This is a genomic window from Pleurocapsa sp. CCALA 161 (assembly GCF_003003995.1).
Taxonomy (GTDB): Bacteria; Cyanobacteriota; Cyanobacteriia; order Cyanobacteriales; family Xenococcaceae; genus Waterburya.
In genome coordinates this window covers 6,738-57,920 of the sequence record NZ_PVWF01000017.1, presented here as the reverse complement: position 1 = coordinate 57,920, position 51,183 = coordinate 6,738, and the positions used below count along the sequence as shown (strand labels likewise).

44 protein-coding genes are annotated in these 51,183 nt (G+C 42.4%); 25 read left to right on the top strand and 19 right to left on the bottom strand.

The window, feature by feature from the left end; translation table 11 throughout:
• Positions 1 to 168 precede the first annotated feature (168 nt).
• From C7B62_RS06360 to C7B62_RS06340, 5 genes are all read left to right on the top strand, one after another.
• Entirely contained in the window at positions 169 to 807 is a 639-nt protein-coding gene (locus tag C7B62_RS06360) for a universal stress protein (protein ID WP_106233770.1), read from the top strand.
• 49 nt (positions 808 to 856) lie between these two features.
• A complete protein-coding gene (locus tag C7B62_RS06355) occupies positions 857 to 1,582 on the top strand; it encodes an MBL fold metallo-hydrolase (RefSeq protein WP_106233769.1) in 726 nt (241 codons plus the stop codon).
• A 198-nt stretch (positions 1,583 to 1,780) separates the two neighbouring features.
• On the top strand, positions 1,781 to 2,281 hold the full coding sequence (gene dps, locus C7B62_RS06350) for a DNA starvation/stationary phase protection protein Dps (protein WP_106233768.1): 501 nt from the start codon (positions 1,781 to 1,783) through the stop codon (positions 2,279 to 2,281).
• Positions 2,282 to 2,305: 24 nt separating this feature from the next.
• Entirely contained in the window at positions 2,306 to 3,310 is a 1,005-nt protein-coding gene (locus C7B62_RS06345; RefSeq protein ID WP_106233767.1) for an NADP-dependent oxidoreductase, read from the top strand.
• Between the two features lie 140 nt (positions 3,311 to 3,450).
• A complete protein-coding gene (locus C7B62_RS06340; RefSeq protein WP_233219835.1) occupies positions 3,451 to 3,936 on the top strand; it encodes a universal stress protein in 486 nt (161 codons plus the stop codon).
• 172 nt (positions 3,937 to 4,108) lie between these two features.
• Here C7B62_RS06340 and C7B62_RS06335 read toward each other — a convergent pair whose 3' ends face one another.
• Positions 4,109 to 6,103 carry an alpha-amylase family protein gene (locus C7B62_RS06335; protein WP_106233766.1) on the bottom strand — a complete coding sequence of 665 codons (1,995 nt, stop codon included), beginning with the start codon at positions 6,101 to 6,103 and terminating at the stop codon, positions 4,109 to 4,111.
• 270 nt (positions 6,104 to 6,373) lie between these two features.
• Here C7B62_RS06335 and C7B62_RS06330 point away from each other — a divergent pair, with 270 nt between their 5' ends.
• Together C7B62_RS06330 and C7B62_RS06325 are read left to right on the top strand one after the other, a co-directional pair.
• The gene (locus tag C7B62_RS06330; protein WP_106233765.1) at positions 6,374 to 6,700 is read left to right on the top strand and encodes a 2Fe-2S iron-sulfur cluster-binding protein; all 327 of its coding nucleotides are present in this window, start codon (positions 6,374 to 6,376) and stop codon (positions 6,698 to 6,700) included.
• A 301-nt stretch (positions 6,701 to 7,001) separates the two neighbouring features.
• Positions 7,002 to 7,592: a hypothetical protein gene (locus tag C7B62_RS06325; RefSeq protein ID WP_106233764.1), complete on the top strand. Its 591-nt coding sequence runs from the start codon at positions 7,002 to 7,004 to the stop codon at positions 7,590 to 7,592.
• Between the two features lie 92 nt (positions 7,593 to 7,684).
• Here C7B62_RS06325 and C7B62_RS06320 read toward each other — a convergent pair whose 3' ends face one another.
• The gene (locus tag C7B62_RS06320) at positions 7,685 to 8,122 is read right to left on the bottom strand and encodes a universal stress protein (protein WP_106233763.1); all 438 of its coding nucleotides are present in this window, start codon (positions 8,120 to 8,122) and stop codon (positions 7,685 to 7,687) included.
• A gap of 70 nt (positions 8,123 to 8,192) precedes the next feature.
• On the opposite strand from C7B62_RS06320, the gene C7B62_RS06315 reads away from it, so the two are divergent.
• Entirely contained in the window at positions 8,193 to 9,539 is a 1,347-nt protein-coding gene (locus C7B62_RS06315; RefSeq protein ID WP_106233762.1) for a cation:proton antiporter, read from the top strand.
• 139 nt (positions 9,540 to 9,678) lie between these two features.
• Here C7B62_RS06315 and C7B62_RS06310 read toward each other — a convergent pair whose 3' ends face one another.
• Positions 9,679 to 10,380: an MBL fold metallo-hydrolase gene (locus C7B62_RS06310; RefSeq protein ID WP_106233761.1), complete on the bottom strand. Its 702-nt coding sequence runs from the start codon at positions 10,378 to 10,380 to the stop codon at positions 9,679 to 9,681.
• 130 nt (positions 10,381 to 10,510) lie between these two features.
• Entirely contained in the window at positions 10,511 to 10,903 is a 393-nt protein-coding gene (gene petE, locus C7B62_RS06305; protein WP_106233760.1) for a plastocyanin, read from the bottom strand.
• A gap of 375 nt (positions 10,904 to 11,278) precedes the next feature.
• On the opposite strand from petE, the gene C7B62_RS06300 reads away from it, so the two are divergent.
• The 6 genes from C7B62_RS06300 (at position 11,279) to C7B62_RS06275 (ending at position 15,116) form a co-directional block, all read left to right on the top strand.
• Positions 11,279 to 11,737, top strand: a complete 459-nt coding sequence (locus tag C7B62_RS06300; RefSeq protein ID WP_106233759.1) for a transposase — start codon at positions 11,279 to 11,281, stop codon at positions 11,735 to 11,737.
• 334 nt (positions 11,738 to 12,071) lie between these two features.
• Positions 12,072 to 12,605, top strand: a complete 534-nt coding sequence (petC, locus tag C7B62_RS06295) for a cytochrome b6-f complex iron-sulfur subunit (RefSeq protein WP_106233758.1) — start codon at positions 12,072 to 12,074, stop codon at positions 12,603 to 12,605.
• A 327-nt stretch (positions 12,606 to 12,932) separates the two neighbouring features.
• The gene (locus C7B62_RS06290; RefSeq protein ID WP_106233757.1) at positions 12,933 to 13,391 is read left to right on the top strand and encodes a NifB/NifX family molybdenum-iron cluster-binding protein; all 459 of its coding nucleotides are present in this window, start codon (positions 12,933 to 12,935) and stop codon (positions 13,389 to 13,391) included.
• 262 nt (positions 13,392 to 13,653) lie between these two features.
• Positions 13,654 to 14,124 carry a DUF4079 domain-containing protein gene (locus tag C7B62_RS06285; protein ID WP_106233756.1) on the top strand — a complete coding sequence of 157 codons (471 nt, stop codon included), beginning with the start codon at positions 13,654 to 13,656 and terminating at the stop codon, positions 14,122 to 14,124.
• A 10-nt stretch (positions 14,125 to 14,134) separates the two neighbouring features.
• Positions 14,135 to 14,548, top strand: a complete 414-nt coding sequence (locus C7B62_RS06280) for a hypothetical protein (RefSeq protein ID WP_233219834.1) — start codon at positions 14,135 to 14,137, stop codon at positions 14,546 to 14,548.
• A gap of 46 nt (positions 14,549 to 14,594) precedes the next feature.
• On the top strand, positions 14,595 to 15,116 hold the full coding sequence (locus C7B62_RS06275) for a rhodanese-like domain-containing protein (RefSeq protein WP_106233776.1): 522 nt from the start codon (positions 14,595 to 14,597) through the stop codon (positions 15,114 to 15,116).
• Positions 15,117 to 15,126: 10 nt separating this feature from the next.
• Here C7B62_RS06275 and C7B62_RS06270 read toward each other — a convergent pair whose 3' ends face one another.
• The 7 genes from C7B62_RS06270 to C7B62_RS06240 form a co-directional block, all read right to left on the bottom strand.
• Positions 15,127 to 15,630 carry a DUF3124 domain-containing protein gene (locus C7B62_RS06270; RefSeq protein ID WP_106233775.1) on the bottom strand — a complete coding sequence of 168 codons (504 nt, stop codon included), beginning with the start codon at positions 15,628 to 15,630 and terminating at the stop codon, positions 15,127 to 15,129.
• 403 nt (positions 15,631 to 16,033) lie between these two features.
• Positions 16,034 to 16,297 (bottom strand): hypothetical protein, encoded by a 264-nt coding sequence (locus tag C7B62_RS06265; protein WP_106233774.1) that lies wholly within the window; start codon positions 16,295 to 16,297, stop codon positions 16,034 to 16,036.
• A 116-nt stretch (positions 16,298 to 16,413) separates the two neighbouring features.
• Positions 16,414 to 18,078, bottom strand: a complete 1,665-nt coding sequence (locus C7B62_RS06260; protein WP_106233755.1) for an L-lactate permease — start codon at positions 18,076 to 18,078, stop codon at positions 16,414 to 16,416.
• A gap of 49 nt (positions 18,079 to 18,127) precedes the next feature.
• Positions 18,128 to 18,763 carry an L-threonylcarbamoyladenylate synthase gene (locus tag C7B62_RS06255; RefSeq protein WP_106233754.1) on the bottom strand — a complete coding sequence of 212 codons (636 nt, stop codon included), beginning with the start codon at positions 18,761 to 18,763 and terminating at the stop codon, positions 18,128 to 18,130.
• A 480-nt stretch (positions 18,764 to 19,243) separates the two neighbouring features.
• The gene (locus C7B62_RS06250; RefSeq protein ID WP_106233753.1) at positions 19,244 to 21,658 is read right to left on the bottom strand and encodes a phosphoketolase; all 2,415 of its coding nucleotides are present in this window, start codon (positions 21,656 to 21,658) and stop codon (positions 19,244 to 19,246) included.
• A 70-nt stretch (positions 21,659 to 21,728) separates the two neighbouring features.
• Positions 21,729 to 22,205: a hypothetical protein gene (locus tag C7B62_RS06245; RefSeq protein ID WP_106233752.1), complete on the bottom strand. Its 477-nt coding sequence runs from the start codon at positions 22,203 to 22,205 to the stop codon at positions 21,729 to 21,731.
• Between the two features lie 49 nt (positions 22,206 to 22,254).
• Positions 22,255 to 22,518, bottom strand: a complete 264-nt coding sequence (locus tag C7B62_RS06240) for a DUF1830 domain-containing protein (RefSeq protein ID WP_106233751.1) — start codon at positions 22,516 to 22,518, stop codon at positions 22,255 to 22,257.
• 429 nt (positions 22,519 to 22,947) lie between these two features.
• Here C7B62_RS06240 and C7B62_RS06235 point away from each other — a divergent pair, with 429 nt between their 5' ends.
• Positions 22,948 to 25,914, top strand: a complete 2,967-nt coding sequence (locus C7B62_RS06235; protein ID WP_106233750.1) for a calcium-translocating P-type ATPase, PMCA-type — start codon at positions 22,948 to 22,950, stop codon at positions 25,912 to 25,914.
• 4 nt (positions 25,915 to 25,918) lie between these two features.
• Here the strand turns inward: C7B62_RS06235 and C7B62_RS06230 are convergent, their stop codons facing one another.
• On the bottom strand, positions 25,919 to 26,629 hold the full coding sequence (locus C7B62_RS06230) for a Crp/Fnr family transcriptional regulator (protein ID WP_106233749.1): 711 nt from the start codon (positions 26,627 to 26,629) through the stop codon (positions 25,919 to 25,921).
• A gap of 200 nt (positions 26,630 to 26,829) precedes the next feature.
• On the opposite strand from C7B62_RS06230, the gene C7B62_RS06225 reads away from it, so the two are divergent.
• From C7B62_RS06225 to C7B62_RS06210, 4 genes are all read left to right on the top strand, one after another.
• Positions 26,830 to 28,131, top strand: coding sequence for a chloride channel protein (locus C7B62_RS06225; RefSeq protein WP_106233748.1), 1,302 nt, complete (start codon positions 26,830 to 26,832; stop codon positions 28,129 to 28,131).
• A gap of 473 nt (positions 28,132 to 28,604) precedes the next feature.
• Entirely contained in the window at positions 28,605 to 29,093 is a 489-nt protein-coding gene (locus C7B62_RS06220) for an HPP family protein (RefSeq protein ID WP_106233747.1), read from the top strand.
• 165 nt (positions 29,094 to 29,258) lie between these two features.
• Complete coding sequence (locus C7B62_RS06215; protein ID WP_106233746.1) at positions 29,259 to 30,032, top strand: cyclopropane-fatty-acyl-phospholipid synthase family protein; 774 nt, start codon at positions 29,259 to 29,261, stop codon at positions 30,030 to 30,032.
• A gap of 51 nt (positions 30,033 to 30,083) precedes the next feature.
• Positions 30,084 to 30,863, top strand: a complete 780-nt coding sequence (locus tag C7B62_RS06210) for a globin domain-containing protein (protein WP_106233745.1) — start codon at positions 30,084 to 30,086, stop codon at positions 30,861 to 30,863.
• Positions 30,864 to 31,221: 358 nt separating this feature from the next.
• Here C7B62_RS06210 and C7B62_RS06200 read toward each other — a convergent pair whose 3' ends face one another.
• Together C7B62_RS06200 and C7B62_RS06195 are read right to left on the bottom strand one after the other, a co-directional pair.
• Positions 31,222 to 31,455, bottom strand: coding sequence for a transposase (locus C7B62_RS06200; protein WP_106233744.1), 234 nt, complete (start codon positions 31,453 to 31,455; stop codon positions 31,222 to 31,224).
• 221 nt (positions 31,456 to 31,676) lie between these two features.
• Positions 31,677 to 32,354: a hypothetical protein gene (locus C7B62_RS06195; protein ID WP_146132052.1), complete on the bottom strand. Its 678-nt coding sequence runs from the start codon at positions 32,352 to 32,354 to the stop codon at positions 31,677 to 31,679.
• Between the two features lie 4 nt (positions 32,355 to 32,358).
• Between C7B62_RS06195 and tnpA the strand changes: the two genes are divergently transcribed.
• On the top strand, positions 32,359 to 32,838 hold the full coding sequence (gene tnpA, locus C7B62_RS06190) for an IS200/IS605 family transposase (RefSeq protein ID WP_199194086.1): 480 nt from the start codon (positions 32,359 to 32,361) through the stop codon (positions 32,836 to 32,838).
• A 178-nt stretch (positions 32,839 to 33,016) separates the two neighbouring features.
• Here tnpA and C7B62_RS06185 read toward each other — a convergent pair whose 3' ends face one another.
• From C7B62_RS06185 to C7B62_RS06165, 5 genes are all read right to left on the bottom strand, one after another.
• Complete coding sequence (locus C7B62_RS06185) at positions 33,017 to 36,346, bottom strand: ScyD/ScyE family protein (RefSeq protein ID WP_106233742.1); 3,330 nt, start codon at positions 36,344 to 36,346, stop codon at positions 33,017 to 33,019.
• Positions 36,347 to 36,601: 255 nt separating this feature from the next.
• A complete protein-coding gene (gene scyC, locus C7B62_RS06180) occupies positions 36,602 to 37,573 on the bottom strand; it encodes a scytonemin biosynthesis cyclase/decarboxylase ScyC (RefSeq protein ID WP_106233741.1) in 972 nt (323 codons plus the stop codon).
• Between the two features lie 15 nt (positions 37,574 to 37,588).
• The gene (gene scyB, locus C7B62_RS06175; RefSeq protein ID WP_106233772.1) at positions 37,589 to 38,644 is read right to left on the bottom strand and encodes a tryptophan dehydrogenase ScyB; all 1,056 of its coding nucleotides are present in this window, start codon (positions 38,642 to 38,644) and stop codon (positions 37,589 to 37,591) included.
• Between the two features lie 565 nt (positions 38,645 to 39,209).
• Complete coding sequence (locus tag C7B62_RS06170; RefSeq protein WP_106233740.1) at positions 39,210 to 41,015, bottom strand: thiamine pyrophosphate-dependent enzyme; 1,806 nt, start codon at positions 41,013 to 41,015, stop codon at positions 39,210 to 39,212.
• Positions 41,016 to 41,199: 184 nt separating this feature from the next.
• Positions 41,200 to 44,412 carry a hypothetical protein gene (locus tag C7B62_RS06165; RefSeq protein WP_106233739.1) on the bottom strand — a complete coding sequence of 1,071 codons (3,213 nt, stop codon included), beginning with the start codon at positions 44,410 to 44,412 and terminating at the stop codon, positions 41,200 to 41,202.
• Positions 44,413 to 45,052: 640 nt separating this feature from the next.
• On the opposite strand from C7B62_RS06165, the gene C7B62_RS06160 reads away from it, so the two are divergent.
• The 5 genes from C7B62_RS06160 to C7B62_RS26465 all read left to right on the top strand — a co-directional run bounded on the left by C7B62_RS06160 (position 45,053) and on the right by C7B62_RS26465 (position 51,144).
• Positions 45,053 to 47,257, top strand: coding sequence for an anthranilate synthase (locus C7B62_RS06160; RefSeq protein ID WP_106233738.1), 2,205 nt, complete (start codon positions 45,053 to 45,055; stop codon positions 47,255 to 47,257).
• 63 nt (positions 47,258 to 47,320) lie between these two features.
• On the top strand, positions 47,321 to 48,238 hold the full coding sequence (trpC, locus tag C7B62_RS06155) for an indole-3-glycerol phosphate synthase TrpC (RefSeq protein WP_106233771.1): 918 nt from the start codon (positions 47,321 to 47,323) through the stop codon (positions 48,236 to 48,238).
• A 142-nt stretch (positions 48,239 to 48,380) separates the two neighbouring features.
• A complete protein-coding gene (gene trpA / locus C7B62_RS06150) occupies positions 48,381 to 49,223 on the top strand; it encodes a tryptophan synthase subunit alpha (protein WP_106233737.1) in 843 nt (280 codons plus the stop codon).
• A gap of 15 nt (positions 49,224 to 49,238) precedes the next feature.
• On the top strand, positions 49,239 to 50,483 hold the full coding sequence (gene trpB / locus C7B62_RS06145; RefSeq protein ID WP_106233736.1) for a tryptophan synthase subunit beta: 1,245 nt from the start codon (positions 49,239 to 49,241) through the stop codon (positions 50,481 to 50,483).
• Positions 50,484 to 50,688: 205 nt separating this feature from the next.
• Positions 50,689 to 51,144 carry a hypothetical protein gene (locus C7B62_RS26465; RefSeq protein WP_233219830.1) on the top strand — a complete coding sequence of 152 codons (456 nt, stop codon included), beginning with the start codon at positions 50,689 to 50,691 and terminating at the stop codon, positions 51,142 to 51,144.
• The last annotated feature ends 39 nt before the right edge of the window (positions 51,145 to 51,183 follow it).

Genomic DNA, 51,183 nt, shown 5'->3' with positions numbered 1-51,183 from the left:
ACCAATAAAAGTCTCATCTAAGTTTTAAGCATAATTTGAGGTCTTTCTTCACTCTAGCAAGCTTATTGTAAGTGAATGATGTGCGATCGCTATTTTTTCTAGGAAAAATTTTCCTCATAAGTTCCTCAAATTACTTTCCTATATATATATTTAAGCGAGGTAATTAAGATGTTCAATAAAATTTTGGTAGCAATAGATCGTTCAACCGCAAGCAGGGATGTTTTTGAAACTGCTGTATCTCTGGCAAAAACAACTGGAGCAAGCTTGATGCTGCTGCACGTTTTAGCGAATGAAGAAAAACAAGATCCAACTCTATTTGTCTACTCTGGTATCAGATACAATGTAATGAGCGAATCACTTCTCAAAGCGTATGAAGAACAGTGGCATAAATATGAAGCAGAAGGAGTAGAATTTTTGCGATCGCTCGTTCGAGAAGCAACAACAGCAGGAGTCAATGCTGAATTTACCCAATTTTGTGGCAATCCTGGACGTGATATTTGCGATATAGCCCAAGCATGGTCGGCAGATTTGATCTTGGTCGGTACCAGAGGCTTGTCTGGTATTAAAGAGATGTTTTTGGGTAGCGTTAGTAATTATGTAACTCATCATGCCCCCTGTTCGGTTTTAATTGTGCTAAAAACTGCCAACACCTCTGTCTCGGTCAATTATGATTCTCAATCGTTTCAGGGCAAGCAACGAGAATTAACTTCTTCTACTTCTGAAAAACTAACTTTTAGAAAACATGAATTTGTAGCTAAATCAAGTTCTTACTTGGAAAAAGAACCCCAATCCTCAGCAAAATCTTAACTAAGTCTTTTAAACAACAAAGAACCCAATCTTTTCGGAGAAATAGGAAATGAATCATAATCAATCTATTTGCATTGTTTGTGGCTATAACATGATTGGCGATATACCTGATGTTTGTCCGTTTTGCGGAGCAAACCATAATGAGTTTGTACCTTGGGATGAGGCACAGCAGATCTATCGCGTAACATCGTATCGTGTAAATGACTACGTTACGCAGTTGCTATCAGTGCCTCGTCTTGGTTTAGAACACGCTGCTTATCGTATTGAAACAGATGATGCTGCTGTTTGGATTGATTGTCCATCAGTATTCGATCCCGACTTAAAACCAGTAGAATCGATCTACTTCACCCACAAGGATTTTATGGGTGCATCCAACCAGTATCGTGAAGCCTGGGATGCGAAAGTTTATCTGCACGCTTTTGATGCCGAACATCCACTTGCCAGACAATTTCCAGTCGATCGAGAGTTTGAGGGTGACTTTAGCGAGCATGGCATTGAAGCTTTCCATATAGGCGGACATACGCCAGGTTTTACCTCGTACATCTATGGCAAGGTGTTGTTTATTTGCGACTATGCCTTTCCTCCAGGTTCTAAGATGCGGTTTAACCCTTTTGGACCGCAAGACGAGACACGTAAACGTGCATCACGGATACTAGAAATTATTTCCGAGCAATCGCTTGATACTGTTTGCGGATACAACTATGTCACCAAATTTGATGAGTGGCGTGATAATTTCCAGCATTTAGTTGAGGAGAATTCTCGCACATTAGCTTAAAGAAATTGAGGAGAATAAAGCAGATCTATTGCCACGATCATTCATTGAACATTGAACATTGAACATTGAACAGTGAACATTAAACAGCCAACTGATAAATGGTGAATGATGAATGAAGTGACGTTCTTGGATATTGCTTTTATCTAATCAATCGATATTGAAGTTTAAATCAAATAAATACAAAGGAGAATTAAACATATGGTTTCTACAATTAACAAAACGCAACTCTATCCTAGTAGAATCGATCTACCTAAAGACTGTCGTCTTGAAGTTACTGGACTATTAAATCAAACTCTTGCTGCTACTTTGGATCTAAAAACCCAAACTAAACAAGCACACTGGAACGTTAGAGGTATGAATTTTTATCAGCTACACGAACTGTTTGATGAAATGGCTGCGGAGCTAGAAGAATACACCGATATGGTGGCAGAAAGAGTGACGGCTTTGGCAGGTAAGGCTATGGGAACGGCACGAATTGCTGCTTCCAAGTCAATTTTGCCCGAATATCCCCTTGATGCTATTAGCGGGGTCGAACACGTTACGGCTCTAGCCGATCGCTATGCAGTCTATGGTAAACACCTGCGTGAGGCGATCGATACTACTGATGAAATGGGCGATGCCGATACAGCCGATTTGTATACCGAGATTTCGCGGACGATCGATCTACGTCTTTGGTTCTTAGAAGCGCATTTGGTTTAAATTTAATTTATTCGAGAGAAAAAGATGACAGCTATTAAAAGTCAGGAAATTCAGTTGATATCCCGTCCCAAGGGAATACCCACGGAAGATAACTTTGCTCTGGTTCAAACCGAACTAGAGTCGCTACAAAATCAGCAAGTGCTGGTGCGGAACCTCTATATGTCAGTCGATCCATATATGCGCGGTCGTATGACCGATAGAAAGTCCTATGTTCCACCGTTTGAGTTAGACAAACCCCTAGAAGGTGGAGCAGTAGGCGAAGTGATCGAATCGCGATCGCCCAATTTCCAACCCGGTGATATCGTTACATCTAACTTTGGTTGGCGAGAATACTTCATCGCTGCACCGCAGGATTTGCATCAGGTCGAGCGCAAAATTCAACCACTTTCAATTTACCTCGGTGCTTTGGGTATGACTGGCATGACCGCTTGGGCAGGATTAAACTTGGTCGAGGTCAAGGCGGGCGACATAGTTTTCATTTCGGGGGCGGCTGGTGCGGTAGGAAGTGTAGCTGGGCAACTAGCAAAAATACGAGGATGTCGAGTTATCGGAACTGCTGGTTCGTCAGAAAAAATTAAATTTCTTCAGGAAGAATGTGGATTTGATAAAGCTTTTAATTACAAAAGTGATTCTGTCCTCGAACAGCTAGAACTAGCTGCTCCAGATGGAATTGATGTCTATTTCGATAATGTAGGTGGCGAGATGCTTGAAGCAGCCCTCTCAGTTCTACGGGTACATGGTCGAATTATCGCCTGTGGCAGTATTTCAGGTTACAACGCAACGAAGCCCCCATCTGCACCGCACAATCTTTTTAATATGACTACCAAACGATTAACGATGAAAGGTTTGATTGTTAGCGATTGGCTCGATCGCCAAGATGAATTTGAACGGGAAGTAGGCGGTTATTTCCAAGCGGGTCAACTAAAAAGCAAAGAAACGTTGGTAACTGGGATCGATCGAGCTGTTAGCGCATTCCTTGGTCTGTTTGAAGGCAAAAATATTGGCAAGATGGTGGTGAAGTTGGAATAGTACTAGACAATTAAAGTTAGGCAATCATACAAGAATTTGCATTAAGAATAAATACAGTAACAATAACCAAGAGAGGTTAACTGTGCGCGCAACAGTTCTTCATGTTCACTGTTCAATGTTCAATGTTCAATGTTCAATGAATGATCGTGGCAATAGACCGTTCAACCGCAAGCAAAGATGTTTTTGAAACTGCTGTATATTTGGCAAAAACCACTGGCGCAAGCTTGATGCTGCTGCACGTTTTGTCGGATCAAGAAAACGACGATTCAAGTTCGTCTATTGACCTAAAACGAGAAGGCAATCCCTTAGACTCATCTATTTTAGAAGCTTACGATCAACACTGGCAAGAACTCGAACGGCAACAGCAACAGAGGCTAAAAGTAATGCGATCGCTTGTTAAAGAAGCAACAGCAGCAGGAGTTAACGCCGAATTTACCCAAACTTTAGGCGATCGGGGGGAAACTATTTGTAACTTAGCTCAAACATGGTCGGCAGATCTAATCGTGGTTGGTAGCAGGGGTTTAACAGGTATTAAAGAGATGTTTCTGGGTAGCGTTAGCAACTATGTAACCCATCATGCTCCCTGTTCGGTTTTTATTGTCCTAAAAACTGCTGATACTAATTAGACTTTTCTTTAAAATAGGGCGTTGGTTAATTGTAATGCTGTTGAGCATTTTTTTGTTCCTATCGAAATAGACTATTTTCTTAAAAAGCTTAGAGCTTAGAGCTTAGAGCTTAGAGCTTAGAGCAGTAATACTTGATAGAACATTACTTAATCAGCAACGCCTAAAATAGAAGCTAGAACAAGGTAAATTCATCGCTTACCAACCACATAGTCTCATAGGCTTGTAGATAGATGCGTTCATTAGCAATAATTGGGGAAACATTGTTAGCGAGCAAATTGCGGATCTTTCCTATAAGACCGCCGTACTCTAGCATTTTGGCAGTGACCGATTGTTCGGTTGACTGAAAGTTAGCCAGCACCATTAGCGTTCCTTCTGCCCGCTTTTGACAGTAAGCCAATATATGTTCGTTGTCAGTCCACATTGGTTGGAAGTAAGAAAAACAGTGCAGCAGTGAGGTGGACTTGCGAACTTTGATTAAATGAACTAAACCTTGAAAGATTTTCCCTTCAACAGTATTAGGATCGTGACGTTTAGCAGCTTTAGACCAATCCATAGGCGATCGAGCGATCCAACGGCTATCACCAGCTTTTAGAGGATCGCTTAAGTAAGAAAAATCGTTGAGTACCCCTAACTCATCTCCCATATAAATTAAGGGAATGCCACCAAAGCCTAAAATGATACTGTGCAGCAGCAGAATACGACGTACCGCTAAGTCAATTTTATTGCTATCTCCTGTGGCTAGGGCTTTTTCTAATCCAGCCAGAGAAGCTGTAGTGCCAGTAATCCGAGCATCTTTGGTTTCGGGATTAAACTGAAACAAAGTTCCCTTGGCAAAAGAATCAGGGTAGGTATCAGTGTAGAATTGATTCAGGAATTGGCGATGGAGAAAACCGTTTTCACCTACTGCTGCAAGTGCCTCATCAGTCATTGCCCAGCCAATATCATCGTGGTTGCCAACGTAGTTAATGAAAGCGCAGCCGATCATCGTTCGTGGTAGATCGTGAAACACCTGGGTCATTAGAGAAACGTTGCGGGTAGCTAAAGAACTCCAAAGCACTACCATTAACTGATTGTTATAAGCCAGTTCGCACTGTTTCTCCACCGTTGATTTAACACCAAGATATTGCAGGAGAGCATCGGGTGGTACGATCGCTTCGGCCTTGAGTATCATTCCTGGGGCAACGACTCGCATAATAGCACGAAACGCCTGAATGAGTTGAAACACTTCAGGCTGATTCTGGCAGTTTGTTCCCAGGCGTTTCCAAATAAATGGTATAGCATCAAACCGTAAAACGTCCGCTCCCTGATTGGCAAGGAAAAACATCAGATCGACCATTTCGCGAAACACCGTGGGATTGGTATAGTTAAGATCCCATTGGAATTCATTAAAGGTTGTCCAAACCCAGCGACCTTTGCTCGCCATCTGGGGATACCAGGTAAAGTTACCTGGTGCGTCATTGGGGAATATTTCTGGCAGTGTTTGTTCGTAGGCATCTGGTAAGGTGCGATCGCCAAAAGTATAGTAATAGTCAAGATACTCTTCTTCTCCAGCCATTGCCCGTTGAGCCCACTCGTGTTCTTTGGCAGTATGGTTTAGCACCAGATCTAAGCACAGACTGATACCACAGTCATGCAGTTCGTTAGCAAGCTGTCGTAGATCGGACATTGTGCCTAATTCTGGATTAACCTTACGGTAGTTTTTTACGGCATAGCCTCCATCACTCAGCCCTGGACTCGGCTCAAGCAGGGGCATTAAGTGGAGGTAAGTAATACCAAGTTCTTGGAAATAGCTAATTTTTTCTCGTACTCCATTAAGATTATCGGCAAATAGGTCGGCGTAACAGGTGTAACCTACCATGTTCGGTTGCTGAAACCACTGTGGGGTAAATTGCCTTTCTAGATCGAGAAGTCTTAGGGCTTGAGGTCTGGCTGCATATGCCTCAACCATATGGTCGAACAAAATTCTAAATTGTTCTATAGCATCCTCGTAATCGCCATAAACTTTTATGAGAGGATAGTACAAATCTTCAAAATAACGTTCAAATCTTAACCAAAATATATCTGCGTCCCTGGGTTCGCAACAGGCAGCCAGTTTATGTTCCTCACGGCTTTTCATGGCGATAAAGGCGGAGCGAGCTTCGTCCGACATTAATAAAATGTTGTGCATAATTTAGCTAGAAAACAAAATTTAAAAGGCGATCGACATTGTTCTAAAACGTTGTCATTTTACTACTTTGCCACTTTTTCGATGCACTAGATATACTATTGAGCCAATTGCGAACATATTCTTTGTTCCTCATAAGTTCCTCAAAGTTTTTTTCTAATCTATATTTAGATGGCATGGGCGAGTCTGAAAATGCCCAGTTGCGACAAAATTTTTTTAATGGCAACTTAGGTCACACACATTTATTTGAATATTTAACCAAAGAAAAATTCTATGACGACTATTACCTTTGTAAAAGAAGATAAAGAAGCAATCGCAGCACAGAGTTCTAATTTACGCTCCGAAGCCCTGCAAAATAAAATTGATATTTATACTTTAGGAGGCAAACTAAGAAACTGCGGTGGTCTTGGGCAATGTGCCACTTGCTTGGTTGAAATTGCTGATGGGATGGAAAACTTATCCCCTAAAACAGATTTTGAACAACGTAAATTGAAAAAGAAACCAAATAATTATCGTTTAGCTTGTCAAACTATAGTTAATGGTTCAGTCAAGGTAATCACTAAACCAAAACCTTCTCGAAAAAAATCACTTGTTTCCTAATAATAGAGCGCACACGATCTAAACCACAACGAAAATATTCTTATACCATTTATTATCTCTCTAGCTAATGGCTGAAAATGGGTATTAGCTAATCTTTCCTGTTTTTTTACTTTTTGTAAATATTAGCCAAACTTAAGGTGCGATCTAGAAGAAATATGCGATCGCTCGTTGCGCGTTTTTAAAGAAAAAAAGTGCTTCATAAATTCCTCAATTTTAATTACTAACTTAAGAATAGGAGATCGAGTTTATTCAACTTTAGAGTAATTAATCATTAGATCGAGATTGTTCGATAGGAGAAAAAATGAAAACAGACAAAGTTAATCAAGCTATAACTATAATTGCTGTTGCTGGTTTAGCACTACCAATACTAAAAACCGATCGAGCTTTAGCCGAGACAGTAGCGCAGCGACAACAACAATCTTATCCACCATCACAGCCAGAAACAAATCAGCCCTATCCCAATCGAGGTTATGGCAGAGGTAGACACCATCATGGTGGAATGAGAGGTAGGGGACATCATAATCGCTACGGCGGTATGTACAACGTCAATACAGTCGAGACAATTCGGGGAACAGTTGTTAGTACAAACGCTTTTACGCCAGGGAATGGGATGTCTCAAGGTAGAGAGATATTAGTAGAAACTGAAGAAGGTACTGTACCCGTGCATCTAGGTCCTTCGAGGTATCTTGAGGATCGAGGCTTTCAAGTAAACTCAGGTGAAGAAATTGTGGTTAGGGGTTCTAGAGTTAATTGGGCTGGCGAGCCTGTCATCATGGCTGCTGAAATACGGCAAGGCGATCGCGTCATCGAGCTAAGAAACAACGATGGTGTCCCCGCTTGGAATACAAATCGTAATCGAAATCAACCTGGTACTGGTTGCTGCGGGTGGTAAATCCCAGATGAGAGACGACGCAGGGATTATCGCTCATAATTTTACACTATTGGTACATAATCTTTTCCAGTCGGTCTATTGACCAAAATCTATCATTTGTTGAGAGTTTGACGTACAATTAAAACCGAACAGGGAGCATGATGGGTCACATAATTACTCACGCTGCCCAGAAGCATTTCCTTGGCACCCGTAAGACCTCTACTACCCACTACGATTAGATCGGCTGACCATGTTTGAGCAAAATCGCAAATAGTACGCCCAGGATTACCAAAGTCTTGAATAAATTTAGCATTGATTCCTGCTGTTGTTGCTTCTTGGGTAAGCGATTGTAATGCTTCCAATCCTCTTTTTTGGAATATTTGCCATGGTTCTTCATAAACTGAGATTAGAGATTCATCTTCGGGAGCAGGTGGAATAATCTGTAATAGAATAAGTTTGGCATGAGTTGTTTGCGCCAGAAATACAGCAGTGTCAAAGACACTTTTATTAGTATCTGAGGGGTCTAATGCTACCAAAATCTTACTAGACATGATTATTCAAGCGAAACCATAGTGAGAAAGTGCCGATATCGATTCTTTACGATTAATTATATAGGATGTTATGACCCAACTATTAGCAACTGCGCCAAATGCTGAAACCGCACCAATGATTTTGGCAGGAGTTTTACTCAGTCTCGTCTTTATTTATTTAGCTAGCAAATTAGGAGGTGAACTTTCTAAGTTAGTCGATTTACCACCCGTATTGGGGGAATTAGTTGCTGGTGTAGTAGTTGGGGTTTCCGCTTTGCACCTATTAGTATTTCCCGAAACAGGCGCAGCAGCCAGCGATTCGGTGGTTATAACTATCCTGCAACAAATTGCTGGTTTAAATCCCGAAAGTACCCAGGAAGTGTTTGCACTCTCTAGTGAAGTAATTTCTGTTTTAGCCGAGTTGGGAGTAATTATACTTTTATTTGAAATCGGTCTAGAGTCGGATTTAAGAGAATTACAAAAAGTAGGTTCTCAAGCAGCAGTTGTAGCGGTAGTGGGTGTTGTCGCTCCCTTTATCGCTGGTACAGCGGGATTAATGCTAATTTTTGGTCTGCCAACTATTCCTGCGGTGTTTGCAGGTGCAGCTTTAACCGCTACCAGTATTGGCATCACTTCCAAAGTACTATCGGAGTTAGGACAGCTAAAGTCTACTGAGGGTCAAATTATTGTTGGCGCAGCGATTATTGATGACATTCTCGGTATTATTGTTTTAGCTGTCGTTGCTTCTTTAGCCAGAACTGGTGAAGTAGATGTTACAAATTTAGTTTACTTAATTATTAGTGCTACGGCTTTCATACTCGGTTCGATCTTTTTAGGTAAATTCTTTAATAAAAGCTTTGTGGCGATCGCCGAAAAACTACAAACTAGAGGCAAGTTAGTTATCCCTGCATTAATCTTTGCTTTCTCTATGGCGTTTTTAGCTAATGCAATTGGTTTAGAAGCAATTTTAGGAGCTTTCGCTGCTGGATTGGTATTAGATGAAACTGATAAACGTAAAGAACTAGACAAAGAAATAATCCCAATTGCTGATATTTTAGTACCGATATTCTTTGTATCTGTAGGTGCAAAAGTAGATTTAAGCGTACTTAATCCTACCAGTGTTGATAATCGTCAAGGATTGATTATTGCAGCTTTCTTAATTGTGGTAGCTATTATCAGTAAACTTATCACTGGTTGGACAGTCTTTGGTAAAGAAAAAATCAATCGTTTAGCAATTGGAATTGGCATGATTCCTCGCGGTGAAGTTGGCTTGGTTTTTGCAGGTATTGCTGAGGCTAGTGGCGTTTTAGATAAACCTTTACAAGCAGCAATTATTATTATGGTAATTGTAACTACCTTTGTTGCTCCTCCTCTGTTACGTTTTGCTTTTCCACAAGGGGAACTGACAGAAAAACCAGATTTAGCCTTGGAAAAATAATTGACATTACTCGATTATTCTTATCAATTAAAGAAGATTTAGGCATGATGGGTGCGATCGCAATTTCTGAGTGATGCCGATCTTAAAAGCTTTAAATTAGGGTTAGAGGAAGTCACCTAAGACAAACGATGAGATATGGTTAATTAATTGCCGAAGCTACTTTGCCACAAAGCTGATTAGCTGGGACAGCTTCCATAATCTTTTTAGGATCGGGCAAATCAAGGTTGTCCATAAAGGTAACAAAACTGACGCGATTTTTACCGACAAAGCGAGGGTTAAAACGTTTTTCCTCGCCGATAGTGGAAACAGTTTGCCCTTTATAGTCGTGTGCTGGATAAACAAATGTCTCATCAGGTAGGGTAAACAACTTTTGCGTAACGCGATCGTACAGAGTTCCTGCATCTCCACCTTGGAAGTCGGTACGCCCACAACCCCTAATAAATAAAGCATCACCAGTTAAGACATGGGTGTTATTTACCAGATATGCCATATGACTGTCAGTATGACCGTTGGTTTCGATCGCTTTAATTTCAATATCGCCTACCTTTAAAATTTCACCATCTTTGATATAGCGATTAGCACAATTAGCTTGGGCATTTTCTGGCACAATTCCTTCGCAGCCAGTCATTTCTCGTAGTTTTCCAGTACCAGTAATGTGATCGGCATGAATGTGGGTTTCCAAACAATATTTCAACTTCAGACCCAATTCGTTTAATAATTTCAGATCGCGCTCTACTTGTTCTAAGACAGAATCGACTAAAATCGCTTCTTGAGTCTTCAAGTCTGCAATCAAATAGGTGTATGTCCAGGTTTCTAGATCGAATAGTTGACGGAATAGCATAGGATTTTTGCCCTTTTGAGAAGTATTTAAACAAAAAGATTAAATTACTAAATTACTAGATGGTGTTCTTCGAGAATAATCCGCAAACGGCATAGATTTACCAGCGGTCAGAGCCTGCTCTAACTTCTCGCTAATCAGATTCTTTTACAATAATTTTGCCGACCATTCCTCCTCCTAGATGAGGTTCACAATGGTAGGGATAACTACCAGCAGTAACATCAGAAAATGTTGTTTCAAAGGAATCTCCCAGGGCAAAAAGTAGCTTTTTGTGAGAAATCTTATCAGCTAAGGCTTTATCACCGTTCGGAACTTTATCGCCTTCAAAAACAGCATTGTGAGGGGGAACTTTATTGTTTACCCATTTAACAGTATCTCCCGCTTTAATTTCTAAAGTTTCTGGGACAAATTTCAATTGACCAGTATCCGAACCCATTTTTACAGTATAGGTTTCAGCAGCAACGGGGGTTGTCCAGAAAATAAAGGCGATTGTGAATAAAATAATAATTGATATTAATCGACGCATTGTAAAACTCCTTTGTTGTTAATTATTAGATCGAGTCGAAACTACTAATAATTAATCCTTCATTTAAAACTATAGATTTATAATTTGAGGAAGTTATGAAGCTAGAATAATTTAAAGTTTTAACTCGATTTGTGCGATCGCATGATAGATTATTCCTGGCACAATAGAGAAGGAATGTCAGTTAAAGCTTGATTAAGTTGAAGTTAAAACAACAATTTGATAAATCTGTGAAGAACCGTAATTTATTCAAATAATTTCCCTCTGATTATGAGCTAGCTCAAAGACGTAATTCAAAAAGTTTGGCAAGATCGAAGTGAAACAGAGACAAAGATCGCTCTGTCCCAAATTGAGACTAAGTTTAAGGGGGTAAATAAGATGACACTTAAACTAGAAAAACTTGCCAAAATTTACTTAAATGGGAAACCAGCCGATATTTCTGACGAAACTCGGCAAGAACTTTGTGATTGGCTTATGGACGAATTTCAACAGCTTCCGATTAATATCGTTCCTTCTGATTTTGAGCGTTATGAAACCGCTCAAGAAATGTTGGACGATCTGGCTCATGAACGTCTATATGTTTCGGATCGCAGCTACGACACAGAGGTCTATCCGAATCCTTTCTGTGGATTCGCTTTCCAAGCCATTCACGATTACGACCACTATAAAAATAACTCCGACTTTAGTTTAAGCGGAGAAATTGCCTCTTATCGAGCTACTGCTAATCGCGCTCCCAGTTTAGAGATTCAGAAAATTCTTTACTCGCAAATCGTTTTAAAAGCTGCTACTTGGCTCTATCTCGGTCATGAGCCAGAGTCCAAAATTGTGTTTGCATAGGATGGTGATTAGTAAAAATATATCTGCTAAGTTGATTTACAATCAATACCGAAGCACTCAATCATCAGGAAAAATCTTTTTTGTTCCTCATAAGTTCCTCAAAGTTTTTGTTTAGTCTTTATAGTATCGTTCATCTTTTTTGCAAGTATAAGAAAAGATCGAAGTCTATCACGGACGACGCGAAGCTATTTGATCACGGATACCCTAAAGGGTTCGACAGTTCCTTTAACGGGCGGGACACCCGCAACGGACTGTCTCACCGCTTCGCATATCAGGAATTATTGCAACATCCTGAAAAAACGCACCGATAAGAATATTTTAGGAGATGATACATATGGAAGGAAGTCTTCCTATAGAAAGTCCATCCATGTCACGAAGACAGTTACTTAACTTTCTCACTGGTGCAGCCGTTGCTGCTACTGCTGGTGCAGCCCTTTACCCTGTAGGTAATTTTTTCATTCCACCCTCAGAAGTTGGCGAAGATGGCTCGATTATTGCCAAGGATATAAACGGTAATATTATTCCTGCTGGACAAATTTTAGCAGAACCACCAGGAACGCGGGCATTAATTGCGGGAATAGCAGGAGAACCAACCTATCTCACTATTAAAGAAGATGGTACGCTGCATCCCTGGGCAATTGCTGATAACTGTACCCATTTAGGCTGTACTTTTCCTTGGAATCCCAATGACGAGCAATTTCAATGTCCCTGTCACGGTTCTCGTTACGATGCGCAAGGGAGAGTATTACGAGGTCCTGCACCACTACCTTTGCAGCTTGCCCATGTAAATGTTGAGGGAGACTATATTCGTATTTCACCCTGGACAGAAACCGACCCCCGTACGGGAGAAAAACCCTGGTGGGTTTAAAGATTTCATTTCCCTCCGTCGAAACTCAAATTAATAAGTAAGCGGAGGAACAAATATAGCTGTAATTTATGTTCTAAGGCAGCTTAAGCATTGTTGACATTAATTTAACGAGGAGTCTGTTATGACTACTACAACTCAACGTCGTCCCGAATTCGATTTTTCACCAATTTGGGAAAAGTTTTCTCGCTGGATTACCAGCACAGACAATCGTATCTATCACCCATAATTTTCCTAAATTGCTGTAAGTAGCTATGAACAATGCAGCATTGTTCATAGCGCGATCGCTATTGCTATGCGCTAATTATCAAAAACGTAGAGATAAAAACCATGAAAATTGCAGTTGCCAGTCAGAATCAAATCAACATCACAAGTCATACAGGGAGATGTAAAAACTTCTGGATTTACGAAGTAAACTCCAAAGAAATTCTTAGTAAAGAGCTTTTACAGTTACCTAAAGAGGAATCTTTTCTGAATACTGTTCCTCATATACCCCAGGCTTTAAATAATATCCAAGCCTTGATTGCGGGAGGGATAGGATGCGGATTGAGACATCGTTTAGAGGAACACGGAATTGATAGCATCGTAACTTCAGAAACTGAACCAGATTTAGCCGTGATTACTTATCTCGAAAATTTCTTGGTTAACAAACTGTCTCAAATTTACAATCGTAAACACAGACATAACTCCGAAAGCGATCGCGCCAGTGCCAGCTTTGCCGATCGCAGTCAAGACCTTCATGGACACGCCTATCACTTGCCCACAATCGACTTAGGCAGAACTGTTTAACTTAAAAGAGTTTTCAATGGCATCTATTGCGGAATCCAAACCAAAAGTTATTGACTTGTTAAAGCTGGATTTAACAAGGTTTACAACATTACAAAAGGCTTAATGGAAGCTCGATAGTAGGGGTTTTCTACCTGCAAGGGAAAATAAAAATAAGCTCACAACTTCCTCAAATCAAGTCAATATTATTGGTTTAATTTCTGGCATCTGCTCAAACTTGCCATAATCAAAAATTTTCATAAATCAATTAATAGAGGAGAACACAATGAACTTTGAGATTCCTGAAAACATCAAAACTTGGTCGCAATTTTTTCATCCCCTTATGATGTGGATTCTGTTTTTTACTGCTATTTATGCACTATATCTTGGTTGGCAGATTCGCCGTACTCGCAATGCTCCCAAAGAACTCCGCAAAGAGTTAGTTAAGCAAAATTTTAGCAACAGACATCATCGAGTCGGTTCAATTTTATTGGCTTTTATGGTGATAGGGGCTTTAGGCGGAATGGCAGTAACTTACATCAACAACGGTAAACTGTTTGTTGGACCTCACTTACTGGTGGGTTTGGGTATGGTAGGACTGATTGCTACCTCTGCTTCTCTAGTCCCATATATGCAAAAGGGAAATGACTTGGCTCGTTATAGTCATATTTCTCTCAACGCGATACTTTTGGCATTGTTTAGCTGGCAGGCGATTACAGGAGTGCAGATCGTACAAAAGCTAATTAGTAATTTGTGATTTTTTTAGCTTGAAAAATCACATAAATCTATCAACTATTCAAAAACGTTTGTTTGCTTGGGGCATGGGAAAAGCTAATGCTGCCGATGATTACGAGATTAAGCTAATCGGTTGCCCTAAGTATGAAAGCTTAGGAGAACTTAAACAAGGACTCTTGGGAAATTTACAGCATAAAGTTTTAGAAATTGATCCTGGTGCGGGAGCTAGTCTAGTCTATTATCCCAATAACATTTACTGGATTGGTGTCGAACCAGTTTGGAAATCTTTGTTTGATAACTGTCATCCCAACCGCAAAACGGGAGAAATTCTTCAACAAATTGGGCTAGAAACTGTTAATTACTATGAGTTTAAACTGGCTTTTCCCGTTGTCAGTCCTCATATTGCAGGGATAGTTAGGAAAAAAATCAATAACCGAAGTTTTTAAAGCAAGACTTAATCGAAATAATTTGCCTATATTTATGTTTAGAAAAATGAGAAAAATTTTAGCTACCTTATTAATTGCGTTCTGGTTGTATTTTGGTACTTTTTTAAGAACTAACTCTACTTTGGCTGATGTTACTACTTCTCAAACCGCAGATGGGTTAGAGACAGTAGCTCCTAAAAATTATGTAGCGCAATTAGCTAGCAAAAATCTGGCTCCGAAAACTGTGCAGGAATTTCTGAGCGATCTTCCCAGTGATTATTATACTGTCCAAAAGATAGATGCACTTAAAACTCTTACCAAGGAGAAACAAGCATTATTAGTTGATATTCGTCAACCAAAAGAATATGCTCACGGTCATATTAAAGGAGCAATAAATCTTCCTTTACGAGATATAACTCAAAACCTCGACCAAATTCCTAAAGATCGTCCTGTCGTACTCTACTGTGCGACGGGTTATCGAACTGCAATGGGCGTTATGGCTCTCCAAATGCTCGAGTACGATAATGTTCGAGGTTTTCCTCCAAGTATAGAGGGCTGGAAAGCAGCAGGGGAAAACCTCGACTCGTAAAATCACACCTTTATTTACTAACCCCACTTTCAACAACCTTGCCAGGGCTCATCCAAGAAATTCCCTGCTGTAAATCAGCACCAATCATAACAGCTTCAACTATAGGCTGAGAAACTTTTGTTTGAGCTACCCACTCCACAATAAAGTTAGCACCCGAACCTCCACTCATGTCAGTTCTATTGACAACAAAATCTGTAGAAGCAAGAGCAGTAAGTTGAATAGCGCGTTCTAAATATTGTTTAACTAATTTACCATTTGAGTCATAGTAGCGTACTGAGGTAATGACCATCGGGTCGCTCGAATCAGTATTACGAATACTCAGAGTAGCAGCTAGATTAAAAATATCTTTCTTCTCTCCATGATAGATGTGCGAGTAGACAGGAACATATATGGTTTGACCCATTACTGTCTGAAAATTCGCATCTAAAGTTACTTCTTGAGGTTGAACTTGACTACTGACAACTTTTGGTCGCTGTGACTTTGATGGAGTGCATGATGTCAAGAGTGATAGCATAATAGAGATCGCCCCTATATACCCAAAGGCTTTTCCTTTAAATAACTTTCGACTCAGAGTGAGGGATAAAGCACCCAATCGCGATCGCCAATCAATCAGTGAAGATAGCTTCATTTTTTATAAATTATTGTTCTTACTTTATCTTAAAGGGAGGTAAGACGCTAAAACTGATCAACAATGTACAAAAAAAAGAGGTCAAGCTAATTAAGAAACCTCCTTAAACAAAAAAATATTGCTATTTTAAGGGTTTGCATAATTATCTTCCATTAAGCCAACAGAGTGCAATTGAGCCGATTGGTTTTAAAGCAGGTAATTTGTTCAGATCTACTTTGATTGTCGGGAGAACTAAAACATCGTGGCGTTACCTTCTATTGTTTACTCAAATTGCAGTCGCCAAAATTTATTATTTGCTAGGAAAAGAAAATTGTTCGATCTTAATCACGGCTTCACCGTGGCTGGGAATCCAAGCAGCCCACTCCCAGTTTGATATTTGACAAAGCAGCAAAGCCTCATCATGACAAAGAGAACTAAATGATTCTGGTTCTAACAGTTGCACCCAAGTATCTGGTTTGGGTTGGGGCATAGCTGTTTTTTCTGGAGTCCGATTGAGAGGAATCGAACACCATTGCACTGTGGATTTTGGCTCACTAGGTTTTTGTATCGTCATAATTTTTTCCGCTCGTTTTAAAGCACGTAGATGCATAAATTAAAAATGCTTTCTGTATTTAAATTTACAAAATTATTTGTATTTAAGTCAAGTTAACGTTTTATAACTTAACTCAGTTATATTAAAGCGATCGCGCCTAAAATACCTGCGACCATAAGATAATAAGTCAGGGGTAATAATACCCTACGAATTAGCAATCCTTCACAACCGCTTAAGCCCACAGTAGCCGAGGCAGCAACCACATTAGACACGCAAATCATGTTACCCGCAGCAGCACCAATAGCTTGTAGAGCAATGACTACCATCCCTGAAGCACCAATTTTGGTAGCTACTCCAAATTGGAATAGGGAAAACATCATGTTGCTGACGGTGGCACTACCAGCAATAAAAGAACCCGTCGCGCCAATAGTAGGAGCAAAAAACAAGTAGCTAGAACCAGCTAAACTAGCAACACCATCTGCTAAGGTTACGGGCATACTGGCAAGACTGGATTCATTGAAGCCAGAGTTAATAAATACTCTCGCCATCGGTACGGCAGCAGCCAGAACCAGGGCTGTTCCTGTTAAAGTGGAAACTGCATTAACTGTTGCTCGGATCGTTGCTTTTCTCTTCATGCGGTGCAGGAAATAAGTCAGAATTGCCACTAAGATAAAAATTGTTCCTGGGAGATAAAGAGGTTGGGAGTTAATGCCTATTTCTGTTCCAAATAAACTAGGTAAGCTGAACTTGAGTGCTTGAAGCAACCCCTGAAACGGTAAAAAAGGCAGTCTGGAGAGCATCAAAAACAAGCCTACTAAGACATACGGAGTCCAGGCATTTAGTAAACTGAGATCCGATCGCGCTTCATTATCGATCGCTGCGGTTAAGCTGCCCGACCATCCATCCGACCAAGTTTCTCTTGGGGGAAAATCCCAAACTTGTTTTGGAGTCAAAAACCTTTTTTGGGCTGCTGGAATAACAATCGCTAAACCGACTAATCCACCGATTAATGAAGGAAATTCTGCGCCCAAAAAGATTGCCGTCAAAGTTGAAGGAACAGTAAAAGCTAATCCTGCAAATAAGGCAAACCAGCCTACAGCTAATCCTTCTCGCCAAGTTTTGCGCTCACCATAATAGCGAGTAAGGCAACTGACCATGAACAATGGAATTAGAGTACCAATGATGCTATTTAAAACCCCGATTCTAATTACGATTAACTTAAAATATTCGACGTAGGTAAAACCCTGTTCGGTAATGTAGTTATTGACTATACTTGCTCCTTCTAAACCAGTATTAATTCCTAACAAGACGGGAATACCTACCGCCCCAAACACAACGGCGGTACTGTTGGCAATCAAGGCAATGGTGACAGCAGCTAAGGCTGGAAAACCCAACGCTACTAATAAAGGGCTACAGACAGCAGCAGGAGTACCAAAGCCCGATGCACCCTCTAAAAAGCTGCCAAATAACCAAACGATAATTATTGCCTGAATACGCCTGTCGGGAGAAATCGCTAATAGTCCGCGTCGAATAGTGGCGATCGCTCCTGATTCTCTTAAAATATTCAACAGTAAAATCGCGCCAAAAATGATGTAGAGAATCTCTGCTGCCATAACTAACCCCTGAATAGTAGAAGCCGTTATAACAGCTAAAGGGACTTGCCAAATAAATAGGGCGATCGCCGATGTAACCAGGTAGGCTATCGGCATAGCCTGTTTTGCCGAGCGTCTAGCAATTACTAGCAATAGAAACACGGTTATAATTGGAGCTAAAGCTAGTAAACCATAAACTACAAGTTCCATTTTTAATGCACGCCACTTATAATATTACATTGACACTTCTCGCAAATTATTATTTCATCATGTGGGAAGGAAGAACGATCTGAGAAAGTAAAGGTCTGAGGTCGTCTACGGAAACTGTGCCATAGGTCATAATAGTTGGCACTTCCACGGTAAAATCCACTAAAGTGCCACTTCTGCCGTGTTTACTCTCACCACCATCGACAATTAGATCGACTTTATCACCAAAAAATTTGACCGCTAGCTTGGCATTGGTTGCTTGAATGCCTGCAAAAGCAGCAGAAGTTGCCACCATGGGAAAAGGTATTTCCATGATGAGATCGTAAATGAATTTATCTGGACAGGTGACAAAAACATTCTTAAATCCGTTGGTTACCGCCTTGGATACAGTAGATTTTGCTCGCATAATCATCGTCACGGGATAGGGAAAATGATCCATCATTTGTAAAGCTGGTCGATCGACTTCCACCACTTGCTCTGCCTTTTCTTTGCAGGTAAATATGCCTAGAGGTTGGGGAGAAGAAAAGTTTTTAATTTGTCTGAGTCGAGTAACAGCCTCTGTATCGTTGCCATTAGCGACCAATGCATAAACGGTATCTGTCGGAAGAATGATGACTTCCCCTGCTTTGAGGCGACTTTTAATTTCGGGGATTAAAGAAGAATTGAGTTTAACTACTTGAGTGTTCATTTGTATTAAAAACTACAGAATTTCAATTGGTAACAGTGTATATTTTGATAAGGTTAGTGTGTCAATAACCAAGTAACCTGAGTTCGGGTTAAGCAGATTAATTGGTGGAGATAGCTGTAAGCTGTAAGCTCTAAGCTCTAGCTTTTGAGATAGTTTGGATGCAACTCTACTATGAAAGAAGAACGGAAAATAGTATTTTTTAAATACCTTCAAAATAAGGATTTGAGCTAATCCCGAACTCAGGTCAAGTAAATAGAGGAGTCACAGATTACTCCGTCGTCCTAAAGGATAAGCTTCGCAAATGCTTTAGCACATTGTATTCTTGTCCTAAAGGATACACCTTCGGATATGGTATACCGCTCCGCATATAAGACGACGGAGACGGCGCGGATCGTCGCTCTAACCTAACGGCTTAAAGCGTTTTAAAAGCAAGGCAAAAATTATCATGGGTAAGTCCTGTCGTCGACGCGGGATCGCGCGTCAATGTTCAATGTTGGAATAAGGCCACTTCCAGTCGCGCACCTCTGGCAAATCCTCACCGTATTTCCTGATATATTGCTTATGTTCTAGTAGTTTGTTGCGGATAATTTCTTTGGCATAAGCAGCAGCAGCCCCTAGTTTTGGTACTCGGTCGATAACATCCGCCACTAGGTCAAAGCGATCGAGATCGTTGAGAACCACCATATCGAAAGGAGTGGTTGTAGTTCCCTCTTCTTTATATCCCCGCACGTGAAGATTATTGTGGTTCGTTCGTCGATAAGTTAAACGGTGAATCAACCAAGGGTAGCCGTGATAGGCAAAAATAATTGGTTTATTAGTAGTAAAGAGGGTATCAAAATCTTTGTCCGATAAACCGTGAGGATGTTCGCTGGCGGACTGAAGCTTCATCAGATTGACAATGTTGATTACCCGCACTTTCAATTCGGGAAAATATTGGCGCAGTAGCGCAACTGCTGCTAGAGTTTCTAAGGTCGGGACATCCCCAGCACAAGCCATGACGACATCTGGCTCAACACCGCGATCGTTACTCGCCCATTCCCAAATACCGATTCCTTTAGTGCAGTGCCTAATCGCCTCATCCATATTCAAATACTGCAATTGGGGCTGTTTTCCCGCCACAATGACGTTGACATAATCACGGCTTCGCAAACAGTGATCGGTTACAGATAACAGGGTATTAGCATCGGGGGGTAGATAAACGCGAATGATATCCGCCTTTTTATTCATGACGTGATCGATAAAGCCTGGGTCTTGGTGAGAAAAACCATTATGATCCTGTCGCCAGACGTGGGAAGTCAATAAGTAGTTAAGAGAAGCGATTGGCCTGCGCCAGGGAATTTCGCGGGTCGTTTTGAGCCACTTAGCGTGTTGATTGAACATCGAATCGATGATGTGGATAAACGCTTCGTAGCAGGAGAAAAAGCCATGACGACCCGTGAGTAAATATCCTTCAAGCCAACCCTGACAAGTGTTTTCGCTCAAGACTTCCATCACCCGACCGTCCTCGGCTAAGTTACCACCATCACTATCTTCAGGTAAAGTTTGCGCCATCCAAGTGCGATCGGTTACTTCAAACAGGGCATTAAGACGATTGGAAGCGGTTTCATCTGGCCCTACTACCCTAAATTTATCCCGATTGTACTTCATCACATCCCGCAAAAACTGCCCCATCGTTCGAGTTGCTTCGGCATAAACGTTACCAGGCTGGGGAACATCGACGGCATAATCTCTAAAATCAGGCATTTTCAAATCTCTGAGTAAAATACCGCCATTAGCGTGAGGGTTTGCACCCATACGGCGATCGCCTTGGGGAGCTAATGCTGCTAGTTCGGGAATTAGTTTCCCGTTTTCGTCAAAGAGTTCTTCGGGTTTGTAACTCCTCATCCAGGCTTCAAGCTGTTTTAGGTGTTCGGGGTTAGTTGCCATCCCAGATAAAGGAACTTGGTGCGATCGCCAAAATCCCTCGGTTTTCTTACCATCAACTTCTTTTGGTCCCGTCCAGCCTTTGGGACTCCGCAGAATTATCATCGGCCATTGGGGAATCTCGGTACTATTATTATGACGAGCATCGTGCTGGATTTCTTTAATCTCGGCGATAACTGTCTCTAAAGTCTGAGCCATTACAGAGTGCATGGTTTCGGGGTCAGAACCCTGGACATCGACAAAGTAAGGCTTGTAGCCATAACCGATAAACAAGCTTTTTAACTGCTCGTGGGGAATGCGAGCTAATACCGCAGGATTGGCAATTTTGTAGCCATTTAAATGCAGAATTGGCAAAACAACACCATCGGTAATGGGGTTGAGAAACTTATTTGAGTGCCAAGCAGTAGCTAAAGCTCCTGTTTCTGCCTCGCCATCCCCTACGACACAAGCAACCAGCAAATCGGGGTTATCAAAAGCTGCTCCATAGGCATGAGAGAGGGAGTAACCGAGTTCTCCTCCTTCATTAATCGAGCCAGGAGTTTCGGGAGCAACGTGACTGGGAATTCCGCCAGGGAAAGAAAACTGTTTAAACAGTTGTTTCATACCCTCAGCATCTTGTGAAATATTGGGATAAAATTCGCTATAAGTTCCCTCTAGGTAGGTATTGGCAACCAATGCGGGTCCGCCATGACCAGGACCAGTAACATAGATCGCGTTGAGGTCGTGATTTTTAATTAAACGATTGAGGTGAACGTAAATGAAGTTTAGACCTGGAGTTGTTCCCCAATGCCCCAGCAGTCTGGGTTTGATGTGTTCGAGCTTTAAAGGTTCTTTAAGTAGGGGATTGTCATATAAATATATCTGTCCCACAGAAAGATAGTTTGCTGCTCGCCAATAGGCATTTATCAGGCGTATCTCTTCTTTAGTTAGAGATTCTTGGAGCTTTGTAATTTCAGGTTGAGTTACAGTCATAATAGTAGTGTTAAGTTTTGCAGTTGGGAATTAGTTGTCAAGGCAAAAATACAGTGCTTCGCCCCAGCTATTAGCTATTAACACGGGGCTTGCGCCCCAAGCGCGAAGCGCGCTTGCCCCGAAGGGGCTGTATCAAACAGGGTCTAATATCCTCTTCGCATTGAACTTCGCGTTTACGCTGTCGTGAATCATTCTTGCTGGTGAAAGTATTCTTCATCTTCTGCGACTGCATTTCTAAGGAATCATGTTTACCATCGCCTACGTATCGCCCAATCTGAGAGATTTTCATTTGTAACAGTTGTCTTATTGCTATTTGTTCATCTATAGGACATTGAGGAAATACGTCACTAGGGTCTTGAGGAATTTCGGTCAATTCAAGCATCATAAATCGATGATTTAAGTTAGATAAAACATATTCAATTAGCTGCTGCTGGTAATAAGAATCTTGAAGAATCAAATTATCCCGATCTTTCTCTAATTCTACTAGGATATATTGAACTTGTTTGACAACACAAAGCTGAGTTAGATCTACTATTTTGGTAAGCATTTTGCAAAATTAAATTGGTTATTTTATAGTCAATCGATCTTAGTAATGCTTAATTTATTTTTAGCTGATGACAGGGAATGTTATCTATCAATACTGCCGTAATGTTCTCAGCCGAGAAAATTTTTAAGATGGCTTTGATAGACGTAATGAAAATAATTTTTTGACCAGGTAAAACAGCCTTTTCCCAATAGTAATTGGGTAGATTGGTAATTTTAACTATTTGCCAATGGCTACTCAAGTTTTGATAAGCGCATAGGGTTTTTTCCTCAAGCTCGTTTGTGATATTTTTGGTAATTTGACTGTTGATATTCATTTTGTTTTACCGTTGTACTTACCAATTAATCGCAGGATTTAATGTTGATGCTGCACTATACAAAAATTGTCTAGAGTATTGTTGTTAATTGCCCAGAAAACTTTTCATCAGTCTGAGAACCTCTATTTGTTGCCCATTGGCTTATATTTGCTAAATAACTGCTCCTAAATAACTGCCCTATTTAGTTTTTAAGATTACAGCGGAAATTTGAGGAACTTATGAAGAAAAATAGGCTTCAGGTTGAAGTATTCTCAGGGTATACTGCTAAAACTACATAAACAATACTCAAGTAATCACAAAGTTAATAAAAATCCTCATAACTTCTTCAAACTTACGAACTATCTTGATAACTACTATTAGAAATGCTCGATCGCCTCACTGTAATAGTTAGCAGCTTGTCGATAAGTAGTTTAGATATCCTAAAATTAGATGCAAATACCAACGAAAAAAGTCAATCCTCACGATCGCTTACCATATCGAGGACTGACATCTCAACAAGTAGAACATAACCGCCAGCAATACGGTGCAAATATTCTCCAACCTCCCGAACGAGAACCAGCGTGGAAATTATTTTTAGCCAAATTTGACGATCCTGTAATTCAAATTTTAGCGATCGCAGCAATTTTAGCGATCGCTGTAGGCGTAGTGGAGGGAGATTATATTGAAGGTATTGGCATTATTGTCGCGATTTTAATAGCAACTACCCTAGCGTTTATTAATGAGTACCAAGCGGAGAAAGAGTTTGACGTTCTCAATCAGGTATACGATACCATTCGGGTCAAAGTAATTCGCGATTGCGCGGGGCGCACCAGCGAAGCTGATCGCAACTTTACCACTGTTCCCCGTCAAGATTTGGTAGTAGGAGACATTATCTATCTCGAACAAGGAGAAGAAGTTCCAGCAGATGGCGTTGTCTTAGAAGAAGTCGCTTTTTATATCGACCAATCTAAGATTACTGGGGAATCTGAAGCCGTTAAAAAATGTTGTCAAGCCGAAGCACAAGACGAGGTAATCGACTGCCAAACCTATCCCGCCGACAAAGTTTATCGCAGCACTTTAGTTGAAGGTGGACACGCTTTTATCGAGGTTACGGCTGTTGGCGATCGCACTGAAATCGGCAAGCTAGCGATCGCTGTAGCTGTAGTAGATAACAAAACAATTACGCCACTTAATCTTCAGTTAGAAAAACTAAGTAAACTAATTGGTGTTATCGGTTTAGCATTTGCCAGCCTGACTTTTAGCGCACTGCTATTTAGAGGCTTTTTCATTGGGGAATATAGTTTAACCATTGCCCAATGGTATTGTTTTGGCTTGTCCATTGCCAGTGTCTTGGTTGCTTTGTCTCCCGTATGGTTGCCAGTTGTCTATGATGGTTTTGAATTAGCTGGCAAAGAACAGAAAGTTCCAGAATGGTTAGAGGCTGGTGGTGTAGCTGCTTGGTTAAAAGCTACAGCGATGGGATCGATCATTTTGATGATAGGAGTTGGTTGGGGTTATTTTGTAGACTTACTGCCAAGTTCTTTAAATAATTGGTTGCCAAGTGATTTTGCCAGCGCACTGCTGCAATATTTCATGATCGCAGTAACGCTCATTGTCGTGGCAGTACCCGAAGGCTTGGCAATGAGCGTTACCCTTTCTTTGGCATATAGCATGAGGAAAATGGCTGCTGACAACAATTTAGTGCGTCAGATGCACGCTTGTGAAACTATTGGCGCAGCAACGGTTATCTGTTCCGATAAAACTGGTACTCTAACTCAAAATCAAATGCGAGTCAAAAAAGCTCATTTTCTCAGTCTCGATGCTTCGGTGTTACCCTTACATCATGATGCTCAAAAATTAATTGCCGAGGCGATTGCCGTTAACAGTACCGCCGATTTGGAAAAAAAACCTGACGGGGAGATTCGTCCCATTGGTAACGCGACTGAAGGTGCATTACTACTTTGGTTAGAAAGCCAAAAGCTTGACTACATTCCCTACCGTAGCGACTTTGAAATTGAAGCCCAAATGCCTTTTTCAACTCAGCAAAAATACATGGGTACTTTAGGTAAGTCGGCAGTTACTCAAAGCAAGGTTTTTTATCTTAAAGGTGCGCCAGAAATAATTCTCGCTCGCTGTACTCAAATTCTAACTACTACAGGATTAAAACCCCTAACAAACCAAGCAGAAATTGCTGCTGAACTTCAAGTTTATCAACGTCGAGGAATGCGTACTCTGGGTTTTGCTTACCACGATGCACCAGAACAGATAGATAATCTCAATAAATTAGCCACCAACCTAATCTGGTTAGGCTTTGTAGCTATTCAAGACCCCATACGTACTGAAGTCCCAGAGGCGATCGCAACTTGTCTTAAAGGAGGCATTGAAATCAAAATGGTCACGGGGGATAATCTCGAAACCGCACGAGAAATTGCCACTCAGATGGGTTTGGTAACAGATGCGGATCGACACCAACAATATACTTATTTAACGGGACAACAATTTAGTCAACTCGACGACGAACAAGCTAAAATCGCTGCGGTCGAACTAAAAGTATTAGCCCGCGCCCGTCCTCTAGATAAATTACGTTTAGTTAAGCTATTACAAGCTAATGACGAAGTAGTGGCGGTAACGGGAGACGGTACAAATGATGCTGCTGCACTCAAACAGGCACAGGTAGGACTGGCGATGGGTAGCGGTACGGCGATCGCTCTTGAAGCCAGTGATATTGTCTTATTAGACGACTCTTTCGGTAGTATTATCAATGCGGTGATTTGGGGACGTTCTCTTTACGAAAACATCCAACGATTCATTCTTTTTCAGTTAACTATTAACGTTGCTGCTTTGGGCATAGTTTTCTTAGGGCCATTCATCGGCGTAGCGATACCTCTAACCATTATCCAAATGCTTTGGGTCAATTTAATCATGGACACCTTTGCTGCGCTGGCTTTAGCCACCGAATCACCAAACCCTGAAGTAATAACCAGAACTCCCCGTAATCCCGAAGCTTTTATTATTACGCCAGAAATGTTGCGTCATATTGCGCTCGCTGGGTTGAGTTTTCTGTTTATTCTGACAGGATTTCTCTTGTATCTCGATCGAAATGGAGAAGCAACGATTTACGAACTGACTCTATTCTTTACTACCTTTGTGATGTTGCAGTTTTGGAATATGTTCAACGCTCGTTGTTTAGGTTCAAATCGTTCTGCTTTTACTGGCTTAATTCATAATCCTAGCTTTATAGCGATCGCAACTATTATTCTAGTCGGACAAATTCTCATTGTCCAGCTTGGCGGTAGCGTCTTCCGTACTGTTCCTCTATCTCTAATTGATTGGTTCGCTATTACCCTGGTTACTTCCTTTGTGCTTTGGATAGGAGAGTTAGGTCGTTTTTTGGTGCGCGATCGCAAATCTGCGTAAACCGTTAATTACCTATCAAATTGCTGGCTGCTGTTAATTTTGACCAATCCTGAATAATAATTGTTCCGCCTCTTTTGTAAATCACTATTCCCTTTAGTTTTTTAAACAGGCGTACGCATTCTTCATAGGTGATACCGATACTGCGTGCAATTTGATAGTAAGGCAGTTTAATATTTAAACGATCGCCTTGGGCTACAGAATAAGTCCCATCGCGATCGCTATAATATTGAAGCAATCTGACTAAACGCACCATTGCCCGTTCGGAGATTAGTCCGTGTACTGTATTGTGAAGTTGTTGTAGACGTTGGTTAAAAACTTCTAGTATCCGCAAACTAATTTCTGGCGCTTGAGAAATTACCTGTAATAAGGCTTGGCGATCGATAGTTAACACTTGCGACTCTAGTTGAGCGATTACGGTTGCAGGGGCAATTCCATTACCGAAAATGGCTGGTGCAGCAAAAAGTTCACCAGGGGGAATAAGGCGCACTATTGTTTCTTTACCATTGTCGGCAGTCTTTTTAATTTCTAGTTTTCCCGTAATTAAACCATGCAGTTGTTGGGGGAGGCGATCGCCTTCGTGCATTACTATTTCATCTGGCAGATATTCTCTTACGTAACTGCACCCAACCAGACTTTCTAATTGGGCGATCTCTAAATCTTGAAAAATTAAAAGCTGTTGTAATTGAGCGACCGAGGAGTAACCTTTGACAATCATTAATTGGAAAATAGTTCCAGTTTATTTATTTGAATGCGGAAAATGTTGCTTTGCTTAATTTAGCCTATAAGCAAACGCTAAGTAAGTTATTAAATATTTCTGTATCTCTGGATACTTTATGCGCTTTTATCATGATATGTTGATAACAACAAATAAATGCCTGTATCGAGATCATTTTAACGGCGTTGCTGAATTAAAGTATGATTCAAAAGAAATACGATCGCAATCACCTAACTTACTCACGGCTAATTTTTTGTGCGGTAGTCATTGGGATTTCAGGTGGGATGGTCGCCACTATCTACTACTTCGTACTGGAAGCTATGATGCACGGTATGTGGGATAGGTTACCAGAAATGGTTGAAGCATTATTTCCTAGCTGGCTTCCTACCAGTAACTATGTCTGGATTGCCACTACAGTTGGTGGTTTTTTTGTCGGTTTGACTCTTTACTTTTTTGGTCTTCCTGGGGAAATGACTCACGTTGTCGATAAGATTCATAGTCCAGGCAGAATCGATATTCGTAAAAGCCCTGCGATGGTTATTGCTTCTCTAATTGCCATTACTTCTGGAGGCAGTGCCGGTCCTGAAGCACCCTTGGTTCAAGTCAATGGTAGTTTAGGAAGTTGGCTGGGAGATAAATTAAAACTAACCAATTCTTCAGTCCGAATTTTAACTTTTTGCGGTATGAGTGCTGCTTTAGGAGCTTTTTTTGGCGCACCAATTGGTGGCGCGCTGTTTGCCCTTGAAATTCCTCACCGTCGGGGTTTGGAGTATTTTGAAGCGATCGCACCAACGATTATTGCTGCTATTTTTTCTTTTGCTGTATTTCGACTCAACACCGGTATGACTATTGGTGCCGTTTATCATTTTGACGAAATTCCACCCCTTTACCCCCTAAAAAATTTATTTGAAGGTTTGATTTTAGGCACTATCGGTGCTGGGTTAGCAGTGATGTTTATTGTCATCTTTCGCCTGATTGGCAAACTCCTCGAACCTTTAGAACACCGTCGAATTCTGTTAGCAACTTTAGGTGGTTTGTCAATCGGTCTGATTGCTTTTGCTTTTCCGCAAACCCTATTTTTTAGCGAGGCACAAATTCACACGGTAATTAAAACTGGAGCTTCTCTAAGTGTGGGTTTATTAGTAGCGATTGTTATAGCCAAAATGTTTGCCATTAGTTTCACCCTTCACTCTGGCTTTTTGGGTGGCTTTATTTTCCCTTTGTTTTTTATCGGTGCTAACGCTGGTTATGCCGTCTCTTTAGCAGCACCTCAAGTTCATCCCACAGTAGCGATGGTTTGTCTGATGGCGGCAGTAAACGTAGCAGTGACTAAAACTCCAGTCAGTACCAGTATTATTCTCAGCGTGCTTTCGGGTACGGCAATGCTTCCCGTTATTGCTATTTCTAGTTTTGTCAGTTTTATTTTAACCAGCCAAATCTCAATCATTAAAACTCAGCGTAGTCGAGATTTTGGAGAACTTAATTCAACATTGATGGATTGAAGTATGATTCAAAAGAAATGCGCTCTTTTTTTAAAAAAATTATTTATATTATACCTCGATTCAGCAACGCCATTTTAACCAATGGTCGCAGGTGCTTGATTGTTCTTATAATTAATACTTTTTTTAACAAACTTCTATCGAACTCAGAAATTGAAACTTCAAAATACTGTTTTAATAAGTCATTATGCTGGATATTTTTGCCTAAAGAAGCCATTCGGGATCTATAAGCAAACGTTAAGCAAGTCATTTGAAATATCTGTATCTTTGACCGCTTTATGCGTTTTTGTCATGATATATTGATAATAACGAATAATTGCCTGTATCGAGATTATCTTAACCCACGATTGCGGATGCGTAGTCGCCTTAACAATTAATTAAATAATGCTGTTTAAAAATAATCCTGTAAAAAAAAATCTTATCGAAAAAAGACTAATCGGGGTCTTCTAAGACGTTGGAAGCGTAAATTTTATGTTTTGCAACAGAGCCGAAGACATCAACCAAAATTTTCCTGGCAACATATTTTGCTTTCTTATGTTGGTAGTTTTATCGGCATCGCAGTTTTAGCTTATCTTTCAGTTTATAGTTCTTATCCTTTAATTGCTGCACCTTTTGGAGCAACTGCGGTATTAGTCTTTGCTGTTCCTGATAGTCCTTTAGCTCAACCACGCAATGTTATTGGGGGGAATACAATAGGTGCATTGACTTGCGTAATTTTAATATATTTATTTGGTACAGCACCTTGGGTCATGGCTCTGGCGGTAGCTACTACCATTAAATTAATGCAATTAACTATGACAGTTCATCCACCATCGGGAGCAGTCGCATTAATTGGAGTTTTGAGTAATGCAGATTGGCACTTTATTTTTACTCCAGCCTTGGGGGGGTCCATTATTATCGTTTTAGTTACTGTAATTTTTAATAATTTAGTTGAGGGTAGACCTTATCCCAAACATTGGCTGTAAACTTTTATTTAAAAAAGTTTTGCCTACTTTTTTACTTTTTTAAAGAATTACCGTAACCTGCGATTGATGGTTTTAAATAAAAATCTATCCTCAAATATGAGCTACCTCAAAGACGGGACTGAAATTTAATGTCAGAGTAAGAGTATCGAGTTTGGATCTTCTCTCATGACAACTACTCTTAATTTTGCCACTGCACCTGGTCATCAAGTCTTGGCAGCAGCAGGAAAAAAAATTCTGCGCCCTGGAGGAAAAGCAGCCACAGAACAACTATTTACTTGGGCTAATTTTCAACCAGGAGAAACGGTATTAGAATTAGCAGCAAGCTTTGGTAAAAGTGCGATCGCTATAGCCCAAAGATTTAACGTCTCTGTAGTAGGAATTGAAAAGAATCCAGATAGCGTAGCTAAAGCGAAGGAAAATATTAAAGCTGCGGGATTATCAGACCGAGTAACAATTATTGAAGGGGATATCTTTCAGTTAGATAAAATTACAGACAAGTTTGATTATGTTTTAGCTGAAGCAATTCTCACCATGCAGTCGGATGCAGCAAAAGCCAAAATTTTATCGGGAATTAAAGACTGCTTGAAACCAGGGGGGAAGTTTCTTTCTCATGAAATGCTTGTCCGTGACAATAAAACAGAAGTGCGTCAAAGCTTATCTAGGTCTATTCGTGTCAACGCTAATCCTTTAACTGTCTCGGAATGGTCAACAGCCTGTAAAGATGCTGGTTTAACTATACAGCAACAGCAAACAGGAAAGATGGGATTACTCGATCTAAGTCAGATGATAAGGGATGAAGGTTTATTAGGAACAGTCAAAATTATCTCGAATGTTTTAACTAAACCTAATCTGCGTCACAGAGTATTACAAATGCGCCGTAGTTTTCAACAACAGGGAAAAAACATCGGTTATATCGTTTTTACGTCGTCAATTACCTAGGGGCGAATAACCATTCGCCTTTACAAACAAATAAACAACAAGGAGAAAATTATGATAGTCGCAACACCCAATAATTCTTTTAACGCTACATTACAGGATTTAATTGAATATCCCGCCAATGGTATTAATAGTAAAGTTTTATTCAAGGATAACAATAGCCAATACAGCTTATTCTGTTTGGCAGCAGGTACGAACATCGACGAACATAGTTCTACTCGTAACGCGATCGTAACTGTAATTGAAGGTTCGGGAAATCTCAATTTAGAAGGAAAAGATATTGCTTTAGCCCCAGGAGTATTTGTGTTCATAGCAGCAAACGCGCCTCATGCGGTACAAGCGAAAGAAAATCTGGCATTTACCCTAGCTTTTTCCGAACATCTTCCAGCGAAGAAGGGAGTTAGCCAGAAAACTATAGATATCGTTAAATCTACCGCCCCCGTAATTAAACAACATGGTAAAACCATTACTACTCGGATGTACGAAATTATGTTTGACACCCATCCAGAAGTAAAAGCACAGTTCGATATGGCTGCACAGGCTAACGGTACTCAACCTGCCAAACTTGCTACTGCTGTTTATAGTTACGCTACCCATATCGACGATTTAGAAACCTTACAAGCAATGGTAGATAAGATCGCCCATCGTCACGTGCAAACTCATGTTTTACCAGAGCAGTATCCAATAGTGGGAGAATGTTTGTTACAGGCAATTAAAGATGTGTTGGAAGATGCAGCAACCGAAGAAGTGATGACAGCTTGGGCTGAAGCCTATCAAGCTTTAGCTGGGGTGTTTATTAATCGAGAACAACAAATATATCAAAATGCTCCGTAATCTTAATCTTTGTCCTAGCGGGGCGACCATAGTAGCTAGAAAGCAGACAGGATCAGTACCATGGCTTTCTGACCTCGTTGATAAAATGGGCGTTTATTAGGAGATAAATTCATTAATTGAGTTATTTTTTCCGAAAGAGTAAAGTAAAAATTGAGCCAACTATAACCATATAAACCAATATAAAAGTTATTATAGCTTTTCTCAAATTGGTGAGATACAGTAACAAGAGTGGGTAAACCAATTACGAATATCTTTGAGGGAAACCTGACTATAAGCTTGGAAAATTGCTAAATCTAAATCTTGGTAATTTCTAGCACCAATAAAACGCAAAATATTTTTGATTTTTGACCAACAATTTTCATGCTTGATTAAAATCAGGTGAATAAGGGGGCAAATAGATTAATTTAGCTCCAGCAGCTATAATAGCTTGTTCAATCTCTTTTCCTGTGTGAATACTGCAATTATCCCAAACGACGGTTGCACCTTTGCATAGATTGGGAATAAGTTTTTGGATGACAAAAGCTTCAAAAGTTAGTCCATCGGTTGAACCTAACAGATTTATTGATGCAATAACTCCCTTGAGCGCGAGCATATAGTCTAATCCAAGCTAAGTTGACTCCTGCTTCATCTAAAAAAACTAAATCTTCAACTGGAATACCCCGTATCTTGTCCCAGAACTCAACAAGACATAAAATCTTGATGATTTTTGCTTTGTAATATAATTTTACAATTATATTTTACTCCGTCGGCTATTAGCGATCGCCTGCTAGAAAATGATTTTTCGATCTACTGAACTATAGATGCGATGGGGACTCAAACGGCTATAACTGCTGTAGCTAAAGTATTGATTCCAACATCAATTGCACATACTGTTTCGCCCTTGATTGCTATAGGTTTGATCTTAAAGGGTACTGCTAAATGACATTTGGTTTTAGATATCACTAAATAGGGAGACAGTCTTTTACCAGTTAAATGTCTGCGTCTTTTTGAAGCTATTTCTATAGTTGACCAAATCCAGTCGCTACCATTCCAAACCTTAATCTTGACTGTTGAATAATCAGAGTCAAACCTGATTAAATTACCTCCATATAAAGCTGGGTAACAGTTGGCAGTGGGATTAAAAACTGGTGGTTTAACATCCTTTCTTTTTCTGATCCCTGATTGCCAGGTTCTATATCTAGTCAAATACGAACTAACTTGACCCCAAGCAAATTCAATAGCAGCACGTCTTAGATAAGATGGAAACTTCCAAAACCTTTTCACAAAGTACTTGTGTTTTGGTGCTGAATTTTTCTTTGTTTGGTGAATCAATTTTTCAATCGCAACGCACTTACTATTAACGTTTTGAAGCTTAACCCAATGACCTAAAATCACATAAGAGAGAGCCTTACAAAACGCACGATACTCATTAACCGTTGCTTGAAGACAAAATTTGTCTTCACTACTGGGGTTGAGATTCCAGTTGTCAGTGCGTACAATTGATTTAACCATAATCATGATCATACTAGTGTCGCAATTATATAGCAAGCTAAAAACTAAGAACCACAGTGCATACAGACTTTATTATCATTTGATATTGTCAACCAAGTATCGCCATAAATGTATAACTGGTGAAATGCTTGAAAGGTTAGAAGAAGTATTTAAAGACTTGTTAATTAAATGGAACAGTTCTTTGATCGAGTTTGGAGGAGAAGCTGATCACATACACTGTCTTTTTGAGTCAGAGCCAACTGTTCAATTAGCATCCCTAATTAAAAATCTTAAGTCCGTTTCTTCTCGCAGAATTAGACAAGAATATCGTGAACACCTTAAACCGTATTATTGGAAACCCTACTTTGGGAACCGAGCATATTGCGTTATTTCTGTAGGCGGTAGAGCCAACACAGAAACACTTCTTAAGTACATAGAAAATCAGGATGAACCCGCGAGGTTAAAGCCGACGCTAACTAGCGATTCACCTACGCTAGAATCGTAGGATGCGCGTCGGAAAAATGCTCAGTTGATTTTAATAAATTCATTCTAACTGCTTTTTTCTTCTGATTTAGATGCGTTCACCCTGATACAGATGCGGGGCTTCTTTGACGTTCAGCTAAAACTACATTATGCCTTAGCTGCGATCGCTTTTCGTAAACCTGAAGCTTGGAAAGAATCAATTAAACAATTGAGAAATCTAAATTTATATTCCCAAGCATTTCCCCACCGAGATTATCTTGGGAATATAGCTCAAAAGCAATAGTCTGTTCTCCATGCATATCAATTCCTCCTTTAGAATACTCTTCATTGTCGTTACCGAATAGAGCGTAAGGCTCCAAATTTTCTGTTTTGGCAACTTGACCATCATTTAAATTTAGAAACACGCTCTCCACCTGTTCAAAATAAACACTGTCTTCTGGAACTGAGGCAGCAATTGTCAGATTTTTACCAGCAACTTCACTCGCCTGAATTTGTGTACCATTTTTCAGAGGCGCGATTAAGGTGTCTGTGTCCGCATCATAAAGCCCAACGGTTATTCCTGTTTCTTCAAATGTCGATCCGCTAATATCGTCGCCTAAATTAAGCAGTTCGTCCCGTGCCGTCTCGGCGACAATCGAGTGACCGAGTGCAGTTGGATGGAAGTAGGGGTCGAGGAATAATGTCGAGTGCTGTACTGCTGGATCTTCTCCCACAATTTCAGGATTGTAGGCTATGGGTTCACCGGTTACTGGTGTCTTGCTACTCAACACCGGCTCTTCCACGTTGACGAAGCCGTATGATCCAGGCTCGGCAGCGATATCATTAAACAGAGCATTGGTATCTAGAATTTCGATGTTCGCGCCCGATTCTACCTCGTAATTATCTAGTGCAGCCGTCAACGCCTGGTTGTAGCTTTCTACTACTGGCTCGAAGAAACCAGGCTCGACACCAAGAAGGTCTAAAAACTCCTGCTCACCGAAGATTGGAGCTAGCTCAACTGGCGGGACAAGTCCGACCAAAAAGTTCTTGGCACCTAATTCTTGCAGGCTGGCAATGCCGTCAACAGTAGCCTGGATTGACTGCTGGGCTGCCTGCTCTGGTGTAACGCCTTCCTCTGGGGGCAAGGTTAGATCGTTGCCTCCAAAATTGACGGCCACTAAGTCGTCTTCGGTGAACGTGCCATAGGTTTGCTTGAAGGTATCGATTTGACCAGCGAAGCTGTTTAACTCGGTTGCCTCGCCAAACGGATCGGTAGGGTTCTCTAATTCACGAGCAGTAGCGTCAAGATAGCTGAAATTAGTGTCCTGCTCGCCGTCGTTCTCAACGCCGAGAATACTCGCCAGGTATGTAGTCCAGTTCGAGCCGTCTGTGAAGCTGCCGTCAGGCGAGTACGGAGCCTCATCGTAAGGAGGGTTAGCGCCCGTACTTTCGGCTACAGCATTCTTGCCAAACTCACCACCATTTTCAGTCAGGCGATCGCCGAACACGAACAGGTCGTCAACCGTGTAGCCATCTTCTCCGTCTGGCAGTACGGGCTCTTCTCCCTGCGCTGGTGAATACACACCGAAAAACGGATCGAAGTAGTCAGCAAACGGATTACCCTCAGTGATAACAGGCGCAGTCGGATCGATTGGACCAGGAGTAAGTACACTTTGTTCGACACCAGGCACCAAACCAGGATTGAGTGGATCGAATTCGTTTGCGTCTACACCCTCTGGAGGAGGCGTTGTCTGGTCAAGACCTGGTACCTCTGTTGGTAAGTCGTCCGCCGTTGTAGCTACGAGGACTTCAGTATCATCAGGTAGATCGATACCCTCGCTTGTGTCGGCTTCTGGTACTGGTAAACCGTCCGCTGAAACTTGTTGCTCTAATGTCGGATCGCCTAAAGTCGATAGAGGCGCTGTGATTTGCCCCTCGCCCAAAGTACTACCGATCGCAGCATCCTCACCGCGTAAAGAGGGTTCGCCGTTGTCACTAGCAGATTCTTCTAAGGCAATGTCCTGCTGGGGAGGAGAACTAGGCGCTTCACCATTGCTTCCTTCAGGTATTTCACTATCTGTACCGCTCTCAGTTGAAGCCACAGCCCCGTTCGCTAGCGCTTGCTGCCTGCCTGGCGTATCGGGCAGATCGTTCTCGCCTTTAAATGTACGCTCGGAGATCTCGACGCTGTAGTCAGCACTTGGGTCGCCACCCGCCTCTTGAACCAAGGCGTATTGTACTGGAGTCAGTACTGGCGGAGTCTTTTGCAGCACGGTGACGCTTTCAACTTCTTGACCGTCTGGGCTGATACCGTACATTACATTGCGTGCTGCATCGACGGTATAAAGATTGCCGTCGGGACCGACCTCAATATCGTTTAAATTGCTCTGGGTGTTGAACAGCGTGGTTGCGCCATCAGGACCATTCTCACCTGCGTACTGCACCGAATCAAATGTCGGAGTCCAGGTTGCCTGCGAAGGATCTTCACCGAACAAACCGTCAAGCTTCAGTACGCCACGCAAACCTTCACCGAACTCGCCTAACGCATCAGCGCTTTCATCCGATAGCCCCCCACCAGAGGAAATCCACACCGTACCATCGTCGCCGATCGCCATGCCATTGGAACCAATGGAAACAATGCGATCCTCGCCCGTGTTTGGGTTGTATTCAATAGTAGAAGGTAAACCCTCGTAAATTCGCTCTTGACTGCCATTTTCAAGGTCAATTCGGCTAATCGCGGCAGTATAGCCAGCACGCTGGCTAACCAAACCAGGAATAAATTCAATGCTTAGCGCGTCGTCAACGTTTGGGTCGTCTGCTGGTGTTCCTTTCCCTACCTCAAGAACGTAAAGGTTGCCGTCGGGGCCGATGTCCATGCCACGCGGGTTATTAAGGTTTTCGGCAACGACTTCGTGCGACCATTCACCAGTCTCAGGGTTTTGTTCGTATGCAAGCACCTGCCCCTTGTCGATGTCGCCGTTGTTAATTGCGGTATAAATCTTGCCTTCATGGGCGAACACATAATTGCCGAAGCGCAGCTCCTCACCTGATATCTGCTGGCGTGCGCCATCTGGATCAACCCTAATCAAGCGGCTCGCTGGCAACTCTTCAACTGGGAGCGACGGGTCGTATACGGTGCTGGCGTTTACGTATTCAAGGACATAAAGCGCCCCGTCCTCGTCAAACGTTAGACCATTAATTTGCTCAAAGCCGCTGGCATAGGTCTGGCTAACACCGCCTGGAGTCTCCCCATCATAGCTAGCATCACCCTCTGGATTGTCGATCCGCACTACGCTAGCGTAGCCTTCAGGGTAGGGCAACGCGCTCAACTCAGAGGCATAGAGCGCGCCGTCAGGACCGACCGTAACGGCAGTCGGGACAGCCTCGTTCTGGCGGTTAAAAAAGCCCGCGTTGCCTTCAGAATATTGTGCTGGGAGGCTAGATGTTACGTCCTCGTTACCAGGGGCTGCATTTACTGGGGGAGTCTGTTCGTTCAAAGTTTCATCCATTTCATTTATTGGGGGAGTTTGTTCGTTCAAAGTTTCATTCATTTCACGGTTAACGAAAAGCCTTGATGTCGCATTTGGATATAAGGGATAATCGCTAATAATGTTTTATGTTTTATTTATTTATTGATTCAATTCGGCTTTAGAAAACCTAAGTAAATCATTTGCTGAAGTTGCATTGCTTACGTAGTAAAAAATAGTGTGAATAGATAAAGTTCGCAGTCATCTTGACTGAAAGCCATAGTATTGGCAATCTCCGTCTGGATGCTCGTTTCGCAATCTCACGAGTTTAAACCAGCTTTAGACAAAGGCTGCGATCGCATCGGAATCAGCAGGTTTGTAGCTCATGCCTTGGGCAAAAGTTTCTGTATTGCCTGCTTTTGCTTCCAGCAATCGCTTGATGTTCATGCTTTCAGCACCGTAGTCCTGAATTTGCAGCTTTCCACGACGGAGGGACTGATGAAGCGGCCAAAAGGTAATCCGATGTTGGATAAATCCTTTGGCATTTGGGTCGCCAAAGGCGTATGAACAAGGAATAATTACTGTTGGGCAACGCTGGGTAAAATCGTCGTCTGGGTAGTAAAAGTTTTGTTCGATTAGGTAGTAACTATTAAAGTCATAAGTCCGCAGGCTAACTTCTACCTTCTGGTTGTACTCGTCGAGAAAGCTCCCTGAATCTGGGGCAATCTCGCCATCGGCACGGAGAAAATGCGCCCAGTCTTCCATATTGCGCAGATCTTGCAGGTATTCAAAACCCAGCTCGATTGGAGCATCGACATAAATAGTGTCAGTATCAATGCGATAACCTCCTCGAGCAGCTTCGGTCATTCCAGCGTTGCGCTCCAAAATCGCTTTTAAAGAGCGACATTCAGAAGTGTGGACGGTTTCAATCCCCTGCATGATCATTGGCGATCGCCGCTTGGGATCGACAAAGCTGAGCCAGTGGAAATAAACTCCTGATTCTGTTGTTCCTGGCTCGATGTATTCTGGGGCAAAAAGAAAAACAGGATAAACCTGAAAGTATTTTTTATACTCCAACCCGCAGTGCCATTCGATACCCCGAAAAAACGGATTTTCTATTCGTTTAACGTGGTAGTAAAGATTATCGTGATAGCCAGATGCAGTGCCTAACCAAGTATCTTCATCAATCTTCTCGATCATGCGACTATAGAGAGTCCAATGATCGAGATTCTCTAAGCTACAGAGATAGTCAAAAGCCGTTTCGGGAGAAGTGGCAATATATGCAGATGTGGCAAAGGTATTTTCTTCCATTAATTCATCCTTTCGTTAGTGTTCCCTTGTCGCTTTTAGCAATCTGGCTTGTTTAATCCGCTCTTCGGCTAATTTTTGAGCCGCTTCAAAGTTGGTTATGTCCTGTTGCTCGGCAATGTTAAATATTTCTAGCAAGGTGTCATAGATGCCGTTTAACTGTTTAAAAGCTTTATCTTCCTCGTAGCCAACCATTTCGTTGTAAACGTTAATTAAGCCTCCAGCATTAATAACGTAGTCGGGACAGTAAAAAATTCCTTTCGATCTAAGAAGTCTACTGTGTAGCTGTTCGTTTTCTAGCTGATTGTTAGCAGCTCCAGCAACAATCGAGGCTTTGAGCAAAGGAATAGTTGAGTCGTTTAAAGTTGCTCCTAAAGCACAGGGAGAAAAAACATCAACATCGAGAGTATAAATCTCGTTGGGGTCTACAACTGTGGCTCCGTAAAGATGCTTGATCTCTGCTGTTCTGGCTGGATTAATATCGGTGACAAAAAGAGTAGCTCCCCTTTCGTAGAGGAGCTTACACAGATTGCTGCCAACATTTCCTAGTCCTTGAACGGCGATTTTAAGCTCGTCAAGTCTTTTCCGAGAGCTAAATTCTACTGCTGCTTTTATCCCCAGCAAGATTCCCTGTGCTGTTATAGAAGCAGGCCCTCCAGATTTCTCTGATACGCCAACAACATACTTAGTTTCCTGACGAATTTCCCGCACGTCGCGGGGAGAAAGATTTACATCCTGTCCAGTGATAAAACGCCCGTTCAAGCTGTTAACAAAGCGTCCATAGGCTCTTAGAAGCTCGCTAGTTTTGATTCGCGGATCGGCAATAATTACGGCTTTACCACCGCCAACGGGAATATTGGCACAGGCTGCCTTGTAGGTCATGCCACGACTGAGGCGCAAAACATCTCGCAGAGCATCAGCTTCATTAGTGTATGGCCATAAACGAGTTGCTCCCATTGCTGAACCCAGGCTAGCATCATGGATTGCAATTATTGCCTTCAAGTTTTGTTCTGGATTATGACAAAAAAGAACCTGTTCGTGACCCATTTGCGTAATAGTTTCAAAAAGCTCCACGCGATTCTCCTTGTACATAAATTGATAAATCTTTATAAGTAAAAAGATTTAGGCGTTCGGCAATTTGATTGAGAAAAAACAAGTTTACTTTTCCTATATTTATCATCAATAAACTTTCCTCCCTGCACTCTTATTTAAGAGCTTATAGAATGTAATCAGCCATGCCAATTAACTATCTTTTGATAAAGTAATTTTTTTATTTGGAAGACTGAACTATTTAGTTGAATTTACGCAAATGGGTAAATAAGCTAATGTAATACAACAGTATTTTTATTAAACTTTAGTATTGATGAGCATTGATTCTACTAAACTCTATTTTTTTACTGAGAAATAATAGGAACAACTAAAAAAAATTCAGTGCAAACAAAAAAAGATCTACTCAGCTAAAAATTATCGATCGCTATTATCTCTAACAACTTTAGGTTTTTACTCAGGCGATCGCACCGAATTCGCAACGTCGCCCAACAAAAAGCAAAGCTCTAAATACAAGCATCAGTAGAAGGGCATTGTGGAAATTGACGCAATTTCTCATGTTCCAGTTTAAAAGTACTGGTTTTGTTAGAGTTTAAACTAGCGGAAACGAAACTTGCGTTCCTTTGGCTGGCTCAGTAGAAGATTTAACCCCCTGAGCGCTAAGGCTTTTATTACGTCCTTTGGATGGTGCAAAGCGAGTAGGATCGATAGTGACATCTACAACCACTGGACCTGTTGCTGCCATAGCTCTTTCTAAGGCTGACTCAAGATTCACTTCAGCCTCTACACGGATACCTTCTGCACCCATGCCACGAGCAATCAGGCTAAAATCCGTGTCTGGCAGTTTGGCATCTGCCCCTTTCATCCCTAGAAGAGTCATGCCCTGATTGCACATGTTATAGTAAGCATCGTTGAGAACAATCCAAACCGTAGGAAGCTGATATTTAACAGCAGTACTAACTTCACTATTCATTAGCATCGAGCCATCACCGACGACTGCCACGGCTTTACCGTTACGTCCTCTAGCAGCACCAACAACGCCAGTAACGTTATGTCCCATCGAGCCAACTCCAGTACTAACTCGGTAGCGATTGGCTTGGGGAAACCTGAGCATATTAGTTGTCCAGGTAAAAGAATTCCCCGACTCAGACAGAACGACTGCATCACTACCGTCAACTACAATTCGCTGAATCGCCTGCATCAAGATTTCTGGTCTTACTAAGTTGCTCTCGGCTGGAGCGATCGCATTTAGTTCTGGATTTGGTAAAGTGATATTTTGCTCGGTTTGCTCTGGGAAGTGTTTGAGCAGTGCCTTTACAAAGATATCAGCATCCGCAATAATTGGTAAAGTATCTGCAAAGGGAAAAGCGACACCTGGAACTTTCGGATCGACATCGACGTGGATAAATCCTTTAGCGGGAACCATATCTTTACTCCAGAAGGAAGTCGGTTCACCAAGGCGGGTTCCCAGTACCAGAATACGTTGGGGAGAAAACTCCTGCATATAGTTCATCACCGATTCATGCCCGCCTACCCCTGTTACACCTACGTATTGGGGATGCTTTTCGGGAAAAATGCCCTTGCCACGAGGAGAACACATAACGGCAGATCCAGTTCTTTCAGCGAGTTTGAGGATCGCTGCGGATGCTCTGCGTGCGCCAAAACCAGCCCAAATAGCAAAAGATCCTTCGCAGAGTAACTGTGCTATTGTCTCTATTGTTTCTTGGCTGGGAACGCTCAGCGCAGGAGCGAGGTTAACTTCAGGAATATGAGTTTCAATAGGGATAGACTGAACGCCAGTTGGAATACTAAGATGAGCCACAAAACCGCCTGGCTGTGCCAAACCAAGTGCTAATCTGCGGGCGATTTGAGGAAGCTGCTGTGGGGATTCTAAAACTGTTGCATAGTTAAATAAAGCACCAGAGGTAAAAATTCCACTTTGGGGAATTGTCTGGTCGCTTGTTTCTTGAATTGCCCAGCGTCCGCGCTGGGTCGCTGAGGTACAGGCGGAGAGGTAAATGACCTTCGCTCCCTCGTCTCGCGCTGCCCACAGTCCAGTGATAGCGTTAGTAATGCCAGGACCTGCGGTAGTAAAGACGACAATCGGGCGATCGCTAGCAAAGTGAGCTTCAGCAGCAGCAAAGGCAGCTCCTCCTTCATGGCGACAGTGTAGTACGTCAATTAATATGCTGTTAGACAGCGCGCCCCACAGCGTTGCCATTGCGCCACCAGAAACGCCAAACGCTTCTCTAACTCCCAAGTTTTCTAGGACTTTGACGATCGCCTGAGCAACACAAAGCTGGGGAATCTCTTTGAATTTCTGAGTTGGGGATGCGATCGCCTTATTATTACCGTCTCTATCGGCGGTCTTCTTAGCTTTAGATGAGGATAGTTGCATTGAATTATCAGTTTTTGCTTCTTATTTAATTACCAAGGACAGTAATGCGTCGAGCGAGCCATAGAGAGAAAATGCTGAAAATTTTGAGTTATGGGAAGGTATATCACTAGGGTCGCATTGCACATATGACAGTACGACCCTAATTTGTTTGAGCGATCAAATTTGAGTTGGCTAATGAATTACCTTAAATAACCGAGTCGCTTGAATCGCCTATAATTTCAGAAAGGTCAAATTCAAAGCCACCAGCAACTTGCAGCACGTTATCTTCTCCAAGAACAGGAGCATCTACGCCAAATAAATCAGAATAGCCTTCAAGATCGAAGATTTCAGATCCGCCACTGCTATTAAATTCTTGCACGTCATCAATATTGAAAGCAGAACCAAAGTAGTCTTGAATATACTCAGGAAAAGCTATATTAAGATCGCCAACCTTTATACCTTCCTCGTTAAGGATAGGAGTATTGATCGAAAGATCGGATTCGCCATCTTCGTTGAAAGGGTTAATTGTAGCTCCGTTGGGAAGCTCTATTTGGTTATTTTCGGGATTGAAAACAGGAGCTTCGTCAACCGAAGGATTTATGTTTTCTTCGCTCATAAGAGGTTCTCCAGAATCCATATCGTCAGATAATAGTGTTTCACCTTCTAGTTCGGGAATACCGCGATCGTTTGTGGCAGAGTCTTGGTAAAGACTATCAGAATTGGCAAAATCGAAATCCCAGTTATATTCAAATTCTGTAGGACTTTCTTCAAAAGAACCACTATCTTCAGCAGGCACTTCTTCGCTGCCAGTTAGTTCACTAGAAACAGCAAGTTCTTCATCAGAAAGACCTTCGGGAACTTCGCCTTCAAGGAAAGTATTCCCAGCAGGAACATCAGAAGAATCGGGCAAATCTGCTGTCGGATCGAATTCAGAAGAATTGCCTCCATCTTCAAAATTGACACCAGAAATATCTAGATTAGTGAGAGATGTGTCATCTTCGCTAGCAGCGTCATCCTTACTAACGAACCATTCGCCATTTTCGTCTCTAACTACATACCCGCTAGCGTCGTCACCGATAGCGAATGCACCTTCATCAGGAAGTCCAGAAGAAGAACCACCGAAGGGGTTTCCTCCACCAGCACCTTCAGCTCCTCCAGCTTGGCCAAAAGAAACATTAGGTTCGTCTCCTTCCATAACAGGATTGCCCTCTTCTAGCGGGTTAAAGTTAGCAAAGGGATTACTACCACCAGCACCCCCAGCATCCATCGTGGGGGGTTCAGTGTTGCCTTCAACTGGTGCAGCGGCATCACCAGCTCCACCAGCACCCCCAGCGAAGGGGTTTTCGCCACCGCCGACATTGCCGAAGATATCTTCCACACCATCGATGCCAGGAATATCTAGCAGCACGCCAAAGGGACTTTGTCTAATTAATTCATTAAGATCGCCTTCATCACTTCCATCGAAAGTGCTGAAATCGTAATCGGGGTTTGTATTGCTATTAGGAGCGCCGCCACCAGCTGCCATCATAGGAGATTCTTCGCCTTCAACCGATGTACCTGTATCCGAGGGATTTCCTCCACCAGCACCCATCATGGAAGATTCACCTTCACTAGCTCCATTTTGTTCAAAATTGCTGAAGTCGTATTCGTAATTGGGATTTGTATTGCTGCTGTTGGGAGCGCCACCACCAGCACCGCCACTGAAGGGATTACTACCACCAGCACCCATCATGGGAGATTCCCCAGCTTCAGCACCACCAGCACCGCCACCAAAGGGATTACTACCACCAGCACCCATCATGGGGGATTCCCCAGCTTCAGCACCACCAGCACCGCCACTGAAGGGATTTCCTCCACCAGCACCCATCATGGAAGATTCACCTTCACTAGCTCCATTTTGTTCAAAATTGCTGAAGTCGTATTCGTAATTGGGATTTGTATTGCTGCTGTTGGGAGCGCCGCCGCTAGCACCGCCACTGAAGGGATTTCCTCCTCCAGCACCCATCATGGGAGTTTCCCCAGCTTCAGCACCACCAGCACCGCCACCAAAGGGATTACTACCACCAGCACCCATCATGGGGGATTCCCCAGCTTCAGCACCTGATGGACTTGTACCAGTTTCAGTTAAACTTCCGTAAACCTGAGTGGTAACATCCTGACCTGCTGATTCACTTGCTGCTACTTCGCCATTCTCAGATACTCCAGCTATCCCGCTGAAGTCGAAAGTATAGCTAGGATCACTAGCAGACTCATCGCTAACTAAGGTCATGTTTCCCTCTCCATCTTCTATAAAGTAGCGATCGGCGTTACCAACAATATTCAAGTCGCTTTCGTCTAATTCAAAGCCATTGCCGTTAATACTATTACCGTCGCCAGTGACGCGATTACTATTGCCAGAGATATTGTTATCGTCACCGCTCGGACGATTGCCGTTGCCATTAACTTCGTTGTTATCTCCTGTGTTCCGATTACCATTGCCGTTGGTAACAACATTGCCGTCACCAAAGTTCCAGTTACCGTTCCCAGAAGTGTCGTTATTACTGCCGAAATTCCAGTTACCGTTACCGTTAACAGTGTTTTGATTGCCAGTCGGGTTTTCTGCCGTATCTGGTATCTCACCTTCGCCAACGGTCGTTGGCGTAGTACTACCGCCAGCAAAGACGGGGTTATTGCCGCCAATTGCATCTACTGGAATACCGCCCTCTTCGCTAACGTCTAGTGGATTGTCACCCGTGAGAGGATTATTCTCTCCTTCAAAAGGAGTACCGCTTTCTTCGTTTAGGTTCCAGTTGCCGTTTCCGTTAGTCTGATTGCCGTCACCAAAATTCCAGTTGCCGTTACCTTCAGCCTGATTGTCATTTCCATAAAACCAGTTACCGTTTCCATCAGCCTGATTATTGCTGCCAGAATTTCCTTCAGAATCGCCTACAAAGTTGTTGCCATTACCGTTGTCGGTATTACCAGCACCTGTATCGATACTACTGAAGTCGGCGTTCATCATTGAACCCCCTCCACCGAAGGGAACTTCTGCTCCACCCTCGGCAGTTTCATCAACAACGTTATCGCTGTCGGGAAGGGGGCTTCTTTCTATATTAGGGTTGAAGGAACTAAAGGGATTATTGCTGTTGTCTTGAGGAGCGCCACCGCTTTCACTAGATTGTGTGTCATCAGAGACAGGAAAACCCCCGGCAGAAGTAGCCTCTCCATCAGTACTGGAGGGTACTTCAGAAGAAGTGCCACCATTCCCGCCGAAATCATACTCATAACCTTCATCCGGGGCTAAAGGGTCGCCAAAACCACCTGCTCCAACGCCTGTAAGGGTATTATTCCCATCCTCAAAAGGATTTTCCTCATTCTCTATTTCAGCACTCGGAACCGATGTTGGTTCGATTGTCGATTCGTTTAGTGTCTCTTCCATAAGTTTGAATTAAATACCTGTAAAATTTGAAGACGCTCATATGACTTCGTGTCAATGGCGATCGCACTGCAAGTGACTAGAAGCACTTTTTATTTAAAAGCTCATCAACCCTGACTTTTTGTAAGTCAAGAATTTTCATAACAATGTCGATTTTGCTTCTCTAATAGCTTAAGGAAGAACGCGTGAAGAAAACAATTAACAATCTTTTGATTGAGATTTATATTGTTTTAATTATTTCTATACAGCGCAAGTAATATTGAATAGCAAAAACAAGTGCCACTAAACGTATACGCATTTAGCTGATGTCAGTTTATCTAAGAACAATGAATATTTGAAAATCATTTTTTTTCTAGCCAAAAGTAGGTTTTTAATAGGAAATTGATTGAAATTTAAAGGCTTAAAAGTATCTAAAAGATGCAGAAAATAAAAAGCAAACAAATTGTTAACCCAACCTAAAGATCGTTCATTGAAGTGAAACTCATCTAATTGCTAAATTTTGATATATCTGCACTTATCTTACTTTTCATTTGTAGTTATTGTCCGAAATGGATTTATCAAATCTACTTTAGTGTTTCAGCTTTGTAAAAGAGCAATTGTCTTTAGTCTTCGTTTCTAGATCTTCATCGCAACATTGATCTCTATGATTTTAAATCCCTATTGTTACACGACCCATGGAGGCGTTCACGTTTCTCGCTCTGCCTTTAAAATGCTAATAGGCGGTGCTATAGAATCGGTTCTGTCTTGTCTAGATTCTCAACGGGGAGGTTTGTTAGCTAGTAGCTATGAATATCCTGGACGATACAAACGGTGGGCAATTGGATTTGTCAATCCGCCCCTAGAGCTGGTAACTCGCGATCGCAACTTTACGGTAAAAGCTCTTAACGAACGCGGCAGAGTTCTTTTATCCTATCTAGGTGAGCGACTTTGCCTCCATCCGCAGCTTGAGAAGGTTTCAATAGAAGACGACCATATTGTTGGTTGCATCCAGCAGACAACCGAGTTTTTTACCGAAGAGGAACGGAGTAAGCAACCTTCTGCGTTCAGCGTTGTCCGCGAAATTTCGCAAGCCTTTTACAGCAATGAAGATGAAAACCTGGGACTCTATGGAGCTTTTGGCTACGATTTAGTCTTCCAATTCGATTCAATTGCTCAAAATTGCCATCGCCCTGCCGACCAGCGCGATTTAGTGCTTTATCTACCTGACGAGCTATTTGTTGTAGATTACTATCTTCAGCAAGCTTATCAATATCAGTACGATTTTGAAACTAAGCACGGTAGTACTAAAGGGATAGCTCGTACTGGCGAGACGATTGACTATCGGGGAGCGCGATTAACCCCCGAACGGGAATCGGATCACGCACCTGGCAATTATGCCGAGAAAGTGAAAGAGGCTTTAGAATACTTCCGTCGCGGTGATTTGTTTGAAGTTGTTCCGAGTCAGAACTTCTATAGGTCTTGTGTAGCCTCGCCTACAGATTTATTCCGTATTCTACAGCAAATCAATCCTAGTCCCTATGGTTTCTTGCTTAACTTGGGGGGTGAATATCTAATTGGTGCTTCTCCAGAAATGTTTGTACGAGTAGACGGTAAATATGTAGAAACCTGCCCAATTAGCGGTACAATTGCTCGCGGTATCGATGCGATCGGCGATGCGGATCGAATTCGTCAGCTACTCAACTCTCATAAAGACGCAGCAGAACTAACAATGTGTACTGATGTAGACCGCAACGACAAGTCGCGGGTCTGCAAGCCAGGATCGGTACAGGTAATTGGTCGCCGTCAGATAGAAATGTACAGCCATCTTATTCATACCGTCGATCACGTTGAAGGAATCTTACGTCCTGAATTTGATGCTTTAGATGCTTTCCTCACCCATACCTGGGCTGTCACGGTTACAGGTGCGCCGAAGCGTTCTGCTATGCAGTTTATTGAGGAGCGCGAACATAGCCCTCGGCGTTGGTACGGTGGGGCTGTAGGCTATTTAGCTTTTAACGGTGACATGAATACAGGTCTGACGTTGCGGACTATACGGCTCGAAGATTCAATTGCTGAAGTGCGGGTAGGTGCAACTGTTTTATATGATTCAGACCCCGCTGCTGAAGAACATGAAACTCTTGTTAAAGCAGCTGCTCTTTTTCAGACTCTTAAGGATGCCGAGCAAACCAGTAAGACCGAGAAAATAGCAGAGTCTATTACGACCGTTGACGAATCTTCTCAATCCCTAATTCAAAAGCGAGTGCTGCTGATCGACTACGAAGATTCTTTCGTACACACTTTAGCTAACTATTTGCGTCAAGCTGGGGCGATTGTTACTACCCTACGTCACGGTTTTCCCGCATCAGTGTTCGATCGCGAAGCTCCCGATCTTGTCGTTCTTTCCCCTGGTCCTGGCAGACCGAGTGATTTTGGTATTCCCGAAACTGTTCTTGCCTGTATCCAGCGCAAACTACCAATTTTCGGCGTTTGTTTGGGACTGCAAAGCATTGTTGAAGCGTTTGGAGGCGAGCTAGGTATTCTGGATTATCCCCAGCACGGCAAGACATCTCGCATTGACATTGTTGAAGATTCGGCACTTTTTGAGAGCATTCCAAAGTCTTTCGAGGTCGGTCGATATCATTCTCTGTTTGCTAAAAAAGACCGTTTGCCCGAAGAACTGAAAGTAACAGCACTGTCAGAAGATGGGGTAATTATGGCAATCGAACACAAAACTCAGGCGATCGCTGCTGTTCAGTTTCATCCAGAGTCGATTATGACCCTAGGGAATGGCGTTGGCTTGTCGATTATTAAAAACGTAATTCAAAATTACGCTAAATCTTTACCAGTAGAGGCAACGGTGTCTATCTAGCTAATTTGTTTGTTTTTGACAGTAGCTCGATCGATAAAAACTCATAAAAACGGTTTTAAAACTATGCAGATTCGTCGTCGCTCGCCTCACCAAGCGAAAAAAGATTACCCAATTGTGGCTCCTAATACCGAACCGCGCCACATCTTGGAAAAAATTGTTTGGCACAAAGAGCGAGAAGTCGCTCAAATGCGGGTTGAACTCTCTTTTTCTGAGTTAAAAAATCTGATTCGGACAGTGTCGCCAGCAAAAGACTTTTTATTAGCTTTACAGCAAAGCTCTAGCTACCCAAGCTTGATTGCGGAGGTGAAAAAAGCATCGCCAAGTAAGGGAGTTATTCGAGCAGACTTCGATCCTGTTAGTATTGCTAGAGCTTACGAAAGAGCAGGTGCTACCTGTTTGTCGGTACTAACCGATCGCGCTTTTTTTCAGGGCAGTTTCGACAATTTGCTCTTAATTCGCAGCAGTGTATCTTTACCCCTACTGTGTAAAGAGTTTATTATCGAGCCTTACCAAATTTACTTTGCCAGAGCAGCACAAGCCGATGCAGTACTACTTATCGTCGCTATTCTAAGCGATCGCGATCTCCAGGACTTTCTGGATTTGATTCACCGTCTGGGCATGACGGCATTAGTGGAGGTTCATACAAACGCCGAACTCGAACGCGCTCTGTCTCTATCAAATCTACGCCTACTTGGAATCAATAACCGCAACTTGGAAGATTTTACTGTCGATCTTGAAACTACCGAACAATTAATTCAGCAGCAACGAGAGCAGATAGAGAGTAAAAAAATAACGGTAGTCAGCGAGTCAGGTTTGTTCGAGCGAACTGATTTGGAACGGGTGGCTCAAGCGGGTGCGCGGGCAGTTTTGATTGGAGAGTCTCTGGTCAAGCAGCCAGATATAGAACATGCCGTCAGCAAAATTCTGAACGAAGAAAAGATGACAGTACCGCAGTACGTTAATCAGTTAAAACCAGCATAGTTATCTGCCCGTAAGTAATGAGTAATAACTGTCCTAATACAACTAATTTTAATGAGTTGAACCCGAAAAAATCTTGGAAAATGTCGAAATTAACAATTGACCTTACACAACCCAAAAGTATTTTATCCAAACAGAATTTAGTATGACTTCAATTTCTCAATGTTTTCAAACTTTGCGATCGCGCCAGCAGTGTGCTTTCATTCCCTTTATCACCGCTGGAGACCCAGACCTAGAAACAACAGCAGAAGCACTACGAATACTAGACCGCAACGGCGCAGATATGATCGAGTTAGGGGTTCCCTACTCAGACCCCCTAGCCGACGGACCCGTGATTCAAGCAGCAGCGACCCGCGCTTTAGCAAAGGGGGTTAATCTAAAGCAGGTATTAGAAATGATTGAATCGGTTAGTCCTGACCTTCAAGCACCAATAATTCTCTTTACTTACTACAACCCAATCCTGAACCTGGGCATCAAGCCATTTTTGAAACAAATTTCTCAGGTAGGAGTGCGGGGATTGATCGTTCCCGATCTTCCTGTTGATGAGTCTACAGAACTCCTCGAAACTGCTGCCAGCATCGGCGTTGAAGTTATTTTATTGGTAGCTCCCACCTCTTCTAAGGAACGGATCGAAATGATCGCCCAAAAGTCTCAGGGATTTATCTATCTCGTCAGCGTTACGGGCGTTACTGGAGTGCGATCGCAAGTTCAAGGAAGGGTTAAAAACTTGCTAGAGCAGATGCACCAAATGACTGATAAACCCATTGGCGTTGGATTTGGTATTTCTGACAGCCAACAGGCTCGTCAAATTACAGACTGGGGAGCCGATGGGGTCATCGTCGGTAGTGCTTTTGTTAAACGGTTGGCTCAGGGTACGCCCAGCAATGGATTGCAGGCGATTGAGTCCCTCTGTCGAGAGCTGAAAGAGGGAATCGCTCCGCTGGAAGAAAAAAGAGAAAAAACAATTACACAAATTTCTTACACATAAACTAGAGGATAAAAAATGGTCAGTACACCAGATATTCAAACTTCAACAAGCAAATCTCGTCCCGACTCAATGGGTCGATATGGCAAGTTCGGCGGTAAGTACGTGCCAGAAACACTAATGCCTGCTCTTGCCGAGCTAGAAACTGCTTTTAAACAGTACCGCAACGAACCAAGCTTCCAAGCAGAATTGCAAGATCTACTGCGAGATTACGTCGGTCGCCCTAGTCCTCTTTACTTTGCCGAGCGACTCACCACTCACTACGCTAGACCAGACGGTAGCGGAGCGCAAATTTATTTCAAGCGTGAAGACCTAAATCATACGGGGGCGCACAAAATTAACAACGCTATAGCCCAGGTACTTCTGGCAAAGCGGATGGGCAAACAGCGCATTATTGCCGAAACAGGAGCAGGACAGCATGGAGTAGCCACCGCCACCGCTTGCGCTCGATTTGGGTTAGAGTGCGTCGTCTACATGGGTATTCACGATATGGAGCGTCAGTCACTCAACGTGTTCCGCATGAAATTGATGGGGGCGACCGTTGCTCCTGTAGAAGCAGGCACGGGAACGCTCAAAGACGCTACTAGTGAAGCAATCCGCGACTGGGTAACAAACGTAGAGAACACTCACTACATTCTCGGCTCTGTTGCAGGGCCTCATCCTTATCCCCAGTTAGTGCGAGATTTTCACGCCATCATCGGCAGGGAAACCCGCGCTCAGGCAGAGGAAAAATGGTCAGGACTGCCAGATATTCTTCTAGCCTGCATCGGTGGGGGTTCAAATGCGATCGGACTTTTCCACGAGTTTATCAACGAATCCGCAGTGCGTCTGATTGGCGTTGAGGCTGCTGGGGAAGGTATTGAAACTGAAAAGCACGCTGCTACCCTAACTAAAGGACGAGTTGGCGTTTTGCATGGTGCCATGAGCTACCTACTTCAAAGCGATGAGGGTCAGGTGATTGAAGCACACTCAATCAGTGCTGGACTAGACTATCCTGGCGTTGGACCAGAGCATAGCTATTTAAAAGATAGCGGACGTGCTGAGTACTATAGCGTTACCGATAAGCAAGCTTTAGAAGCTTTTGAGCGCGTGTCTAAATTAGAGGGAATTATTCCCGCTCTAGAAACGGCTCATGCCTTTGCTTATTTGGAGACTCTTTGCCCGCAACTAGAAGGAAGCCCGCGAATTGTGATTAACTGTTCGGGACGTGGTGATAAAGACGTGCAGACTGTTGCTAAATTTTGGGAGCGAACTAAAGGATAGCAATTAAAAATTAGGGGCGAACGCCCTAAAGGATTCCCTAAAGGATTCCCTAAAGGGCGACACGTAGTTAGTCCTAAAGGATAAGCTTCGCAAATGCTTTAGCATACACCTTCGGATAAGCTCCGCGTCGCCCTTTACCCCTACTGCAATCCAAAACCCATCGATCGCACGCAAATTAATTGGAATAACTTACAAATGCTCACCTATGGTAGAAACTCCCGTTGCTCAAAAGCCAGTATCAATGTCTGACTCCTCCCAATGGTCGAGTTTGCTGCAACAATTGTTATCTGGACGATCGCTTTCGGTTGACCAAGGAGCCGATCTTATGCAGGGCTGGCTGACAGAATCGATTCCCCCAGTCCTATCAGGGGCGATTTTAACAGCGTTTCAGGCAAAAGGCGTGTCGGCTCAAGAATTGATAGGCATGACCCAGGTTTTACGCTCACAATCAGTACGTCTGGAACACTCTTTAACGAATACTGCTCAATTAGCTCCGTTAATTGATACCTGTGGTACGGGAGGAGATGGAGCATCCACCTTTAATATTTCTACGGCGGTTGCTTTTGTCGCTGCTGCTGCTGGGCTAAAGGTGGCTAAACACGGTAATCGCTCTGCGTCGAGTAAAACTGGTTCGGCAGATGTCCTAGAAGCTTTGGCGTGAACTTAAAAGCCGAACCAGAAAGAGTTCAAAGAGCAGTAA

What these genes read in the sequence shown, in the direction of transcription:
- C7B62_RS06360 (WP_106233770.1), top strand. Translation starts at nt 169, where the DNA reads ATGTTCAATAAAATTTTGGTAGCAATAGATCGTTCAACCGCAAGCAGG.
- C7B62_RS06355 (WP_106233769.1), top strand. Translation starts at nt 857, where the DNA reads ATGAATCATAATCAATCTATTTGCATTGTTTGTGGCTATAACATGATT.
- dps (WP_106233768.1), top strand. Translation starts at nt 1,781, where the DNA reads ATGGTTTCTACAATTAACAAAACGCAACTCTATCCTAGTAGAATCGAT.
- C7B62_RS06345 (WP_106233767.1), top strand. Translation starts at nt 2,306, where the DNA reads ATGACAGCTATTAAAAGTCAGGAAATTCAGTTGATATCCCGTCCCAAG.
- C7B62_RS06340 (WP_233219835.1), top strand. Translation starts at nt 3,451, where the DNA reads ATGATCGTGGCAATAGACCGTTCAACCGCAAGCAAAGATGTTTTTGAA.
- C7B62_RS06335 (WP_106233766.1), bottom strand. Translation starts at nt 6,103, where the DNA reads ATGCACAACATTTTATTAATGTCGGACGAAGCTCGCTCCGCCTTTATC.
- C7B62_RS06330 (WP_106233765.1), top strand. Translation starts at nt 6,374, where the DNA reads ATGACGACTATTACCTTTGTAAAAGAAGATAAAGAAGCAATCGCAGCA.
- C7B62_RS06325 (WP_106233764.1), top strand. Translation starts at nt 7,002, where the DNA reads ATGAAAACAGACAAAGTTAATCAAGCTATAACTATAATTGCTGTTGCT.
- C7B62_RS06320 (WP_106233763.1), bottom strand. Translation starts at nt 8,122, where the DNA reads ATGTCTAGTAAGATTTTGGTAGCATTAGACCCCTCAGATACTAATAAA.
- C7B62_RS06315 (WP_106233762.1), top strand. Translation starts at nt 8,193, where the DNA reads ATGACCCAACTATTAGCAACTGCGCCAAATGCTGAAACCGCACCAATG.
- C7B62_RS06310 (WP_106233761.1), bottom strand. Translation starts at nt 10,380, where the DNA reads ATGCTATTCCGTCAACTATTCGATCTAGAAACCTGGACATACACCTAT.
- petE (WP_106233760.1), bottom strand. Translation starts at nt 10,903, where the DNA reads ATGCGTCGATTAATATCAATTATTATTTTATTCACAATCGCCTTTATT.
- C7B62_RS06300 (WP_106233759.1), top strand. Translation starts at nt 11,279, where the DNA reads ATGACACTTAAACTAGAAAAACTTGCCAAAATTTACTTAAATGGGAAA.
- petC (WP_106233758.1), top strand. Translation starts at nt 12,072, where the DNA reads ATGGAAGGAAGTCTTCCTATAGAAAGTCCATCCATGTCACGAAGACAG.
- C7B62_RS06290 (WP_106233757.1), top strand. Translation starts at nt 12,933, where the DNA reads ATGAAAATTGCAGTTGCCAGTCAGAATCAAATCAACATCACAAGTCAT.
- C7B62_RS06285 (WP_106233756.1), top strand. Translation starts at nt 13,654, where the DNA reads ATGAACTTTGAGATTCCTGAAAACATCAAAACTTGGTCGCAATTTTTT.
- C7B62_RS06275 (WP_106233776.1), top strand. Translation starts at nt 14,595, where the DNA reads ATGAGAAAAATTTTAGCTACCTTATTAATTGCGTTCTGGTTGTATTTT.
- C7B62_RS06270 (WP_106233775.1), bottom strand. Translation starts at nt 15,630, where the DNA reads ATGCTATCACTCTTGACATCATGCACTCCATCAAAGTCACAGCGACCA.
- C7B62_RS06265 (WP_106233774.1), bottom strand. Translation starts at nt 16,297, where the DNA reads ATGACGATACAAAAACCTAGTGAGCCAAAATCCACAGTGCAATGGTGT.
- C7B62_RS06260 (WP_106233755.1), bottom strand. Translation starts at nt 18,078, where the DNA reads ATGGAACTTGTAGTTTATGGTTTACTAGCTTTAGCTCCAATTATAACC.
- C7B62_RS06255 (WP_106233754.1), bottom strand. Translation starts at nt 18,763, where the DNA reads ATGAACACTCAAGTAGTTAAACTCAATTCTTCTTTAATCCCCGAAATT.
- C7B62_RS06250 (WP_106233753.1), bottom strand. Translation starts at nt 21,658, where the DNA reads ATGACTGTAACTCAACCTGAAATTACAAAGCTCCAAGAATCTCTAACT.
- C7B62_RS06245 (WP_106233752.1), bottom strand. Translation starts at nt 22,205, where the DNA reads ATGCTTACCAAAATAGTAGATCTAACTCAGCTTTGTGTTGTCAAACAA.
- C7B62_RS06240 (WP_106233751.1), bottom strand. Translation starts at nt 22,518, where the DNA reads ATGAATATCAACAGTCAAATTACCAAAAATATCACAAACGAGCTTGAG.
- C7B62_RS06235 (WP_106233750.1), top strand. Translation starts at nt 22,948, where the DNA reads ATGCAAATACCAACGAAAAAAGTCAATCCTCACGATCGCTTACCATAT.
- C7B62_RS06230 (WP_106233749.1), bottom strand. Translation starts at nt 26,629, where the DNA reads ATGATTGTCAAAGGTTACTCCTCGGTCGCTCAATTACAACAGCTTTTA.
- C7B62_RS06225 (WP_106233748.1), top strand. Translation starts at nt 26,830, where the DNA reads ATGATTCAAAAGAAATACGATCGCAATCACCTAACTTACTCACGGCTA.
- C7B62_RS06215 (WP_106233746.1), top strand. Translation starts at nt 29,259, where the DNA reads ATGACAACTACTCTTAATTTTGCCACTGCACCTGGTCATCAAGTCTTG.
- C7B62_RS06210 (WP_106233745.1), top strand. Translation starts at nt 30,084, where the DNA reads ATGATAGTCGCAACACCCAATAATTCTTTTAACGCTACATTACAGGAT.
- C7B62_RS06200 (WP_106233744.1), bottom strand. Translation starts at nt 31,455, where the DNA reads ATGCTCGCGCTCAAGGGAGTTATTGCATCAATAAATCTGTTAGGTTCA.
- C7B62_RS06195 (WP_146132052.1), bottom strand. Translation starts at nt 32,354, where the DNA reads ATGGTTAAATCAATTGTACGCACTGACAACTGGAATCTCAACCCCAGT.
- tnpA (WP_199194086.1), top strand. Translation starts at nt 32,359, where the DNA reads ATGATCATACTAGTGTCGCAATTATATAGCAAGCTAAAAACTAAGAAC.
- C7B62_RS06185 (WP_106233742.1), bottom strand. Translation starts at nt 36,346, where the DNA reads ATGAATGAAACTTTGAACGAACAAACTCCCCCAATAAATGAAATGGAT.
- scyC (WP_106233741.1), bottom strand. Translation starts at nt 37,573, where the DNA reads ATGGAAGAAAATACCTTTGCCACATCTGCATATATTGCCACTTCTCCC.
- C7B62_RS06170 (WP_106233740.1), bottom strand. Translation starts at nt 41,015, where the DNA reads ATGCAACTATCCTCATCTAAAGCTAAGAAGACCGCCGATAGAGACGGT.
- C7B62_RS06165 (WP_106233739.1), bottom strand. Translation starts at nt 44,412, where the DNA reads ATGGAAGAGACACTAAACGAATCGACAATCGAACCAACATCGGTTCCG.
- C7B62_RS06160 (WP_106233738.1), top strand. Translation starts at nt 45,053, where the DNA reads ATGATTTTAAATCCCTATTGTTACACGACCCATGGAGGCGTTCACGTT.
- trpC (WP_106233771.1), top strand. Translation starts at nt 47,321, where the DNA reads ATGCAGATTCGTCGTCGCTCGCCTCACCAAGCGAAAAAAGATTACCCA.
- trpA (WP_106233737.1), top strand. Translation starts at nt 48,381, where the DNA reads ATGACTTCAATTTCTCAATGTTTTCAAACTTTGCGATCGCGCCAGCAG.
- trpB (WP_106233736.1), top strand. Translation starts at nt 49,239, where the DNA reads ATGGTCAGTACACCAGATATTCAAACTTCAACAAGCAAATCTCGTCCC.
- C7B62_RS26465 (WP_233219830.1), top strand. Translation starts at nt 50,689, where the DNA reads ATGGTAGAAACTCCCGTTGCTCAAAAGCCAGTATCAATGTCTGACTCC.